Origin of the sequence: Aliiglaciecola sp. 3_MG-2023, assembly GCF_030548205.1 — a bacterium.
Classification (GTDB): Bacteria; Pseudomonadota; Gammaproteobacteria; order Enterobacterales; family Alteromonadaceae; genus Aliiglaciecola.
This window is the reverse complement of record NZ_JAUORV010000017.1, coordinates 1-57,671: the sequence shown is the minus strand read 5'-3', so window position 1 is coordinate 57,671 and position 57,671 is coordinate 1. Positions and strand designations below refer to the sequence as shown.

53 protein-coding genes and 1 tRNA gene (1 of these 54 running past the window's edge) are annotated in these 57,671 nt (G+C 41.3%); 32 read left to right on the top strand and 22 right to left on the bottom strand.

Annotated features, from left to right (window positions below; genetic code table 11):
* Nucleotides 1–3,581, bottom strand: partial view of a glutamate synthase large subunit gene (gene gltB, locus Q4574_RS17605; RefSeq protein WP_303475973.1) — the 5' portion only. 886 nt of this gene lie to the left of the window's left edge; only the first 3,581 of its 4,467 coding nucleotides appear in the window; it begins with the start codon at nt 3,579–3,581; the stop codon falls past the left edge of the window.
* A 774-nt stretch (nt 3,582–4,355) separates the two neighbouring features.
* Between gltB and arcB the strand changes: the two genes are divergently transcribed.
* Entirely contained in the window at nt 4,356–6,701 is a 2,346-nt protein-coding gene (arcB, locus tag Q4574_RS17600) for an aerobic respiration two-component sensor histidine kinase ArcB (protein ID WP_303475970.1), read from the top strand.
* Nucleotides 6,702–6,744: 43 nt separating this feature from the next.
* Here the strand turns inward: arcB and Q4574_RS17595 are convergent, their stop codons facing one another.
* The 13 genes from Q4574_RS17595 to Q4574_RS17535 all read right to left on the bottom strand — a co-directional run bounded on the left by Q4574_RS17595 (nt 6,745) and on the right by Q4574_RS17535 (nt 16,849).
* Entirely contained in the window at nt 6,745–7,569 is an 825-nt protein-coding gene (locus tag Q4574_RS17595; RefSeq protein ID WP_303475967.1) for a DMT family transporter, read from the bottom strand.
* 53 nt (nt 7,570–7,622) lie between these two features.
* Entirely contained in the window at nt 7,623–8,981 is a 1,359-nt protein-coding gene (gene mgtE, locus Q4574_RS17590) for a magnesium transporter (RefSeq protein ID WP_303475964.1), read from the bottom strand.
* Between the two features lie 96 nt (nt 8,982–9,077).
* On the bottom strand, nt 9,078–9,353 hold the full coding sequence (locus Q4574_RS17585) for an HPr family phosphocarrier protein (RefSeq protein WP_303475961.1): 276 nt from the start codon (nt 9,351–9,353) through the stop codon (nt 9,078–9,080).
* On the bottom strand, nt 9,350–10,195 hold the full coding sequence (gene rapZ / locus Q4574_RS17580) for an RNase adapter RapZ (protein ID WP_303475958.1): 846 nt from the start codon (nt 10,193–10,195) through the stop codon (nt 9,350–9,352). The genes Q4574_RS17585 and rapZ overlap by 4 nt, the downstream gene beginning before the upstream one ends.
* Nucleotides 10,192–10,638, bottom strand: a complete 447-nt coding sequence (ptsN, locus tag Q4574_RS17575; RefSeq protein WP_303475955.1) for a PTS IIA-like nitrogen regulatory protein PtsN — start codon at nt 10,636–10,638, stop codon at nt 10,192–10,194. Before ptsN ends, rapZ begins: the two co-directional genes overlap by 4 nt.
* 18 nt (nt 10,639–10,656) lie before the next feature.
* Nucleotides 10,657–10,944 (bottom strand): ribosome hibernation promoting factor, encoded by a 288-nt coding sequence (gene hpf / locus Q4574_RS17570; protein WP_216049721.1) that lies wholly within the window; start codon nt 10,942–10,944, stop codon nt 10,657–10,659.
* 28 nt (nt 10,945–10,972) lie between these two features.
* A complete protein-coding gene (locus Q4574_RS17565) occupies nt 10,973–12,451 on the bottom strand; it encodes an RNA polymerase factor sigma-54 (RefSeq protein WP_303475952.1) in 1,479 nt (492 codons plus the stop codon).
* A 61-nt stretch (nt 12,452–12,512) separates the two neighbouring features.
* A complete protein-coding gene (lptB, locus tag Q4574_RS17560) occupies nt 12,513–13,238 on the bottom strand; it encodes an LPS export ABC transporter ATP-binding protein (RefSeq protein ID WP_303475951.1) in 726 nt (241 codons plus the stop codon).
* Complete coding sequence (gene lptA / locus Q4574_RS17555; protein ID WP_303475948.1) at nt 13,238–13,810, bottom strand: lipopolysaccharide transport periplasmic protein LptA; 573 nt, start codon at nt 13,808–13,810, stop codon at nt 13,238–13,240. The genes lptB and lptA overlap by 1 nt, the downstream gene beginning before the upstream one ends.
* The gene (gene lptC / locus Q4574_RS17550) at nt 13,797–14,357 is read right to left on the bottom strand and encodes an LPS export ABC transporter periplasmic protein LptC (RefSeq protein WP_303475946.1); all 561 of its coding nucleotides are present in this window, start codon (nt 14,355–14,357) and stop codon (nt 13,797–13,799) included. Before lptC ends, lptA begins: the two co-directional genes overlap by 14 nt.
* Nucleotides 14,354–14,908 (bottom strand): 3-deoxy-manno-octulosonate-8-phosphatase KdsC, encoded by a 555-nt coding sequence (kdsC, locus tag Q4574_RS17545; protein ID WP_303475945.1) that lies wholly within the window; start codon nt 14,906–14,908, stop codon nt 14,354–14,356. Before kdsC ends, lptC begins: the two co-directional genes overlap by 4 nt.
* A complete protein-coding gene (locus Q4574_RS17540; RefSeq protein ID WP_303475943.1) occupies nt 14,908–15,876 on the bottom strand; it encodes a KpsF/GutQ family sugar-phosphate isomerase in 969 nt (322 codons plus the stop codon). The genes kdsC and Q4574_RS17540 overlap by 1 nt, the downstream gene beginning before the upstream one ends.
* Before the next feature lie 16 nt (nt 15,877–15,892).
* Nucleotides 15,893–16,849: a calcium/sodium antiporter gene (locus tag Q4574_RS17535; protein ID WP_303475940.1), complete on the bottom strand. Its 957-nt coding sequence runs from the start codon at nt 16,847–16,849 to the stop codon at nt 15,893–15,895.
* Nucleotides 16,850–17,309: 460 nt separating this feature from the next.
* Here Q4574_RS17535 and Q4574_RS17530 point away from each other — a divergent pair, with 460 nt between their 5' ends.
* The 7 genes from Q4574_RS17530 to murA are packed head-to-tail and all read left to right on the top strand — an operon-like array spanning nt 17,310 to nt 21,915.
* Nucleotides 17,310–18,107, top strand: a complete 798-nt coding sequence (locus Q4574_RS17530) for an ATP-binding cassette domain-containing protein (RefSeq protein WP_303475938.1) — start codon at nt 17,310–17,312, stop codon at nt 18,105–18,107.
* On the top strand, nt 18,107–18,883 hold the full coding sequence (mlaE, locus tag Q4574_RS17525) for a lipid asymmetry maintenance ABC transporter permease subunit MlaE (protein ID WP_303475936.1): 777 nt from the start codon (nt 18,107–18,109) through the stop codon (nt 18,881–18,883). Before Q4574_RS17530 ends, mlaE begins: the two co-directional genes overlap by 1 nt.
* Before the next feature lie 10 nt (nt 18,884–18,893).
* Nucleotides 18,894–19,361 (top strand): outer membrane lipid asymmetry maintenance protein MlaD, encoded by a 468-nt coding sequence (gene mlaD, locus Q4574_RS17520; RefSeq protein ID WP_303475935.1) that lies wholly within the window; start codon nt 18,894–18,896, stop codon nt 19,359–19,361.
* A 25-nt stretch (nt 19,362–19,386) separates the two neighbouring features.
* Nucleotides 19,387–20,034, top strand: coding sequence for an ABC transporter substrate-binding protein (locus tag Q4574_RS17515; RefSeq protein WP_303475933.1), 648 nt, complete (start codon nt 19,387–19,389; stop codon nt 20,032–20,034).
* Nucleotides 20,035–20,358 (top strand): lipid asymmetry maintenance protein MlaB, encoded by a 324-nt coding sequence (locus tag Q4574_RS17510; protein WP_303475931.1) that lies wholly within the window; start codon nt 20,035–20,037, stop codon nt 20,356–20,358. It abuts the gene before it with no gap.
* A gap of 28 nt (nt 20,359–20,386) precedes the next feature.
* Nucleotides 20,387–20,644: a BolA family protein gene (locus Q4574_RS17505; RefSeq protein ID WP_303475928.1), complete on the top strand. Its 258-nt coding sequence runs from the start codon at nt 20,387–20,389 to the stop codon at nt 20,642–20,644.
* An 11-nt stretch (nt 20,645–20,655) separates the two neighbouring features.
* Entirely contained in the window at nt 20,656–21,915 is a 1,260-nt protein-coding gene (gene murA / locus Q4574_RS17500) for a UDP-N-acetylglucosamine 1-carboxyvinyltransferase (RefSeq protein ID WP_303475925.1), read from the top strand.
* On the opposite strand, the gene Q4574_RS17495 is transcribed toward murA, so the two are convergent.
* The 4 genes from Q4574_RS17495 to Q4574_RS17480 form a co-directional block, all read right to left on the bottom strand.
* A complete protein-coding gene (locus Q4574_RS17495; RefSeq protein WP_303475923.1) occupies nt 21,908–22,375 on the bottom strand; it encodes a hypothetical protein in 468 nt (155 codons plus the stop codon). The two genes, murA and Q4574_RS17495, sit on opposite strands and share 8 nt — an antisense overlap.
* Before the next feature lie 75 nt (nt 22,376–22,450).
* Nucleotides 22,451–23,458: a trypsin-like peptidase domain-containing protein gene (locus tag Q4574_RS17490; RefSeq protein ID WP_303475922.1), complete on the bottom strand. Its 1,008-nt coding sequence runs from the start codon at nt 23,456–23,458 to the stop codon at nt 22,451–22,453.
* A 177-nt stretch (nt 23,459–23,635) separates the two neighbouring features.
* Nucleotides 23,636–25,000, bottom strand: coding sequence for a DegQ family serine endoprotease (locus Q4574_RS17485; protein WP_303475920.1), 1,365 nt, complete (start codon nt 24,998–25,000; stop codon nt 23,636–23,638).
* A 258-nt stretch (nt 25,001–25,258) separates the two neighbouring features.
* Nucleotides 25,259–25,693: a DUF1043 family protein gene (locus Q4574_RS17480; RefSeq protein ID WP_303475917.1), complete on the bottom strand. Its 435-nt coding sequence runs from the start codon at nt 25,691–25,693 to the stop codon at nt 25,259–25,261.
* Between the two features lie 110 nt (nt 25,694–25,803).
* Here Q4574_RS17480 and zapE point away from each other — a divergent pair, with 110 nt between their 5' ends.
* The 10 genes from zapE to Q4574_RS17430 all read left to right on the top strand — a co-directional run bounded on the left by zapE (nt 25,804) and on the right by Q4574_RS17430 (nt 33,436).
* Entirely contained in the window at nt 25,804–26,910 is a 1,107-nt protein-coding gene (gene zapE, locus Q4574_RS17475; RefSeq protein ID WP_303475915.1) for a cell division protein ZapE, read from the top strand.
* Between the two features lie 65 nt (nt 26,911–26,975).
* The gene (locus tag Q4574_RS17470) at nt 26,976–27,701 is read left to right on the top strand and encodes a YebC/PmpR family DNA-binding transcriptional regulator (RefSeq protein ID WP_303475912.1); all 726 of its coding nucleotides are present in this window, start codon (nt 26,976–26,978) and stop codon (nt 27,699–27,701) included.
* A gap of 314 nt (nt 27,702–28,015) precedes the next feature.
* Nucleotides 28,016–28,237: a hypothetical protein gene (locus Q4574_RS17465; RefSeq protein WP_303475909.1), complete on the top strand. Its 222-nt coding sequence runs from the start codon at nt 28,016–28,018 to the stop codon at nt 28,235–28,237.
* Nucleotides 28,238–28,316: 79 nt separating this feature from the next.
* Nucleotides 28,317–28,769: an Rrf2 family transcriptional regulator gene (locus tag Q4574_RS17460; RefSeq protein WP_303475907.1), complete on the top strand. Its 453-nt coding sequence runs from the start codon at nt 28,317–28,319 to the stop codon at nt 28,767–28,769.
* A gap of 160 nt (nt 28,770–28,929) precedes the next feature.
* A complete protein-coding gene (locus tag Q4574_RS17455; RefSeq protein ID WP_303475904.1) occupies nt 28,930–29,586 on the top strand; it encodes a peroxiredoxin in 657 nt (218 codons plus the stop codon).
* 87 nt (nt 29,587–29,673) lie between these two features.
* A complete protein-coding gene (locus tag Q4574_RS17450; protein WP_303475901.1) occupies nt 29,674–30,543 on the top strand; it encodes an MBL fold metallo-hydrolase in 870 nt (289 codons plus the stop codon).
* 9 nt (nt 30,544–30,552) lie between these two features.
* Entirely contained in the window at nt 30,553–30,948 is a 396-nt protein-coding gene (locus Q4574_RS17445) for a rhodanese-like domain-containing protein (protein WP_303475899.1), read from the top strand.
* A gap of 72 nt (nt 30,949–31,020) precedes the next feature.
* Complete coding sequence (locus Q4574_RS17440) at nt 31,021–31,572, top strand: DsrE family protein (protein ID WP_303475896.1); 552 nt, start codon at nt 31,021–31,023, stop codon at nt 31,570–31,572.
* Between the two features lie 255 nt (nt 31,573–31,827).
* A complete protein-coding gene (locus tag Q4574_RS17435) occupies nt 31,828–32,487 on the top strand; it encodes a cytochrome c (protein WP_303475893.1) in 660 nt (219 codons plus the stop codon).
* Nucleotides 32,480–33,436, top strand: a complete 957-nt coding sequence (locus Q4574_RS17430) for a c-type cytochrome (RefSeq protein WP_303475890.1) — start codon at nt 32,480–32,482, stop codon at nt 33,434–33,436. The genes Q4574_RS17435 and Q4574_RS17430 overlap by 8 nt, the downstream gene beginning before the upstream one ends.
* A 247-nt stretch (nt 33,437–33,683) precedes the next feature.
* Here the strand turns inward: Q4574_RS17430 and Q4574_RS17425 are convergent, their stop codons facing one another.
* The 4 genes from Q4574_RS17425 to Q4574_RS17410 form a co-directional block, all read right to left on the bottom strand.
* Nucleotides 33,684–34,316 carry a S1 family peptidase gene (locus tag Q4574_RS17425; RefSeq protein ID WP_303475888.1) on the bottom strand — a complete coding sequence of 211 codons (633 nt, stop codon included), beginning with the start codon at nt 34,314–34,316 and terminating at the stop codon, nt 33,684–33,686.
* Nucleotides 34,317–34,333: 17 nt separating this feature from the next.
* Nucleotides 34,334–35,293, bottom strand: coding sequence for a hypothetical protein (locus Q4574_RS17420; RefSeq protein WP_303475886.1), 960 nt, complete (start codon nt 35,291–35,293; stop codon nt 34,334–34,336).
* Nucleotides 35,294–35,889: 596 nt separating this feature from the next.
* Nucleotides 35,890–39,672, bottom strand: a complete 3,783-nt coding sequence (locus Q4574_RS17415; protein ID WP_303475884.1) for a VCBS domain-containing protein — start codon at nt 39,670–39,672, stop codon at nt 35,890–35,892.
* A 94-nt stretch (nt 39,673–39,766) separates the two neighbouring features.
* Complete coding sequence (locus tag Q4574_RS17410; protein WP_303475882.1) at nt 39,767–42,802, bottom strand: TonB-dependent receptor; 3,036 nt, start codon at nt 42,800–42,802, stop codon at nt 39,767–39,769.
* Nucleotides 42,803–43,208: 406 nt separating this feature from the next.
* Between Q4574_RS17410 and Q4574_RS17405 the strand changes: the two genes are divergently transcribed.
* From Q4574_RS17405 to Q4574_RS17340, 14 genes are all read left to right on the top strand, one after another.
* Nucleotides 43,209–44,189 (top strand): transposase, encoded by a 981-nt coding sequence (locus tag Q4574_RS17405; protein ID WP_303475880.1) that lies wholly within the window; start codon nt 43,209–43,211, stop codon nt 44,187–44,189.
* A 964-nt stretch (nt 44,190–45,153) separates the two neighbouring features.
* Complete coding sequence (locus tag Q4574_RS17400; RefSeq protein WP_303475877.1) at nt 45,154–45,852, top strand: CpcT/CpeT family chromophore lyase; 699 nt, start codon at nt 45,154–45,156, stop codon at nt 45,850–45,852.
* 547 nt (nt 45,853–46,399) lie between these two features.
* Nucleotides 46,400–47,167: a DUF3450 domain-containing protein gene (locus Q4574_RS17395; RefSeq protein WP_303475874.1), complete on the top strand. Its 768-nt coding sequence runs from the start codon at nt 46,400–46,402 to the stop codon at nt 47,165–47,167.
* Nucleotides 47,168–47,180: 13 nt separating this feature from the next.
* A complete protein-coding gene (locus Q4574_RS17390; RefSeq protein WP_303475871.1) occupies nt 47,181–48,557 on the top strand; it encodes a MotA/TolQ/ExbB proton channel family protein in 1,377 nt (458 codons plus the stop codon).
* 4 nt (nt 48,558–48,561) lie between these two features.
* Nucleotides 48,562–49,083 (top strand): MotA/TolQ/ExbB proton channel family protein, encoded by a 522-nt coding sequence (locus Q4574_RS17385; RefSeq protein ID WP_216046392.1) that lies wholly within the window; start codon nt 48,562–48,564, stop codon nt 49,081–49,083.
* A gap of 30 nt (nt 49,084–49,113) precedes the next feature.
* Nucleotides 49,114–49,515: a biopolymer transporter ExbD gene (locus Q4574_RS17380; RefSeq protein ID WP_008845615.1), complete on the top strand. Its 402-nt coding sequence runs from the start codon at nt 49,114–49,116 to the stop codon at nt 49,513–49,515.
* Between the two features lie 6 nt (nt 49,516–49,521).
* A complete protein-coding gene (locus tag Q4574_RS17375; protein ID WP_303475865.1) occupies nt 49,522–50,130 on the top strand; it encodes an energy transducer TonB in 609 nt (202 codons plus the stop codon).
* Nucleotides 50,131–50,143: 13 nt separating this feature from the next.
* Entirely contained in the window at nt 50,144–51,457 is a 1,314-nt protein-coding gene (locus tag Q4574_RS17370) for a lipopolysaccharide assembly protein LapB (RefSeq protein WP_303475863.1), read from the top strand.
* A 191-nt stretch (nt 51,458–51,648) separates the two neighbouring features.
* Nucleotides 51,649–52,221 (top strand): DUF4136 domain-containing protein, encoded by a 573-nt coding sequence (locus Q4574_RS17365; protein ID WP_303475861.1) that lies wholly within the window; start codon nt 51,649–51,651, stop codon nt 52,219–52,221.
* 96 nt (nt 52,222–52,317) lie between these two features.
* Nucleotides 52,318–54,477, top strand: coding sequence for a S9 family peptidase (locus Q4574_RS17360; RefSeq protein WP_303475859.1), 2,160 nt, complete (start codon nt 52,318–52,320; stop codon nt 54,475–54,477).
* A gap of 182 nt (nt 54,478–54,659) precedes the next feature.
* Nucleotides 54,660–55,646 (top strand): UDP-N-acetylmuramate dehydrogenase, encoded by a 987-nt coding sequence (murB, locus tag Q4574_RS17355; RefSeq protein ID WP_303475857.1) that lies wholly within the window; start codon nt 54,660–54,662, stop codon nt 55,644–55,646.
* Nucleotides 55,643–56,611 (top strand): bifunctional biotin--[acetyl-CoA-carboxylase] ligase/biotin operon repressor BirA, encoded by a 969-nt coding sequence (birA, locus tag Q4574_RS17350; RefSeq protein WP_303475855.1) that lies wholly within the window; start codon nt 55,643–55,645, stop codon nt 56,609–56,611. Before murB ends, birA begins: the two co-directional genes overlap by 4 nt.
* Nucleotides 56,595–57,323 (top strand): type III pantothenate kinase, encoded by a 729-nt coding sequence (locus Q4574_RS17345; protein WP_303475851.1) that lies wholly within the window; start codon nt 56,595–56,597, stop codon nt 57,321–57,323. Before birA ends, Q4574_RS17345 begins: the two co-directional genes overlap by 17 nt.
* A gap of 188 nt (nt 57,324–57,511) precedes the next feature.
* Nucleotides 57,512–57,587, top strand: a tRNA-Thr gene (locus Q4574_RS17340).
* Nucleotides 57,588–57,671: the final 84 nt, after the last annotated feature.

The window sequence follows — 57,671 nt, the reverse complement described above, 5'->3', positions numbered from 1 at the left end:
TCTTTAGGTTTCACTAACAACGGACTCAAATCTAGTTTTCTTTGACGTGAGGTAAGACCATCTATTACTTTTAGCAGCTCAGTACGTCCCACTAAGTCTTCAAACTTAGCCACCCCTAAAGAGGCCATTATTTCACGCACTTCTTGAGCGATGAACTTAAAGTAATTCATCACCATTTCAGGCAAGCCGATAAAATAGTTATCACGCAGTTTTTCATCTTGTGTTGCCACACCTGTTGCACAATTATTCAGATGGCAAATACGTAAATATTTACAACCTAAAGCAACCATAGGACCCGTACCGAAACCGAAACTTTCTGCACCTAGAATACCGGCTTTAACCACATCTAATCCGGTTTTAAGACCGCCGTCGGTTTGTACCCGAACTTTATGACGCAACCCATTTTCGACTAGTGCTTGCTGAGTTTCTGCAAGACCAAGCTCAAATGGGCTACCCGCGTATTTAACAGAAGTTAAAGGACTCGCACCTGTACCACCGTCGTAACCAGAGACTGTGATTAAGTCTGCATAGGCTTTAGCTACACCCGTTGCGATAGTTCCAACCCCTGGTTCGGAAACCAGTTTTACTGAAATAAGCGCTTTAGGGTTAACTTGCTTCAAGTCAAAAATAAGTTGCGCTAAATCTTCTATTGAATAGATATCGTGATGAGGAGGGGGCGATATCAATGTTACACCTGGAACTGAAAATCTCAGTTCAGCTATGTAATTATTCACTTTATCGCCAGGTAATTGTCCACCTTCTCCTGGCTTAGCTCCTTGAGCAACTTTAATTTGGATAACATTAGCATTAACCAAATAATGCGGAGTTACACCAAAACGACCTGAGGCAACTTGTTTAATTTTTGAGTTTTTCTCAGTATTAAAGCGTGCTGGATCTTCACCACCTTCACCGGAGTTTGATTGTCCACCTAATCGGTTCATAGCAATCGCGAGGGCTTCATGGGCCTCGGGACTTAGCGCTCCGATGGACATTGCTGCAGTATCGAAGCGAGGGAATAGCTTATCCGCTGGCTCTACTTCATTGATGTCAATAGGATCCGTGTCTGGGTTCAGTTCTAGTAAGTCTCGGAAGTGGGACGGTGAACGCCCATTTACTAACGCTGAATAAGCTTGATAGTCTTCATAACGTCCAGATTTGACTGCTACCTGTAAAGTGGTAACTACATCGGGGTTATAGGCATGGTACTCACCGCCATGTACGTACTTTAATAGCCCGCCATGGGACAAGGGTTTACGCTTCAACCAAGCAATTCGATTTAAATTGATTTGATCTTGCTCGAAGTCTTCAAAGCCCGCGCCCTGAATACGACTTGGAATGCCTTTAAAGCATAACTCAGTCACTTCTTTGTTGATGCCAATAGCTTCAAATAATTTTGAGCTACGGTAACTAGCGATAGTGCTGATACCCATTTTCGACATGATTTTATACAAGCCTTTATTAATTCCCTTGCGGTAATTTAAGGTGGCTTGCATTGCGGTCAGTTCAATTTCACCTTCTTCTACCATTTGTTCAATGGTTTCATAGGCTAAGAATGGGTAAACAGCCGTTGCGCCCAGACCAATTAACACTGCGAAGTGATGAGGGTCACGGGCCGACGCTGTTTCTACCACTATATTCGCATCACAACGAAGTGACTTTTCAATTAAGCGGCGCTGTACTGCACCTACAGCCATCGCTGCAGGAATAGGCAATCGGTTTTGTTTAATATTGCGATCAGATAACACAACAAAAGCGGCGCGTTTTTGCTTAACTAAGTACTCTACTTCGTTACAAATGCGTTCAATTGCTTTTTTGAGTCCTTCTTCAGGAAGGTAATTCAAATCGATAATTTCTGAATAATAATATTCTGAATCGTATTCGCGAAGTTGTTTTAGATCGGTATACATCAATACAGGTGAGTTGAATAACACTCGATTTGCATAACCGGAAGTTTCACTAAACACGTTTTGTTCACGACCAACACAAGTCGCCAACGACATAACGTGATTTTCCCGCAAAGAATCAATTGGCGGGTTGGTTACCTGGGCAAACTGTTGGCGGAAATAATCGTATACAGTGCGTTGCTTCGATGACATAACGGCCATAGGAGTATCATCACCCATAGAACCAACTGCTTCTTGTCCATCATTGGCAAGTACTTTTATGATTTGCTGATTTTCTTCGTAGCTATAATTAAATAGCTTGTGATAGGTGCCCATCATATCGTCGTCAAAAGCGCGCTTGCCAATTTGGCTCGCATCACACTCTTCTATTGGCTTAAGGTGTTTGATATGTTGATCAATCCACTCTTTATAAGGGTGGCGTGTTTTTAATTCTTCATCAATTTCGTTGGAACGCCAAATCTTACCCGTATATGTATCTACGGCAAGCATTTCACCAGGCCCTACACGTCCTTTTTCAACCACGTCTTCAGGCTTGTAATCCCAAATACCAATTTCTGAGGCAAGGGTAATAAAGCCGTCTTTTGTCAATACATAGCGAGCTGGACGAAGACCGTTTCTATCCAGATTACAGGCAACATGTCGACCATTGGTCATAACAATACCGGCAGGTCCGTCCCAAGGCTCCATATGCATTGAGTTAAATTCGTAGAAAGCACGCAAGTCATCGTCCATGGTGCTGTTGTTTTGATATGCTGGTGGCACAAGTAAACGCATGGCTCGGAATAAATCCATGCCGCCGGCCAAAAACAATTCCAACATATTGTCTAACGAAGATGAGTCAGAACCTTCTGTATTAACAAAAGGTGCTGCATCTTGAAGATCCGGTAATAAAGGCGTAATAAATTTATTTGAACGAGCTTGTGCCCAGTCTCGGTTACCGCGAATTGTATTGATTTCGCCGTTATGAGCTAAGAATCTGAAGGGCTGGGCTAAAGGCCATTTAGGCAATGTATTCGTTGAGAAACGTTGATGGAATACACAAATAGCCGATTTCAAGCGTTCGTCGGCAAGATCTAAATAAAAGTTTGGTAAGTCTTTAGGCATTACCAAACCTTTGTAAATCATGACTAACGCAGATAGACAGGCGATATAAAAGTCATCGTCTTCAGCCAGTCTTTTTTCAACTCGTCTTCTAACCATAAATAAGCGGCGTTCTAAATCTCTTTTGCGCCACCCTGGAGGTGCATTGACGAATACTTGTTCAATTTGTGGTACACCTTGAGCTGCAAGATCACCTAAAACCGAATGATCAACCGGCACTTCGCGCCAACCAACCACTGCTAGGGTTTCTTTAGATAATTCTTCTTCAATGGTTTGGCGGGCTATCTGTGCCTTTTCCTTATCTTGATTGAGGAAAATCATGCCTACGCCATACTTTTTGCCCAATTTCCAACCGTTTTCTTCGGCGATTAAATTGAAAAACTCATCGGGTTTTTGCAACAGCAGTCCACAACCATCACCGGTTTTACCATCCGCCGCAATACCACCGCGATGCTGCATGCGATCGAGGCCTTCAATTGCGGTCGTTACTAGTCTATGACTAGCGTCACCTTCAGTGTGCGCGATTAATCCAAAGCCACAGTTGTCTTTTGAATCATTTGGGTTATACAAACTCATTAACGTAACTCCTTCAACCTTTGGCTGAGAAAGGTTGTATATGCCAACTTTAACGTTGGAATTTAGCTGCACAGAGCCTGACTTCTGTGGTCAGTTTTGCTTGTGCTGGTTATATGTTGTTTTCTTGTCGTTTGTTTGAGGGTACCAGCCGGTTATCGAATTTTTATGAATTTTTAGCCGAGCAGCCTGACAAAATACCGATATTAAAGGTAGAAATCAATGTGCACGACAAGCGAATCATTCAATTTTTTCGATGTTTAGCGATTACTGGTAATAAAGTGAAATAAAATCAATTGGTTATAAAATCTATTTTAATCAAGTAAATCACTTTAAAAAGCCTGAAATTAGACAATAATTTGTTAATAAAACGTTTATTGTTTGATTGTTTTTGTAACAATCTGTTTTGTTGGTCCTTTCTAATAGCATAATTATTTAATTAAACTGCATAACTGTAAAGAACTAGCTGAGAATAATTTATATCTAATTGTTTCGATTGTGAATTAAATAGCCCTTTGGACCTGTTTCCAGTCGCGCTCCTTTATTATTTAAATTGTTAGTGTGAATATAAAGAGTTAGTCGAATTTTTGTTCATGTGAATTTCAAGCTAGTGGCAGAAATGAGACTAAGTTTATACCCAAAAGCCTTAGGTTTTAGCCTTTTGGGTAAGCAATTGCATACAAATTCAGTTTATTTAATATTAATTTAATTGAAACATTCACCTAGGGTAGTGTTTCTTGATAGCATTGACTTTCTACTCATTCAGAGATTTCAAAAATGCATTCAAAAGCTCCAATTGAATCTTGGGCAATCGACGTAGCTCGATTTGTGATCCGTTTCGGCACACTCAAAATAAGTATATTTTTTGTTTTATTAACTTTGCTTTTTACTATTAGTGGCTCTTATGTGATACGCATGGTGATGAGTGGTGAAGTCGAAATTGAGGATTTTATCAGCGCAGTCATTTTAACCATGTTGAGTGCGCCTTGGGTACTCACTATTTTTGTTAAGCTGGTAAAACAATTGGAGCAATCTAGGGACAGTTTATCTGAAGCCGTCCATCAACTAGAATTATTGCGTGAAGAAGATGTATTACGCAATCATGAATTACAGTTAAGTGTGCAAAAGCTCAATTACGAAATTGAGCAACGAAAAAATGCCCAATTAGAACGCGAGATGGTTTTACACGACTTAGAACGTGAAATTAATAAAAAATCTGAACAAGAGTCTCAAGCTAAGCGTTTATCTACCTTGCTCCGCTCGATAATAGACGCCTCACCCGATTTAATATATTACCGCAATGAAGAAGGTCAATTTGCCGGCTGTAACCGAGTGGCAGAGCAAATGACAGGGAAAACCGAAGAAGAACTAATCGGTTTAACGCCGCACCAAGTATACGATGAAGATCTGGCTCGGCAAGTCGTCGCTAGTGATCATGAAGTGTTAGAAACGAATGCCAGTATTACCGAAGAAGTCTGGTTGCGATTTGCCGATGGTCGTCGCCGTTACTATGAAATGCGTAAGGTGCCATTCTACGATAAAAAAGGCACACGCTTAGGCTTACTTGCGTTTGGTCGCGATATTACCGAGCGTAAACAAGCAGAAAATGTAGTGACGAAAGCGAACAAAGATAAAACCGCCTTCATTGCCACCATCAGTCACGAACTCCGTACGCCTTTGAATGGGATTGTTGGCCTAAGCCGCATGCTGCGAGATACAAATTTATCCGACGAACAGTATGCTTGGGTAAGTACGATTTATGCCAGTGGTATCACCTTAGGTAATATCTTCAATGACATAGTTGACTTAGATAAACTGGATCGCGATAGGCTAGAGCTCTCCCTAAAAACCGTATCGTTGAAAGAGTTTACCAATGAATTGGGCAGTATTATTCAGTTGCTTGCCGCGGATAAAGGTTTACGTTTTGAGACGCAAATTATTGAACCTCTGCCATTTCAAGTTGAAGCTGATGGCACCCGTCTACGTCAGGTCTTATGGAACTTGCTGTTTAATGCGGTGAAATTTACCCAGAAAGGTAAAGTCAATCTAACCGTTGAAGCAACGGAAGAAAAACCAGGTATCAGTTCGGTTAAATTTACCATAAAAGATACCGGGGTCGGTATTCCTAAAACGGAATTGGATAAGATCTTCGCCATGTATTATCAGGTGAATCATCCAGATCATCAATCTGCCACAGGAACCGGTATTGGTTTGGCTATTTGTAAAGAAATGGTCACCTTAATGAATGGCGAAATTAAGGTGAATAGTGTTGTAGGAGAGGGAACTTGCTTTACCGTAGAGCTGCCTCTGACGATTAATAATAAGCCTTTGCAATTACAGGAATTACTGGTTCATGGTTTGCAGATACTGCTAGTTGAAGATATCGAACTCAACGTAATGGTCGCTAAGGCCCTATTAGAAAAGCTTGGGCAAACTGTTGAAGTCGCTATGAATGGTCAAGATGCGCTAAAAATGGCCCGTGAAAAGCAATACGATTTGATTTTGCTAGATATTCAGTTACCCGATATGACCGGATTTAACGTCGCTTCAGTCTTACATGAAGAAGGTTTAGTAGAGCAAACACCGATAGTGGCCTTAACCGCAAACGTAATCAAAACGCGACAAGAATATCTTAATAATGGCATGGATGACGTTATCGCTAAACCAATTAAAAAGAGTCGCGTAATCGAAGTCTTTAATAACCTGTTTGTTGATCAAAAAGATATACCACAATTTTCGGTAGAGGAAGCTAAACCTAGCGAACTAGAATCTATTTTGGACTTGGATTTATTAGAAATGTTAGTGGATACCATTGGCCATGAAATGGTGCGCACCAGTGTTGGTGTTTTCCAGGAAAACATGCCTGATTATATGGAAATATTAAATATCAACTTAAGTGCAAATGATAAAGAAGAGGTCTGTTCTCAAGCTCACAAAATTAAAGGGGCGGCAGGTTCGGTTGGTTTAGCCAGAGTACAAAAAATTGCGAATAGAATCCAACAAGGGGATCACCCAACATGGTGGGAAAACGTCCATGACTGGGTAGAAGAACTTGAGATGGCTGAAAAGCAGGATACAGGGAAGTTAAATGATTGGCTAAACTCAAAAAATATAGATGATTAATCTAACTGATTAATCATCTTTTCTTCTTTCTTCGAGAACCGGATTAGTTTGTTTGCTGTTGTTTACCGTAGATTACTAATCCGATACCGCCAAGGATTGCGCCACTGGCAATTAACATTTTTGCTGTGAGTAGCTCATCCAACAGCAATAAACCCCCTACTGCAGCTATTGCCGGCACACTTAGTTGTAAAACTGCAGCCACGCTAGAACGAATGTGAGGAAGTACTTTATACCAAATGGCGTAGCCAACCCCAGAAGTGATCATTCCAGAAGCTAGTGCATAAACAACTCCCATGGTTTCAAATTGACTTGCTTCAATCAACAACAATGGGACCAATATTAAACAAATGAGTGAAGCTCGAATGAAGTTAGACGTTGTATCAGTCAAAGGGGTTGATGAACGACTCCCGATGATAGAATAGTATCCCCAAGCAATACCTGCCCCGGCCATTAACATTACACCCATTATCGAAGGCGAATCGACACCAGGCGATACAAGGTAGATGAAACCGGCGAATGCAACCAAGACACCCAAAGACTCGACTAAGGTTAAGCGAGCTCCATAATACCAACTGATGATAAGCATGGTAATTTGTACGCAAGCAAATAAAATTAGCGCGCCTACGCCAGTATCCAATTCAATATAAGCATAGGAAAACCCAGCAGCATAAATGAAAAGTGCCAAGCTAGCAGGCCAGGTGCCACTCTTTTTGACTTGCTTGGAATTACCTTTCACAACCAAGATTAGCATTAACATTGCCGCGCCCGATATTAAGCGAATTAATGTGAAAGACGTTGCGTCTATGCTTGATTCTGCTAAGGCGAGTCTACACAAAATAGAGTTACCAGCAAAAGCCAATAATGCCACAATAATAAATCCGACTAATTGTGGTGTAGATTTAATAATTTTATCTCCAGTGACTAGACAAGCAGCAAGGTGGCAGTGCCTAAAAATGCAAAAATACCGACCACATCAGTGATCGTGGTTAAAATGACGCTTCCAGCAAGGGCTGGATCAATTTTTAATTTTTTCATCACTAGGGGGAGCGTAGCCCCAGCTAGTCCGGCAGCAACCATATTTATCATCATTGCGAATGCAATCACGCCACCTAACATCCAATCTTGTTTCCAAATGGCGATGACGGAAGCGATTAATATTGCCCAAACTGCTCCATTTAGAAAGCCAATGGCCAATTCTTTACTTATTAGCCACCTTGAGTTATCGGTGCTTACATGACCTAGAGCCATGCCGCGAATAACCAGTGTTAAAGTTTGATTACCGGCAACTCCCCCCATACTCGGGACAATGGTGTTTAAGATGGCTAATACCGCCATCTGACTTAAGGTCGCTTCAAACAAGTCGCTTACCGCCGCGGCGAGAAGGGCCGTGACTAAATTAACCGCAAGCCACACAGAGCGACGCTGAGTACTTTGCAGTACGGGTGCAAAAGTATCTTCTTCATCATCTAAACCGGCCATACTCATCATGGAATGTTCAGCGTCTTCACGAATAATATCCACTACATCGTCAATAGTAATTCGCCCTAGTAATTGTCGATTTGAATCGACTACTGGGGCGGACAACCAGTTATAGCGTTCAAATAATTTGGCTACGTCTGTTTCAGCCATATCAACTGGAATGGCCTCAGCTTCCTCATCCATAATATCTTCAATACTGGAATCAGGTAATGCGGTGAGAAGCGCTGTTACAGGTACAGTTCCAATGAGGGTGTCATTTCGGCTGACCACATAAAAAGTGTCAGTGCTTTCGGGAATTTCGCCTTTGAGTCGTAAATACCGCAAAATTACGTCAATATTCACATCAGAGCGCAGGGTAATGGTATCGGTATTCATGATGAACCCGGCTGTGTCCTCGCCATATGACAGGGCCTTTTCCGCTCGCTGACGGTCTTGTTCATCCATGGACTTGAGAACGTCTTTGGATACGGAATGCGGCAAACTGCTTAAGGTTTCCGCTAAGTTATCAATCTCCATATCTTCAAGGGCATCAACCACTTTATCGGGAAGCATTTGTCCGATAATACCGTTGCGCACATCTTCGGATAGCTCCTCTAAAACATCACCATAAAAATCGGCGTCTAACATTTCCCATAGTTCGGTTCTAGACTTGCTCGGGGATGATTCTAGGAGTAGAGCGATATCACAAGCGGGCAAATCGTGAATGGTTTTGCGGACATGCATAAACCGGCCACTGGCCAAGGCTTTATTGATAGCCTTCAATTGACGTTGTGCGTGCTTAACCTCTAATGCTTCAGCCATGGAGTACAGCTCGATGAAAAAACTACTATTATGAATAGTTTAGAGGGTTACGGGCGACAGGTCAGCAATTATTTGCATAACTTGAAAACTGACGTGTTATTCGTTTTCGTGAAATTTTTCTACAATGAGCTTTTCAATCGCCGCCAGAGCCGGTTCCGCGTCTACACCTTCACTGATAACTTGGACTTTTTTGCCTTGAGAACTTTCCAACATCATCAAACCCAACACACTATTTGCCGATGCTGATTTTTCACCTTGAACTAGTGTTACTACAGCGTCAAATTGGTTGGCTACTTTGACTAATTCGGTGGCTGCTCGTGCATGTAAACCTAGCTTATTGACGATAACAATTTGTTTTTCGAAGCGGTTCATCGGTTTAACTCTCGGTGTCTAATTTGCACATCAGGGTGAGAAGCTGAAAATGTTTTTGCTAATGATTCGGCAACATAAACTGAGCGATGTTGTCCACCGGTGCAGCCTATTGCGACTGTTACGTAACTACGATTATTTCTTTCTAAATGAGGAAGCCAGGTCGAGATGAGGTTTTGAATTTGCCAAATAAATTTCGTTACTATTGGCTGGGAACCTAAAAATATCTCTACTGGTGAATCTAAACCCGTCAAATGTTTCAAATCGGGTTCCCAATGGGGGTTAGGCAAAAAACGTGCATCAAATACGTAGTCTGCATCTTTGGGTATGCCATATTTGAATCCAAAAGACTCAAATACTAAAACCAGCCTAGAACTCTTTTTGCCTAATATTCGTTCTCGCACTAACTCCGCTAATTGGTGAACTGAAAGCTTGTCAGTATCTAAATATAAGTCAGCACGTTCTGCGATAGGAGCTAATAATTGACCTTCCGCTTGAATCGCATCTGAAAGGGATTTGTTTTGACGTGACAACGGGTGCAGTCTGCGGGTTTCGCTGAAACGTTTAATTAGCATGTCATCACTGGCATCTAAATAAACGATGGTCATATCCCAGTTTGCTGGCAAATAATCAAGAATTTCGACTAGTTCACCAGATACCTTAGGAAGGTTTCTCACATCGATACTGACGGCTACTTGATCATACTCATCCATCACCGTATGGGTCAGGGTGGGCAGAAGATTAACTGGAATATTATCAACACAATAATAACCTAAATCTTCTAAAGAGCGCAGTGCAATAGACTTTCCTGAGCCAGAACGACCACTAATAATAATCAGCTTCATGCAACGATTGCCTCATATAACTGGCTATTGTCTTGTGCGCTGCGGATACGTTTAAGAATCTCTTTGTCACTTAACTTTGTTGCTATGGTTGCTAAGGTTTGCAGATGGCCTGCAGCTTTATCTTCAGGTACTAAAATAGCAAAAAATATATCGACAGGGCAGTTATCTATGGCGTCAAAGTTGATGGAAGGATCACTGGTGATTAATATGGCAACGACGTCTTTTAAGCCGGCTAATCTGCCATGGGGTAAAGCAATACCATTACCGATTCCTGTACTACCCATTTTTTCGCGATTTACCAAACTATTTAAAATGGTAGTCTGATCGATACCGTCAATCTTTTCTGCCGCTATCAGGCTGATAGTTTCAAGAATTCGTTTTTTACTTGTCCCCTGAACTGCACAACTTGTGCAGTCAGAGGAAAGGATGTCTTTAATTTCCATTAAATAATCTAATATAGGTTAATGACGTTTGATTTTTTCCTTGTGCTTGATCACCTGTCGATCAAGCTTATCGATTAATCCGTCAATGGCTGCGTACATATCGTTATGTTCTGAGGTTGCAAACACTTCCCCTCCGCTAAGATGAACTGTCGCTTCAGCCTTTTGATTAAGCTTTTCGACATTGAGAATGACATGGACATTGTTGATGTGATCAAAATGCCTTTCTAACTTTGTAAATTTGTTGTCTACGTAATCTCGCAATGAATCTGTAATTTCTACATGATGGCCAGTAAGGTTAATTTGCATAATTAGCGTATTCCTTCTGTTGTCGAGCCTACAGCAGGCTCTTGCGTTGGTTAGACGGTGGGATCGATAAAGACTCCCGGTATTTTGCTATGGTTCTACGGGCAACCTTTATGCCTTGGTCGGCCAGTAGATCAGCAATCTTACTATCACTAAGCGGCTTCGTTGGAAGCTCGGCAGCAATAAGCTTTTTAATGAGCGCGCGAATCGCCGTGGAAGAACACTCTCCGCCAGAATCTGTTGCCACATGGCTGGAGAAAAAGTACTTCAGCTCGTATATCCCTCTTGGTGTATGCATATATTTTTGTGTAGTAACACGTGAAATGGTTGATTCATGCATATCCACCATTTCTGCGACATCATTTAACACCATTGGTTTCATCATTTCCGGTCCATGCTCGAAAAATCCGACTTGCTGTTGAACAATACAGTTGGCTACTTTTAGTAGCGTATCATTTCTACTTTCAAGGCTTTTGATAAACCATTTGGCTTCTTGCATATGTGAACGAATAAACTGGCTGTCACTGGTGTTTTTAGCGTTGCGGCTCATAGCTGCATACTGCTGATTCACATTCAGTTTAGGCAAGCTATCGGGATTTAACTCTACTTGCCAACGTCCATTTTTCTTCATTACAGAAACATCAGGAATGACGTACTCTGAATCACTTATTATTAACGCGCTGCCTGGGCGAGGGTTCAAGGTTTGCAATAAGCGCATGGCCTCACGTAATTCATCTTCTTTTAAGCGCGTTTTACGCATTAGTGTTCGGTAGTCTTTGCTACCCAACAGGTCTGCATATTCACTGATCAATAATTTAGCTTCATTCAACCATGGCGTATCAGGCGCAAATTGATTCATTTGCACCATTAGACACTCTTGGGGAGTTCTTGAACCGGAACCAATAGGATCGAACATTTGAATGCGTTTTAAAACACATTCAACTTCATCTAGCTCTACATCTTCGTGGTCGAGACTTGCAAGCACATCTTCAGTGCTAATGGTGAGATATCCAGATTCATCGATTGAGTCGATGATTGCAATGGCGATGGCGTTATCAACTTCTGAAAAAGGGGTCAGCCGCATCTGCCATAACAAATGATCTTGTATGTTTTCACTGGTTTCGCCTTGGAAAACTTGATCATCATCCCCGCCGCTACCACCACTAATAGATGCGGGTGCTGAAGATGCACTGATATATTCATCCCAGGTACTATCTATGGGTAATTCGTCTGGTATATCCGCTTTTTCTAACGCTTCGTTAGTGTCAATGGAATCTGAACTTGCGGAAACGGTTTCTTCAGTGAATTTATCATTACTATCTGCTAGAGCGGAATCCCCAGTGGGGACATCAGAACCATCCTCTACTTCCAAAAGGGGGTTGGATTCTAACGCTTCCTGTATTTCTTGTTGTAAATCCAGCGTTGACAACTGCAATAGACGTATCGCCTGCTGCAATTGAGGCGTCATTGTTAGTTGCTGACTAAATTTTAATTGTAACGAGGGTTTCATTTAGTTTTTTTATTCTTACTTGTTTAGCCACAAAGCTTTGGTTAAAAACAACATACCTGTACTATAGCTTGAATTGCTCGCCAAGGTATACATCTCTGACTTGTTGATTATTTAAAACTTCTTCTGCAGTACCAGAAGCTATTAATTCACCATGACTCACAATATACGCTTTTTCACACACGTCTAGGGTTTCACGTACATTGTGATCCGTTATTAATACTCCAATACCTCTGTCACGCAAGTGTTGAATTATTTTTTTTATGTCATTCACCGAAATAGGGTCTACTCCAGCGAAAGGCTCATCCAATAGGATAAATTCTGGTGCGGCAGCTAACGCCCGTGCTATTTCTACTCTTCGACGTTCGCCCCCAGATAAACTCATGCCAAGGCTATTGCGAATGTGATTTATATTAAACTCATCGAGTAATGCATCAGCTTGCTCTTCGCGCTGGTCAGAGCTCAATTCCTTTCGGGTTTGCAAAATTGCCATAATATTTTGGTAAACGGTCAGTTTACGAAATATAGATGATTCTTGGGGAAGATACCCAATTCCTTTTCTAGCCCGAATGTGCATGGGCTGCAATGTCAACGCTGTTTGGTCAATAAAAATATCGCCTTTGTCTAAAGGTACTAGCCCAACAATCATATAAAACGTGGTTGTTTTACCTGCACCATTAGGACCCAACAAACCAACAATTTGTCCAGTAGACACTTCCAAACTAACATCACGAACTACCTGTCGAGATTTATATGATTTAGCTAAATTGGTTGCTTTTAATGTTGCCATTAAGGTTGTTTATCCTGCAACTTGTTAATGTCTTGCTGTTCTGAATTTTTGGATTCTTCGTTTGCACTTTCGTCCTGACGTTTACGAATACTTTCAGGTTGAAAAATAGCGGTAACACCACCTTCTGCATTGCTGTCACTTTCAGCTATTAATTGTTCTAACTCCATATTGAATTGAATGGATTCACCTTTAACAAGGCTGCTATCCTGATTCAATTCAGCTGATCCAACTAAGGTTAATGTTCGATTAGACACTTGGTATTTTATTTCATTGGCAGCAGCACTAATTTTACTGCCATCATCTAGTGTTTGGCTGTATTTTGCGGGTTCCCCCCGAGCAATAAATATTTCTTTACCTTCACCTAAGCCAGCGATAACTTCAACTTCATCCGCGAGAATTTCAAGGGAGCCTTGGGTAATCCTAACGTCTTTTCTAAAAATAGAGGTTTTGGTTTTACCATCAAAAAAGTTTGACTTAGAGTCAACTTTAATCGGTAAATTAAAGTCGTTTTCACCTGCCAATATAGCAGTGCTAAACAGTAAGCTGGTTATTAAGGCGCTAACGAGGCGCATATTGAGTTTGCACATGATTTTTAAGTTCATATTCCTGCGTAGTTAAATTTGCAACAAAGCCATTACTTTTAACAACAAAATCTTTTCCGTTTATCTCAACTGGCTCATCTGACATCATTGTTTTGTCTACCAAATTAATTTCTAAAAATTGTGTTCTAATTGTTTGCACAAATCCAGAATCATCAAGGCTTCTAATTTCTACGTCAGTTTCTAATTGAATGCGATTGTCCTCATAAAGTGTGCCTTCATCTGCTTCTACATGCCAAGGATTTTGTTCATCAGAAACATAGATGGTGTATTTAGGATGGCTGAATAAGGTGAAACCTAGAATTTGATAATGTTCCATTTTAAGGGCGAAAACTTCATGGTTCACTTCGCCATTTTCATTGTAAAGAGTACTGCGCATATTCCTCGCTTGGTAATTTGGCTGCCAAGAATCTTCGCTATTAGAGTTAGTTTGTTCTGTATCTGAACCCATCCACCCTGGTACATATACCATTAAGATTAGCACAAACAAAATGCCAATGCTTAGGGTGATTCGATTCATACACTACTACCGTATATACGATTTAATTTATTATTAGCGAACAAAATAAGGTCACATATCTCTCTCACTGCACCCGCTCCACCTTGTGTTTGCGTGACATACTCAGCCACTGATTTTACGTAGGGGTGACCATTTGGAACACTAATTGATACATTACTTTGTTCAAACATGCCGACATCGGGCATATCATCTCCCATCGAAGCGATATTTTCTTTCTTTAAATTTAACCCATTTTTAAGCTTTTGCACCGCATTTTTTTTGTCCTCGACACCTTGGATTATCAATGACACGCCCAGTGCAGACATTCTATTTTCAACAATGGCAGATTGGCGACCAGTCACGATAGCTACATCAATGCCAATTTCTAACATGGATTTCACACCATAACCGTCGAGAGTATGAAATGCTTTCAATTCCTCACCATTATTACCCATAAAAATGCTGCCGTCTGAGAATATGCCATCGACGTCACATACGAGTAATTTTACTTTGCTGAGCTTGTTAATGAAATGGTTGTTAACTGGCCCATAAAGCGTTTCAATAATCGCCACTATACCACTCCAGCTTTAAGCAACATGTGCATATTTAATGCACCCACAGGCTTATTTTCACGATCTACTGCAAACATTGAATTGATACTGTATTTCTCCATTAAATTTAACCCTTCAACCGCTAACATTTCCGGTCGGCTTGTTTTACTATTTGTTGTCATAACATCAGAAACTAGGGTTTCGTGGATATCAACCCTATCATCAAGAATTCGGCGTAAATCGCCATCGGTAAAAATTCCAACTAACTTACCTTCTTTGTCAGTAATGCCAGTCATTCCTAAGCCTTTTTTCGATATTTCGAACAATGCATTACGCACCGTTTGATTAAACTCCACTAAGGGTAACTCATCTCCAGTATGCATGATATCTGCAATGGTTAGTAACAATCTACGACCTAAACTTCCGCCAGGGTGAGATAAAGCGAAATCAGCAGAAGTAAAACCGCTGGCATTGAGCAGGGCCACGGCTAAGGCATCTCCCATGGCTAAAGTAGCGGTAGTACTGGCGGTGGGAGCTAACCCCAAGGAGCACGCTTCTTGTTCAACCTTAATACAAAGAACTTCGTCTGAGTATTTCCCTAAAGAACTTTGTTTACTATTGGTCATTGAAATAATAGGGACTTCCAATCGTTTGACCACGGGAATTAAATTGAGTAACTCTGCGGTTTCACCGGAATTAGAAATGGCTATCAAAACATCTTGGGGACTAATCATGCCTAAATCTCCATGATTAGCTTCTCCTGGATGCATAAAAAACGCAGGTGTGCCAGTACTGGCCAACGTAGCCGCAATCTTATGGCCAATATGGCCTGATTTTCCCATGCCGGAGACAACTACTTTTCCCTTGCACTTTCGAATAATTTGGCAGCTTCTTGCAAAACTTTCATCAATATATTGTTGTAACTGCAAAACAGCCTGAGACTCGATTTCTAAAACTTTACGTGCTGATGCAATATAATCTGAAGACACAACCAGTTCCCTTTATTTAAAAAAACAAGAAGGCGCAATAAGCTAGATAACAACCAACTAAGGCTATACCTTCCCATCGGTTGATTTGCCTTTTACCGCGTATATTAAAACTAAAAATAATCAGTAATACGGTCACGATTAACATGGCGTACATGTCTCGTTGAGCGACATTTGCGTCGATAATACCCGGTGCCAAAAGACCAGGCATCGCCAACACAGCTAAGATGTTGAAAATATTTGAGCCAATAATGTTGCCCAACACAAGATCGTCTTCTCCTTTAAGCACTCCTGCGATGCAAGCTGCTAGCTCTGGGAGGCTAGTACCTAGGGCTATGATTGTTAATCCAATAACCAATTCACTCATCCCCATATATCGTGCAATATGAACTGCTGAGTCAACCATAAAATGCGCACTCAAGGGTAAGAAAATAAGGCCTAAAATTACCCAGAATATGGCTTTTGAGGCGGGCACTCCGCGGGGAACTTCATCTGCGGTTTCTGTATGTAGAGGATCGTTTTTCTCAGCACTTAAGGAAATCCAAGTTAAGCCTCCTATGGTTAAAAAGAACAAAACGATTAATATTACACCTTCAATAACACTCAAGTGACCATCTGCTAGAAAGTATACCGCCAGCAAGGTAACCGCGAGCAAAACAGGAAGTTCACGTCTAATGGTGCTACTGGATACCATTAAAGGTTTGAGAATGGCAGTAATACCTAATACTAAGGCGATGTTGGTAATATTAGAACCGATTGCATTTCCAACTGCGGTATCTGGGTTGTTACTCAAAGATGCGGTTGCGGAAACAACGATTTCCGGTGCTGAAGACCCCATTGCTACAATTGTTAGTCCAATTATCATGGGGGAAACACCGATGTTGGTGGCGAGCGCTGAAGCACCATAAACAAATTTGTCAGCGCTCCAACTTAATGCTGCCAGACCTGCTATAAAAATAAGGAATTCTAATATCACTTGACTATTTCTTTAAAAAACAATGATATGATTATCGCAAAATACATATGTAATTCCTAATGTCTTTACAATAATAATTAACGCCGCCAGATAATAACCTACTATGCTTATCTTAACGTGCCATTACTTTGTATTCTTCCAGATTAACAAGACCTTTATATCACTAAATGTTGAGGCCGATCTTGTAAAATCAAGGTTAAATATGTCGTACCTATTATAATACAGCACCATGATTACAATTTGCTTGGTGTTACGCTTTGTTACAAATCGAAGTAGTTAGTCAACATCCTTCTTAATCTATACTGTTATTATCTATTCAATAACAAAAAGTATATGAGGTTTTAGGTTGATTAATTATTTATTCACCTTGAAAAACGTTAAAATGGCCTCAAATCGTCGCATCGGTTGAAACATTTTAGGTGTTTGTCTTGTCTACTCATCCAGGCCATTCGGAGTTTCGGTGAAAAATTTAATAGAAATAGATAGTTTAACCTTTAAACGCGGTAGCCGTGTAATATACGACAATATCTCGTTGCACATACCAGAAGGTAAAACCACTGCGATAATGGGTCCTAGTGGTATTGGCAAAACAACACTACTAAAATTAATAGGTGGACAGTTGCGTCCCGATAGCGGTGATATTCAATTTCGAGGGGAATCCATTCCAGGTATGTCCCGCAAACGATTGTTTCATGTGCGTCGTCAAATGAGTATGTTGTTTCAAAGCGGGGCATTGTTCACCGATATCAGTGTATTCGATAATATTGCTTATCCTTTGCGAGAACACAGTAATTTGTCTGAAGACCTGATTAAAACCATTGTGTTGTTGAAACTTCAAGCTGTGGGATTGCGCGGTGCGGTTAATTTAATGCCAAGCGAATTATCAGGTGGAATGGCTCGTCGTGCAGCCCTCGCTCGAGCAATCGCTTTAGACCCTGAGTTGATATTGTACGATGAACCCTTTGCTGGGCAAGATCCTATTTCCATGGGGGTTTTGGTTAAACTGATAAAAGAATTAAATAACGCGTTGAATTTAACCAGTGTGGTCGTTACCCATGATGTAAATGAGGTAATGAGTATTGCTGATCACGTTTACATTTTGGCCGAAAAGAAAATTATTGGTTCAGGAACGCCAGAACAAATTAAACAAAGTGATTCAGCGTTAGTTCAACAATTTTTACGTGGTGAAGCAGATGGGCCTGTGCCATTCCATTATCCTGCGAAGTCGCTGGAGCAAGAATTTTTAGGGGTGAGTTAGTGGATTGGTTAGCGAAACTTGGACAATCAACATTGGAGCGTTTTGCGGCCATTGGGCGCGCGACGGGGATGTTGTTAGGCGCACTATTAGCAGCCCCGCAAATTAAAAATATCTCGTTAACCATTAAACAAATTTATGTGGTAGGTGTGCAATCACTTTCCATCATCATTGTTTCTGGTTTATTCATCGGCATGGTAATGGCTTTACAAGGTTATACTATCTTGGTGGATTATGGGGCAGAAGGTAGTTTAGGGCCAATGGTTGCCTTGTCTATTTTGCGAGAACTTGGGCCAGTTGTAACTGCTCTTCTTTTTGCCGGGCGAGCGGGCTCAGCTTTGACAGCTGAAATTGGTTTAATGAAAGCCACTGAGCAGCTGAGTAGTCTAGAAATGATGGCCGTTGATCCCTTGCGCAGAGTCGTCGCACCACGACTTTGGGCTGGTTTAATATCAATGCCTATGTTAACTCTGATTTTTAGTGCCGTAGGTATCCTAGGTGGACACCTAGTTGGCGTAGAATGGCTTGGTGTGGATGTGGGAAGTTATTGGTCAATTATGCAATCTACGGTGGAATGGAACGAAGATGTGATGAATGGTGTCATTAAAAGTGTTTTCTTTGCATTCGTGATTACTTGGATAGCTATTTTTAAAGGGTATGATTCAGTGCCTACATCAGAAGGTATTAGTGCAGCAACGACACAAACAGTGGTGTATTCGTCATTAGCTGTACTTGGATTAGATTTTGTTTTAACCGCAATTATGTTTGGAATAGAGTGAGGAAATAAGCATGACATCAAGGAAAGTTGAAGTATTAGTTGGATTGTTTGTTGCCCTGGCAATTGCTGCCTCGTTAATGTTAGCACTTAATGTCGCCAGTCAAGGTACTGTAGGGCAGGGCGATACCTATACCCTGTATGCGAAGTTTGACAATATTGGTGGTTTAAAAGAACGTTCTTCGGTGAAAGTAGGTGGAGTAGTGATAGGTCGAGTAGAAAAAATCGCGCTCGACCCAAAAGACTTTACTCCCGTAGTTACCTTAAATATCTCTACTGCATATGACCAGTTTCCTGAAACGAGTTCTGCCTCTATTTTAACGTCAGGTTTATTAGGGGAGCAGTATGTGGGATTTCAACCAGGCTTCACTATCGATGATATCGAGAACTTAGCCGACGGCGATTATATTGCTGATACTAAGTCAGCTTTGGTATTGGAAGATTTAATAGGCCAATTTTTATTTAGTAAAGGCAGTGACTAAACTGCCAATCTCGTTGGGAATAATTATGAGAAACAGATTTTTGATAAAGTTAGCGTCAATCGCATTATTGGTGGTTGGACTGAGTGCCAATGGGCAAACCATTGATGAAACGAACCCTTACAGCATGGTAAAAGATGTTGCGAGTCAGACATTCGACCGAATTAAACGTGAAAAACAAAAAATCACTGAAGACCCAGAAGTGTTGCGTGCCATTATGAAAGAAGAATTGTTACCCCATGTGGATTACAAATTTTCTGCGTTTAAAGTATTGGGAAAATACGTCACTAAAGCTGAAAAATCACAGCTACAGGAATTTGTCGCGGTTTTCAGAGAATATTTGGTAACCACCTATGCTGTGGCTATGGGTTATTACGATGATCAAACCGTCGTGTTTGAACCTGAGTCTGATTTTGAGAATGAGCGTAGCGTTACCGTCCGAGCCATCGTCAAAGACGGCGAACGTCCTGATATTAAGATTGCGTTTAAAGTCAGAAAAGACAGAAAAACCAATGAGTGGAAGGCCTACGATATGGTTGCCGAAGGCATTAGCATGTTGTCTTCGAAGCAAAGTGAATTCGAAAGTATTCTACGCCAACAAGGGATCGATAAAGTTATTGAGCTAATGCGCGAAAAAATTGAACAACCAATTTCACTTGAAAAGAAAGAGGCTTAAGTGACTGAGCAATCTAACCTTGTTGAGGTTACTTCATCCGATAACGGCGTATTTCATTTAAAAGGTGATTTAAATCGTGAAACGGTGATGAAGTGCTGGCCGCAGCAAAAAAACGAGATTCAATCTAGTCAGGCCAATGGGAGCAAATTAAAGGTAGATTTTGCTGAGGTGGATCAGGTTGATACGGCTGGGCTGGCTTGGGTTATGGAATTGTCTAAAAATTGTCAATCCGCAAATGTCGCGCTGGAATTGCTTAACTTGCCCGAAGGATTAATAAAACTAGCTAATTTAAGCAACGTTAATCGTATTTTGTCGATACAATAGCCGAAATTTATAAAGTGAAAGAGAGCAAATGGATAATCAACAAATAGCAGCCCTGCTTAAAGAGCAGTTAGAATTAAGCGAAGTTCATGTAACAAGTGAAGGTTCGCATTTTCAAATCATCGCAGTGAGCGACAAATTCGAAAACATGAGTCGAGTCAAAAAACAGCAATTCATTTATGGCCCATTAAAAGAGCAGATTGCTGATGGCACCATGCATGCCATTTCTATAAAAACCTTTTCTGAAAAGCAATGGCAACGTGAACGTATGTTCAACGTGCCTCAATAATTTTATAAATCATGGATAAACTTAGTATCAATACCAGCCTCGGCCTGCAAGGAGAGGTGGTGATTTCTGGCGCAAAAAATGCGGCTTTACCCATTTTGATGTCTTGCATATTAGCTGACTCATCTTGTTTTTTCGATAATGTTCCAAATCTCAGAGATATCAATACCAGTATCAAGTTATTGGCTGGTTTGGGAGTTAAAGCCAAACGCCACGACAACCAAGAATTAGAATTGGATGCAAGTCAAATAGACAATATGACCGCTTCATATGAACTGGTTAAAACCATGCGTGCATCGATTCTTGTGTTGGGCCCTTTGTTAGCCAAATACGGTAAAGCGAATGTGTCTTTACCAGGTGGTTGTGCCATTGGAGCGCGTCCGGTGAATTTGCATCTAGAAGGTCTAAAACAGATGGGTGCGAATATCAGTGTTGATGCTGGATATGTTCGCGCAGAAGTAGAAGGGCGCCTTAAGGGGGCTCACATCTTTATGGATATTGTGAGCGTAGGTGCAACTGAAAATTTGATGATGGCCGCTACTTTGGCTGAAGGGGAAACTGTCCTAGAAAACGCTGCACGGGAGCCTGAGATCGTCGATTTGGCCAACTGTTTAAATCGCATGGGGGCAAAAATAACTGGAGCGGGTACTGATAGCATTAAAATTGTTGGCGTGAAACGTTTGCAAGGGTGTCACTATCGGGTTTTACCCGACAGAATTGAGACTGGGACATTCTTAGTTGCTGCGGCAGTAACCGGCGGCAATATTCGTTGTGTCAACGCGGCTCCCCATTGCTTAGACGCGGTATTGTCTAAACTAACTCAAGCTGGCGCTGAAATTGAGACTGGCGAAGACTGGGTGTCATTGAATATGCATGGCAAGCGTCCTCGAAGTGTCAATATTAAAACGGCTCCTCACCCTGGATTTCCCACCGACATGCAAGCACAATTTGTAGCGTTAAACTGTGTCGCGGAAGGAAACGGTGTGGTCACGGAAACGATATTTGAAAACCGATTTATGCATGTCCCTGAATTACAACGGATGGGGGCTAAAATATCCCTTGAGACTAATAACGCGGTGTGTGAAGGGGTAGAGCAACTCACTGGCGCTCAGGTGATGGCAACGGATTTACGGGCCTCGGCTAGTTTAATCATTGCAGGTTTAGTGGCAAAGGGGGAAACCATCGTTGACCGTATTTATCACTTAGACCGTGGTTACGAACATATTGAGACCAAATTGACAAAATTGGGTGCGAATATCAGGCGTTTTAGTTAGCCAATATTGGACTGATCATTTCAAAAGCGAAGATGACCGGTACCACTAATACCATCAACAATAACAGTGCAGCAACAGAGATCACGAAAACCCGCCAATTAGATTGGAAGGTGAATGAATCATTTTCGATTATTTGTGGCTTGCTGCACTGGTATTGAATGCTTAGCTGTCGAGCAGCAACACAATAAGCTACGGGCAAGACGGTGTTTGGGAAATTATCGGGAATAAGTGGTAACAAGCAAACAAAGATAAAACATAAAGATAAACCCCATATTAAGGTTTTTTGTGCCTTATCAAATTGATTTAATCCTGTAAAATTCTGATATAAAAAATATACCGCCGCAAGGGGACCACCGAAAAATGCGCCAACTGTAATTTGATTTGGCGAGTACATGGGAATGATTTTAGCAGCTGCTAATGTGCCTATATCACTTTTGGGTGTACTGTAAGGGTTGTCCATGTTGATTATTTTCCCTGTTAAGTATGATGGCTAGATAAATTGTTCATTCGACCCCAGCTATTTGCCCTGCGGGTTTTAAGAGCTGGCTTCACCTACGGTGACTTTAATATTCATCACTTTACCATTGCGGGAAATAGATAAATCTAACTCTTCACCAGGACGACTCTTGGCAATCATGTCAAATGTCTGATCTAAGGTTTCTAATTCCACTTGATTCATGGATAGGATAATGTCGAATTGTTGCAAGCCAGCAAGCTCTGCAGGCCCTCCTGAGGCGACCTCGGTCACAATGATACCTGCTACATTAGGATCGATACCGCCGGTAAAGCCAAGTTGTCCATGGGTAGCTTTACCATTTTCGATTATCTCATCCATAACGCGACGAGCCAACGTATATGGCACTGCGAAAAAGATCCCGTTTACGTCTATTACTCTGCGTTGACTATCTAATGTTTTGAAGTTGGCGTTATTTATTCCGATTAATACGCCGTTACTATCGACCAAAGCGCCACCTGAGTTACCTTCGTGCATTACCGCATCGGTCTGAATAAATTCTCTAAAATTTTGGGTGATAGTGTGACCAGAGCGGCTAATAATACCTTGGGTAATTGTTTGCCCAATATTCAGGGGATTACCTATGGCTAAAACCACATCTCCTACCCGGGTTTGTGGATCTTCAATTTGCGGAATAACTTGCAGATTATCAGCCGTTATTTTTAGCACAGCTAGGTCGGTAAGTTCATCGTATCCTGCCAGTTCTGCGGTCACGCGACGACCATCAGGAAGGCCCACAATGGTGCTTTCAGCGTTTTGAATAACATGCCAGCACGTGAGGATATAACCGCTTTCGGTCATAATTACGCCTGAGCCTAAACTGGTACGGCTAACCTGTCGACGCCTAACAATATCAATACTACTGCTATAGATGTTGACGACAGCGGGGGCAGAGCGACTTATCGCGTCATAATAACTTTGTTTTTCAGGTTCAGATTCACTGCGATTAAACACATCGAAACTCAGGCCACTACCTCGTCTTAGTTCTGGCACTAATACTAATATAAGCGCTGAGATGATTAATCCCAAAGCTACGGATTTTGTTAAAAATTGGAGCCAGACTGGTATTTTCACGTGGTAGATCAAGTTAAATGACTGATTATTAAGAGTAACACTGAATAATCATTGATGGTAGGTATCTTGATAGGATAAAAGCATAACAGCCCTATATTTTTCGGACTGTTATGCTTTAAAAAGTGACAATATTTAGCGAATGACTAAATACAACGAAGTTTTACCACGTTGAACGTTAAGGGCTATAACGCCATCAGATTCGTCCATTTGTCTGCGTAAATCCGCCACAGTAGTGACTCTCGCTCTGTTAACACCCACGATTACGTCACCATCTTGCAAACCGATACTGGCTGCAGGTGAACGATTTTGAATATCGGAGATAACGACGCCGTCATTGCCGCGAGCTGTTTTTCCGTTAGTTAAAGTTGCCCCCTCTAATGCTGGGTGAATTTCACGCGCTGCAACCACTGCTCCTGTCGCATCACCTAACGTCACTTCGATGTCGCGGGACTTACCTTTTCTTAAAATGGTTAGTTCCACTTCAGTTCCGGCTCCCATAGTGCCTATTTTTGCACGCAACTCTTGGAAACTGGTTACGGCTAGACCATTAATGTGAGTGATTATATCACCTGATTCAATGCCACCTTTTTCGGCCGCTGAATCAGGGCTGACTTCACTTACAAATGCGCCTTTATTAACATCAAGATTCATTGCATCAGCTAATCCAGCATCAACATCTTGGCCAATAACACCTAACAGGCCTCGACGCACTTCACCAAATTCAATAATTTGATCCACTAAACTTTTCATCATGTTGCTTGGAATGGCGAAGCCAATTCCAACATTGCCGCCGTTTGGTCCAAAAATAGCTGTGTTGATACCAATTAGCTCACCACGAAGGTTCACCAACGCACCACCAGAGTTACCTCGGTTGATGGCCGCATCAGTTTGAATGAAATCTTCGTAGCCACCGATATTGAGGCCAGAACGTCCTAAAGCACTGACGATTCCCGATGTGACGGTTTGATTAAGACCAAAAGGGTTACCGATGGCAACAACAAAATCACCAACCCTTAATTTATCAGAGTTAGCCAAAGGAACCGCGTGTAAATCTTTTGCTTCAATTTGCAGCAACGCGATATCACTTTGTGCGTCAGCACCAAGCTTCTTAGCTTTTAATTCTCTTCCATCGGTTAATTTAACGGTAATTTCGTTGGCGTTGTCGACCACATGGTTATTTGTTACCACGTATCCTTGTTTTGCATCAATGATGACGCCAGAGCCCAAACCTTTAAACGGTCTTTCCTGAACTTGTTCGTCGGAACCACCAAAAAAGTGACGGAACATTTCCGGGACTCGTTGCCTTGATACTTGGGTACCTTCCACTGCGATGCTGACAATAGCTGGGGTGGTTTCTTCTAACATAGGTGCTAGGGTTGGCACCTCGTTTTTGTCTGAAGAGAAGAATGGTAAAGCGGCATTAGCCGACATACCTAAAGAGGCCGTCCCAACAATAATGGCGGTGGTAAGTACTAAACGATTAACAACTTTTTTCATCGTAGATTTGTCTCCAAAGAATTCAACTAAAAATCAAATTAACGTAGTTAACCTAAACTCGGGATAAGAAGCGTTACCTAAAAAGACTCTTATTGCCATTCATCAATGCTGTTGGCTTAGCCAACAAGCTCAAAGAGTAAGGCCTCTATAAACATACGGCTGTAAACAAAAAAGATAAATATCGAGTTACCCTACTTATCCCTAGTTTAGGTCATTTAATCAAATGACCTAACATTGGTGTGCAAAGTTCAGATTAAATTACTTCTCGTCGACGACTTGCTTATTTTTTGCGTCAGTGAACAATCCCGTGCGTTCGCCAGAAAAGTCTTTGGGTTGAAACTCTGTGTTTTCCGACTTACGTTTGTGTTTAGATTGTTGATGACCAATGTAAACCGATGCTTGTTCACCAAAGTAAGTAAGCTTATCGTCGTCATCCGATTGACTTCTTTCTATTGCACTTTCAAACGCATCCAACTGTTCTGATAAGCCTTCACACTGATTTTGTAAAGCAGTCACAATATCGCGAGTTTGATTGATGTGATCAGAAGCGTTTTGCGCCATAATTTCTTTCGCTGTATTCTCATCCTGTTTCGAAGTTTGCTGCGCTAGTTTTCGTTCAACAAAGAATTTTGATATAAAAAAACCAAAAATGATGCCTACAACTAATAGCAATAGCCCTACTATCCAGTCCATAATGTCTCCAAATTATATTAATGCTTTACTTAATCATACTCGCTTAGCAAACTATGCGGACAATTTTTTTTTGATCAAGATGATTTAGTAACAATTTTTAATATTAGCGGATGTATATGAAAACGCCTTGGGAAAAATACCAACAGGATCTGAAAGACCCTGAATTTCATTTCGATGCCGCTCAAGAGAATGCGGTAAAAGAATTACAACGACTTTTTGAAGAACTAACACAGCCCAGAAAAAAACTGACCTGGCGAGTCAAGCTTGCGAGTAAGTTTGGAAAAGGGATGCATAAACCAAGCATCCAAGGTGTCTATTTTTGGGGTGGGGTAGGTCGTGGTAAAACTTATTTAGTTGATACCTTTTACGATTGCTTGCCGTTCAAAAATAAAATGCGCATTCACTTTCATCGATTTATGCATCGAGTCCACGAAGAGCTCAAATCCCTCGGTGGTAAAAGTGATCCTCTTAAAATCGTTGCCAATATCTTCGCCAAAGAAACCAAAGTCATCTGTTTTGATGAATTTTTTGTGTCAGACATAACCGATGCAATGATTTTGGGAACCTTGATGGAAGAGCTTTTTGCCAGGGGAATATGTTTGGTTGCGACTTCTAATATTATTCCCGATGAACTGTATCGCAATGGTTTGCAGCGCGCACGATTCTTACCCGCGATTGAACTAATAAACCAAAATTGTCGAATAGTGAACGTAGATTCTGGAGTTGATTATAGAATGCGGACCTTGGAGCAGGCCGAAATCTACCACTATCCGTTAGACAAAGTAGCGAATCAAAACTTAGATAAATACTTCGCCCAGCTCTCCCCTGAAATTGGTGGTGTAAAACGAGACATTGAAATAGAAGGGCGTAAAATTCCTTCTTTGAAAGATGCAGATGGCATAGTTATGTTTGAATTTAGGGCTTTATGTGACGGTCCTCGGAGTCAAAACGACTATATGGAGTTAAGCCAATGTTACCATACAGTGCTACTTGCCAATGTGGAGCAAATGGGCAAAGAAATTGATGATGTCGCGAGAAGATTTATTGCAATGGTTGATGAGTTTTATGAGCGAAACGTGAAGTTAATCATTTCTGCAGCGGTTCCAATGGAGCAACTTTATAGCCAAGGACAGCTTAATTTCGAGTTTCAACGTTGCTTAAGTCGATTGAAAGAAATGCAGTCTCACGATTATTTAGCAACACAACATTTGCCCTAGACCCACTACTCTAGGTAGAATTCATTGAATAAGTTATTAATTTCAGATTAAAGAGCTCAAATATAATGGGAAGAAAGTTCGAAGTTCGTAAAGTCTCTATGGCAAAAACAGCCGGAGCAAAAACTAAGGTTTACTCTAAATACGGTAAAGAAATTTATGTTGTAGCGAAAAACGGTGGAACCGATCCTCAGGCAAACTTGTCCCTACGACGACTTATCGATAAAGCCAAAAAAGACCAAGTGCCAAGCCATGTAATTGATAAAGCAATTGATAAAGCCATGGGTGGTGCGGGTGAAGATTATGTCCCCGCACGATATGAAGGTTTCGGTCCAGGTGGTTGTATGGTTATCGTTGATTGCCTTACCGATAATCATAATAGAACGATCACCGATGTTCGTAATTGTTTTACCAAAACTGGCTCAAAACTAGGTGTTGAAGGAACCGTTGGACACATGTTTGATCATCAAGCTGTTTTTGCATTTAAAGGCGACGATGAAGATGCCGTATTAGAAGTGCTAATGGAAGCCGATGTTGATGTGACCGAGGTTGAATGTGAAGACGGCGTTGTTACTGTGTATGCTCCTCATACTGAATTCAACAGCACACGTACCGCATTGACTGAAGATAATGCTGATATTGAATTTGAAGCTGAAGAAATCACCTTCATCCCACAAACAGAGTCAATTGTAAGTGGTGAGGATGTTGCTGTGTTTGATAAATTTATGGATATGCTAGAAGACTGCGATGACGTTCAACACGTTTACCACAACGCAGTTGTAGAGCGTGATTAATATACACGTTAATCTGTTTACTGAACGATAGTCACTTATCTAATTAGTGGTAAAAATGCCCTCATATTTGCAGGGCATTTTTGTATGTATGGAAAACTCATTTTTTAGTACTCCATGTGGTTATAAGGTAATTTAACCCACTTAACTTCTTGATTGAAAGTCCCATCATAACCTTTGTCAAAAGACGCGAATCCCATTCCCTTAATTGATTCTCTTTTTTCACATTTATTGTCAGTATTAAAGGCTTAACAAGACACCCATGATAGTGGAGAGGAGGCTTAACGTGACACCCATGTTTAGCCAAAGGGCTTAACATGACACCCATGTTTAGCCATACTGAGTGCACCAAAATCTGTACCGTCTGTGCCGAGCAATTTAAGCAAGCTAAAACCTTCGCCGGTATCCAGGGTGATGCGAAAGATGCAATAGTCAATTGTATGAAGGCTATGTCTGCCAATGAAGATGGTCGCAGGTCCCCACTATTTAATCAGATAGGTCTGTTACAAGCTAATTTGAACACCGAACTATTTAAATAAAAGGTGCATTTAGGATGTGTATTTATTGTTTTGTAGCATGTAAACTAATCCCATGGTTTTATTTTTTTAAGTGTATATCGTGAAAATAAATACGTTTACTAATTTTACTTATCGCGCTTTGACTTATATGGCTCTCAAGGAAAATGAGCTTGTTACTACAATGGAAATTGCAAACGCATATGCAATTTCATACAACCATTTGAAGAAAGTAATGACGAAGCTCGCTGAATCTGGATACATAACAGGAATAAAGGGGCGAAGCGGTGGGTTTAAATTAGCTAGACCAAAAGAAGCGATTAATCTTGGGGAAGTATTTAGAATGACCATTGAAAACGTTGCAATAGCCGAATGCTTTGCATCACCAACCAATCAATGTGTAATTTCTCCAGATTGCAAATTGCGTCATATTCTTCAAGATGCAACCTCTCGTTTTATTGCCGAACTTGACCAATATACCTTGCTTGACTTAGTGCAAGGTAGAGAAGGTGCGCTAGCTTATCATCTAGAGCTTGATGTTATTAATGTAGAATAATTAGCATTCGTTCGTCACTCAGCTGCTGTTATTTCCTTAGTTCCTACTAATCGTAAAAATCGATTAGAAGAATCGAAAAAATATAATTTAAAAGTATATCTAAAATGCCTATTATTTAAATGTGGATTTGATATACCTATTTAATATTTTGGAGATTATTATGACAACTGAAACTCAAGCGCTAGCTACCGTAACTTTCCCGCAGTTAAACAAGCCAGCACCGGACTTTAATGCAAAAACGACTCATGGCCAGCGTTCTTTAGCTGACTATAAAGGTAAATGGTTACTTCTTTTTTCACATCCAGCAGATTTTACACCTGTGTGTACAACTGAATTTATTGGATTCGCGAATGCGGCCGACAGATTTTCTCAAATGAACACAGAGTTACTTGGTTTGTCAATTGATAGCATCCACTCTCACATTGCTTGGATGCGTAATATTAAAGAAAATTTTGGTGTAACTATTCCATTTCCAATTATTGAAGACCTGTCAATGCGAGTGGCTAAGTCTTACGGCATGGTTCAGCCAGGCGCTAGCGATACGTCAGCAGTACGCGCTACCTTCATAATTGACCCAGAGGGCATTTTACGAGCAATGCTTTACTACCCAATGAGTAACGGTCGGGCAGTTGACGAATTTATTCGCTTGGTAGATGCGTTGCAAACGAGTGATGCTAATAGTTGTGCTACACCGGAAAATTGGAAACGTGGAGAAGAAGTTATCGTTCCTCCTCCGCACACGTTAGAAGACGCTAACTCCCGTGAAGGTCAAGGCTATAACTACGTTGATTGGTACTTTAGCAAAAAAGCACTTTAAATTAGTAACAACGACTATCTAAAAGCAGAGTGAAGCGGCGTTACGACGTCGCTGTTCTTTTTCAATTGTAGTTATAGGAGAATGATTATGTCTAATCAATTTCATGTTGAGTCCTTTTTAGATAATGACAGTGAAACCTTCACTTATGTAGTTAGTGATCCTACAACACGTAAAGCCGTTGTTATCGATCCCGTTCTCGATTTCGAGTACAGCGCGGGTCGTGTTCACACAACTAGCGCTGAAGCTATCGCCAAGTATATTGATGAAGCTAAATTGAACGTTGAATGGGTATTAGAAACGCATGCACATGCCGACCATTTATCAGCAGCTCCATTTTTCAAGGCCAAATATAATGCCTCTATAGGTATTGGTAAGCACATTACAAAAGTTCAAAAAACCTTTAAGGCCTTATTTAACCTTGAGAAAGAATTCCTGCCTAACGGAGCACAGTTTGATCGACTTTTTGACGAAGGTGACGAACTTAACGTTGGTAGTCTGACATTCAAAATAATGCATGTTCCTGGTCATACCCCAGCTGATATTGCTTACCTGTTGAATAATCAATGTGTCTTTGTTGGCGATACTATGTTTATGCCTGATGTAGGAACTGCACGTTGTGACTTTCCTGGCGGTGATGCCGCCACACTTTACGATTCGATCCAACGGATACTTGCACTTCCCAAAGACACAATAATTTACGTTTGTCACGACTATCCAACTGAGCTTAGAACACATGAATGCGCTGTAACGGTTGCTGAGCAAAGAGAATTTAACATTCACGTAAAAGCGGGTAACTCTAAGGCTGATTTTATTGAAATGCGAGAATCAAGAGATGCGACTTTAAGCATGCCTCGCCTTATTCTCCCGTCAATTCAAGTGAACGTAAGAGCAGGCAGCTTACCGCCACCTGAGACCAATGAAGTGCGGTATTTGAAAATACCAATCAACCAACTGTGAGGTTTGTCTATGAAATCGGCACAACAATATATTAATGAAGTTAGAGCAGAGATTGATGAAATATCAGTCGAAAATTTACATACTTTATTATCACAAACTGAATTGATTTTAATTGACGTAAGAGAGCATGAAGAATTCATCGCGGGACATATTTTAGGGGCGGTAAACTTTCCTCGTGGAGTATTAGAAAACAAATTATGTGATCATCCTGCTGTTTCACATCATTGTGACAGTTCACTTGCACTTGATGATTTGTCTCAACGCAATATATATTTAATTTGTAGAAGTGGTGGCCGCTCAGCTTTAGCCGCCCGTTCATTGGAAAATATGGGGCACTCAAGCGTATTATCCGTTGCTGGGGGGATGATTGCTTGGGAAAAGAGTCAATTCCCAACAGTTATTTAGTAAATTAATTTTTTGCGCCTATTTTACCAAGTTAACTTGGTATCTATTATTTGAAATTTCAAAGGAAACACTATGTTGAAGAAGTTAAGTTGGATCTATGTATGGAGTATGGCCATATCAGCGATAATATCGACCCATGCTCTGGCTGGACCCGAGTCGTTTGGCCCGGGGTCGGTGATTACAGGTTATGGTGATATTGCAAAAGTAGCTGATATGATCCCAATATCACCTGATGCAACATTTAATGTAGCTTTTGATATTACGGCCCAAGCCGAGCCTGGGGAAGTTAATCGCAGTCTTAATAGTTTAGCGCGGTTCATTAATATGCATGTTGGCAATGGTGTGAAATTAGAAAACATCCATTTAGCTGCCGTTATTCATAGTAAAGCGACCTACGATTTATTAAATAACATTGCCTATCAAAAAAAATTCCAAAAAGACAATATCAATGTAGACTTAATTCGCCAGTTATTGGCGAATAATACACAAATATTCCTATGTGGTCAGGCATCTACAAAGATGGGGATAACTAAAGATCAATTAGTGCCAGGAATCAAAATTACTTTATCTGCAATGACGGCGCACGCCTTATTGCAACAGCAAGGTTACACTTTGAATCCGTAACTAATTATAGGAACCCAAACTGTTGATAAAGATGTGTTATTAACTAATTTCCCTTATTCCATAGGTTATTTTTTAATAAGCTAGTGAGTCTATTATTGAGTCAGAATTTTCGTCTGACTCAATAGTAAGAAATAGCTAACTTATAAGCGCCTAAGTATTTTTTATTGGCGTATTTTAAATACTATCGAACACTGCGCTATGCTAGTGTTTTTATATTATTGTCGATGGTTTTCATTTAAATTTAAGGCTGTGTAATTGAAGGTTTTAAGCATAATTGCTCTCTCCCTTTTCTGTTTATTTAGTGCCGTAAGTTATGCTGATGCAGATTCCGGGGCCGCTATCGCTAACGTTGGTGATGGCAGTGGCGCGCCATGTGCTGCTTGTCATGGGATGCAAGGAGAAGGGAATCAAATGGCTGGTTTCCCTCGTCTGGCCGGTTTGAGTCAAGGCTACCTAGTTAAACAGTTAAATGATTATATCGAAGGGCGACGCATCAGCCAGATAATGGCTCCTAATGTGAATGATCTCACCTCAGAACAGGTAGAAGAAGTTGCCACTTATTATGCTAATTTACCGGTGACTAAGAGTGAAGCTTTAACTGTTGATCCTTCTGGGATTGGGAAAATCTTAGTGGAAAGCGGTGATTGGCATAATTATTTACCACCCTGTGCCAGTTGTCATGGTGTCGATAGTGCTGGTGTCGGTGCTGTTTTTCCGGCGCTTGCTGGTCAACATGCAACGTACATAATGCAGCAGTTACAAGATTGGAAAACAGGGACACGCAATAATGATCCCCTTGGTTTAATGTCAAACATAGCCAAACGATTAAGTGACGAACAAATTCAAGCGGTTGCGCATTATCTGACTAGCTTAGAGCCTAAAGCAACCAAAGCTAAGAGTAGTATTAATGACTAGCGTAAAATCACTCATTATTAATGGGTTATTCTTAATGTTTTGTTGCAGCGGTGCGTTTGCGGCACAAACGTCAGTTTCTGGTGTGATACTCCCAGACGCGAAACCTGGCCAATATATACATAACCCTCCCACGATTGAATCATTGATAAAGAATAAAAAAATAAATCCCGAACTTAAGAAAGTTATTCTAAAGGGATATGATATTTTTATGAATACCCAACAATTTCGCGGGAAGTATGTATTTAACCAGTTAAGTTGTAAAAGTTGTCATATGGGGGAAGGTGGATTAGCCTGGTCTGCTCCAGTTTGGCCAGCGGCAACGACTTTACCTGACTTTCGGGGGAAAAATGGCCATGTTAATTCGATAGAGGAGAGGATTGCCGGGTGTTTTTCTTATTCACTTAACGGCATCCCTCCTGCTTATGATAGTGCTGATATGCTGTCTTTAGTTGCATACCATTCTTGGTTGGCGACGGGCGCACCTATGTATGAGAATAATATTGGGGGGCGAGGTTTTAGCTCTCTTGGCAAAACCAAACCTGTATTTTTGAATGATGCTGTTGGTGAAAAGCTATACCAGGCTAAATGTGCAATGTGTCACGGTGACAATGGTCAGGGGATTGAGCAAAATGAACGGCTCGTATTTCCACCGTTGTGGGGTAACGGTTCTTATAATTGGGGGGCCGGTATGTCACGTGTTTTCACCGCAGCATCCTTTATAAAAAACAATATGCCTTTAGGTTTACCTGGTAGTTTGAGCGATGAAGAAGCATGGCAACTTGCTTGGTTTATCAATGGTCACGAACGGCCTCAAGATCCTCGTTTTACAGGGAGCGTTGAAAATACTCGAGAAGGTTTCTATAACTTCCATCAACATACTCGTTATGGGACGGTATTAAATGGTGTGCTGTTGGGCGATCATCAAAATAGCGGAGAGAAACCAAACTAGTTAACGATAATTTGCTAGCTTCTGCTCTTAGCAAGCCGCGTTTATTCGTATTCCTATGTTTCTCTTTGCATTAGTTAACATCCAACTGGTACCTCTGAGCTAGGTTCACGATGAAAATCTGGGCGATGATTGACTAACAACTTGTTGTGTTGTTTTCAATGCAGGCGTAGTTCTAATTCAGGACGACTCAGGTTGGTATCCATGTTCATCGCAAACTTATATGTGTTGGCAATGTAAACAGTTAGACTTAATTTACTGGATTTCCGATTTGGTTGTGTATCCAACTTGAGAAAATATCTACCCGATTAAAAAAGGATATATTGCCTGTTTCGTTGCAACGCCGTCCAGAATGCCAAGAGGCAATTGCTACTAGAGTGTGGTGTTCGTCTATTAAAGGTACACCAGAGTCCCCCTTGCAAGTAATGTTTGATGTAAGTATCAGCTTATTTTCTATTTGAAGCGGAGTGATTTTAAGAAAGTGAACCCTTTGGCTATCGATTAAAGCTACCGTTAAGGGAGCTTTTAGACGTTTTACATGTTGGCTTAATGGGAGCCATTTCTCTAACTTTGTATTCAATTGTAAAAGTGCAATGTCCCTGCCTTGAATGTCACCTAAGTGGCGATATCGATTATATGGAGTAATTACTTTTTTTATCTTGATACTCTTTCCGTCCACCCCTTTAACAAACAATGTTTTTTTTTCGAATGTTTGGAATTGCCCTGGTAATTGTACACAATGCCAGGGCGTAATGAGCCAGTGTTCTTCCACTGCCACAGCGACACAAGTGGGCTGGTTAGACACATGCAAGCGATACCACCAGTGCGGCTTGCTATCAGTAGCTGAAACTGACGTCATGCTGACAATAACGAGTGCCAGCATGAGAGCTATCACATGATTCAAGGGCAAGTCGTTCTTGAGACGTTGTTTCCAGGGCCATTGCCTGTTTCTCTGGTTCCTGACACATCGGGGTCGGACACTCTTCCCTGACCACACATTGCGTAAGCATCTAAAATGGGGGCATCACAATTTCCATAACAAAAAATAGCACTCTCGGCAAAATCTTCACCCACTGTGGGTGGCGCCACAATAATGATACCGAATGGGTCGTATATTGCAGTCATTAATCTCCCCGACAAATCTAGCACACTGGATGGTAGTGCTCCCCACGTTGTGAATCTTGCATTGACCCCATGCCTGACGTAATCACCAAACCACCAGGTCTTATTCCAAAATGTGTGATGTAGAACACATACAGGCGTACCAGCAAATTCACGACCACAATGGTCTAATTGGGTTGGTGCTGTTAATTTTCCAACAGGTTCCAGATAACTTGCGTACCCTTCGTCACATTTACCATCAGGATCGATGCACATTTCTTTTCCTGCTACTAAAATGGTGCCTTTCGGCCCACCCACAAATGCCAAAATAGGATCATTAATCAAGTAATTCATAGCTATTTTAGGATCATAGAAATAGCTGGCTCCTTCCCACAAATACGTGCCAGATAGTCCCTTCTCCTTGTTTTCAGGATCGTAACTAAAATGCTTTTTCATAAAATCCATCAGAGCAACTTCATCCGTAAAAACTCTTGATTCTCGTTCAAAAGGAAAAAATACCTTATCTCCTTTTGAGTCAATATAAAGGGTGAAATTTATGCCCTTGTTAAAAACTGGGGTGATGAGGGTCAGGTTTTCCGTTTTTACCGTATCTATATAGGTGGGTTCGTTAAAACTGCTTTCAGCAATAATTTTATCGACTGCGAATTCAGTGCGCCCAGTTTCAACGTGGGCAAATGCACTGTTGCTGAATAAAAAGGTTGTAACTAAAAGACAACATCCATAGGTGAGAGTTTTCATCTCGTATCTCCTTCCATTTTTTTCTTGAGATAATTTGAAGTACTTCCGTTTAATGCCGCTTACATCAAAGCTTTGTTGATTCACAATATCAGCTTGCTAGCATCCATTTAAATATAGGATAAGGTAAATTAATAATCCAAGGAGAGTGCTGAAGGTTTTGATAAGTCTTTCAACTAACTCCCAATTTAATTGATAATAAAATTTGGATGATTACCTTATTTTTTCGAAGATGAATTTAATTACTATATAAAGTTAAATTTAAGAGGCTGCTACACTGAATAAATTTTCCAGTCTGCTTTCATCCAAAAGTAGTTCAATGAGTGAAAGTGTAAGGAGGACAGCAAAGTGAGGTCAGAAAATTGCACCCAGAAGAGAATAGAGGGCGCAATATAGGTCGTGTTAGTAATTTTGCGGCTCTAAAATATATTACTTAGCAGAGTGCCATCAGGCGACTTATTTAGAATAGGCTAGTGATAACTTGGGAATATAAGGCAGCGACACAAGGATTTTCGTAGCTAAATAAAAAAGACCGACGGGGTGAGCCGTCGGTCTCTTAAGTGATTAAAGTTCGGGTGGAGGTTATCCACCCTTATAACTTATCTTTCTCCAACTACCACTTCAAATGAGTTGCTATTATATGGCGTATTGGCTTCGACAATAGCACCTGCTATCGGTGCGGTATCAGCAGTATCTGCATTGGGATCTAAGGAGTTACCTACGGTGTAGGTTTCAAAATCGTCACTAAATACTTCAACTTCTGAACCTGAGTCTGATGAATACAACTTAACGTCATCAACAATCAAACCAAAGGCCGTTACATCGCTGGTACCGCCAATTCTGAAGAATACAGTTTGTACCCCATCTTTTACCGCTGAAAGGTCGGCACTGGGTGAAGAGAATTCACCTTCGAACGCGACTGTTCCGTCGATTGTTACGGTGACCAATGGGGCGACTGTATCGCTTGCAGCGGTTGCATCCCAAGATATTTCGAAATCAATATCTTGGCCTTCTGCAAATCCAGCCGTTGATCCGCCACCACTAGAAGAACCATCAGCGCGCAGGTCATAATCATCGCCACTAATATCTAATGAGATATATGCTATTGCGTTACTGGTACTAGTACTAGAACCGAATATTGCTATTTGCGCATCTTCCGACGGGTCTTCAGCTTTAGCACCGGCTTCTCTTTGTACTGTGGCTGTCATTCTGCCTTTTACAATGGCATCATCCGGCTTATATCTTAATTCTCCCGCATCTTCAGTCGAGGAATCAGTAATAATTGCATACTGACTATTTTCTTCTGTGCTTCCCGTCTCCACAACAAAAGCTTCAAATGAGTTGCTATTGTATGGGGTGTTGGCTTCAACAATTGCATCTGCAATAGGTGCAGTATCTGCAGTATCTGCATTGGGATCTAAGGAGTTACCCACTGTATAGGATTCAAAATCGTCACTAAATACTTCAACTTCTGATCCTGTGTCTGATGAATACAACTTAACGTCATCAACAATCAAACCAAAGGCCGTTACATCACTGGTACCGCCAATTCTGAAGAATACAGTTTGTACCCCATCTTTTACCGCTGAAAGGTCAGCACTGGGTGAAGAAAATTCACCTTCGAACGCGACTGTTCCGTCGATTGTTACGGTGACCAATGGGGCGACTGTATCGCTTGCAGCGGTTGCATCCCAAGATATTTCGAAATCGATATCTTGGCCTTCTGCAAATCCAGCAGTAGAACCGCCACCACTAGAAGAACCATCAGCGCGCAGGTCATAATCATCGCCACTAATATCTAATGAAATATATGCTATTGCGTTACTGGTACTAGTACTAGAACCGAATATTGCAATTTGCGCATCTTCCGACGGGTCTTCTGCTTTAGCGCCTGCTTCTCTGTGTACCGTTGCAGTCATTCTACCTTTTACAATGGCATCATCAGGTTTAAATCTTAACTCGCCCGCATCTTCCGTGGAAGAATCAGTGATTCTTGCGGCTTTGTCTGACCCTGTATCAACTACTATGGTGCCGTTAATAGTGATAACCAATTCTGCCGTTGTTCCGTCGACAGATTCAATGGTGATTGTGTCGGTTTCACGTTCGCCTACTTCAAGGGCTGCGATTGTTGGATCGGCAGTATCAAGGGTATAAGTCCAAGAACCGTCTTCTAGTATTGTTAGCAAGCCATATGTGCCTGTAATCGTGGATTCAACGATAAAGGCTTCACCGGCATCTGGATCAATTACACTAACAGTACCTGTTAACGGTACAGAAGTATCACTTGCAACTGTTGCAGTTAAATCGAAGAAAGCTGCAGGTGTGGGTTCCGCAGAGCCATCGCCAATGTCAAAAACCGCAACTTCCGAGTAAATAGCTAAACCGTAAAGACTACTATCACCATCTAAAGTTTCGCCTATATCATAACTTTCGAAATCATCTTCAAAGACACTTTCGGTGCCATCTGTATCGGAATAAATCGCAATATTGTCAACATAGAATGAACCAAAAGGTATGGTTCTGTCGTTATCACCAAATCTAAATTGGATAACTTGTACGCCGTCAGCAAACCATTGGTCTAAATCTGTGAAGTCTGTATCAACAACGGCTGCTGTTGAGAACGAGCCACCTCCAATAACTTCACCGTCTATAGTGACTGTTAGTTGTTCTGTTGCGTCTAAATCCCAGGCTATTTCTACATCATAAAACTGCTCTTCAACGAAGGGAGCGGTAATCATAATCCCTGGGTAAGCGTCGCTGTCGGTGTTACGCACTAAGAAACGAGGATCTATCGGATTTCCGTCTGCATCAGTTTGACTGCCTTGAATACGTAAATCGATTAGTGATTCACTAGAACTACCTGAAGAGCCGTAAAGCGTAATATAGGCATCTTTGTTGTTGCCATCACTACCTAGGGCGACTTCTTTAGAAAATGAGGCACTAAGTTTACCTTGACGCAAGTTATCGACGCCAAATCTAATTTCACCAGTATCATCACCGGTGTCAGAAATCTGAACCACTTGAGTTAGGGCTGCGATACGAACATCAATGTCAGCTGTGGTACCATCTATTGTTGAAATAGTAACAATGTCGTTGACGGAGTTACCTACTTCAAGACTAGCCACTGTGTCATTTGCAGTGTCGACTGAATAAGACCATTCACCGCCTGCGGTAATACTGAAAGTACCATAATCAAGCACGACATCTGTTTGCTCGATGAAAGCATCTTCTTCAAAGTTTGGATCTGTGACAGTAGCGGATGCTGTAAACGTGTCCGTTTCTGTATTTTGCACAGTCGCACTTAGCACTCCACCTATTATTGCGGTAACGGGATCATTATTGTAGCCAATTGCTGCACCAATTACGTCAAGTAGGCTTACGTCAACGTCACCTGCAACTTCTGAAGTAGATTGCAGGTTGGTTTGTGCCATTTCAAATGCATCTAAGGTAGCATCAGAATAGGTACCGTCTGCGATGTCGGTAACGAGGTCGGCTAAAATTGCAGCTAAATCTTTATCCCCATCGTCAGCATCTAGCTGTGACAAAAGGGCTAATACCGAACCGTATCTGTCGGCATTTTCTGCTCCATCTGCTCCAAGGGCTTCAACGCCAACTGTGGTAGGAGCAATCTCAGTGACATCAAAGCGAATGCCAAAACGGGCATTAATCCCTTCAACAACTGTCGCAAAATCATTTAAATTAGAACCTGCGGATTGAACAGCCATTTCAGTCAAAGGAGAGACAACATAGGTTGGTGGTGGTTGCACATCGCCATTCTCATCAATTGTGCTTTCAACTACATCCACCACAGATCTAAGCATAGGCGCATCTAAGGTTTCACCTGTAGATTCGTCAGTATAAGTACCACCAGTACATGATATCAGTCCGTTGCCTTCGAAATGCACATCCGCAAAAGTCACTTCACCTGTATCTGTAGTCGTCGCAGTTGCTTGCGCAGGAGAAACTGCTGCTCCGCTATCATCTAGTGCATAAATGTCACAACTTGCTCCATTTACGGGCCCCTTAACGACGTTAGCTGTTACATTGAGTGTCGGGTTGATCGTGGGAGTGGATGCACCCACTCCTTCGGTGAAACCTGCATTATCAGTATAATTAGCAGACACCGAGACAACCGTGCCTTCGTCGGCTTCGGTAATAGTGTATGTGTCGCCTGTCACGCCTGTTGACCAAGCATAAGTGATTGGACTTTCAATTCCATCGGCATCAGTAACCGTTGCTGTTAGTGTAGCGCCGGCGAAAAATTCGCTACCGGAGATTGCGACACTTCCGCGAGTATTGCCATCCAACTCAGCCTTATCATCATCAGTACAGCCTACTAAGGCTGTCATGACGACGAGGGGTATAAGTTTTTTCTTAAACATGCTTTCTACTCCTGAAAATTATTCTTTTATTTCGCATAGCTAGCAAACAAAATTGGTAGTTTCCATGTGTATCCTAACTATGCATTGTGCGTGATTAATATTTAAAGCTAATACCTGCGAACAAACGAGGACCGTAGTCATTCACTTCACCCGTATTACCGATGGTGAAGAAATCTTGAGACTTAGGTTCACTGAACAAGTTAATTGCGGATACTTTTACACGGAAATGTTTATTGATTTTATAAGATGCACGCGCTTCCCAAACTCCAGCTTCATCAACAAAGCGAAGTCTGGTGCCGTTACTTGTATATGGCTGGAAGTACTCGCTACGATACTTGTAGATTAGAGCGGTATCGAAGTCACCGATTTGGTAATAGACTTGCCCGCTGAATACATGTTCTGAGAATCCTGGAACGTTACCAGGCTCTACAATGCCTTCTTTTAGTTGAGTGGTTACACCGTCTAGATCTGTAACGAAAGTATCTCCGTAAAGGCTATCTTCAAACTCGTAGTCTGAGTCTGCATAGTTGTAGCCTATTTTAACCCCTAATCCATTATCCCAGCGATATGCCAACGACATTTCTAAACCGAATAAGTCACTGCTTGTATCAGTGGTTACTGAGTTGGTAATGGGTAATCCAACTTCAACTCCATCTATGGTGAAGCTCTCTAATTCTGTTTGTTGCTGGAAGCCACCATTAAATTGTTTGTAATAGAAACCGAACGCAACGATTGAGTCTTCATTAGGATACCACTCAACTGCTACATCGTAGTTCCATGACATGAGAGGTTTAGTGCTTGGATTACCAGACCCATTTACCCCTGTTAATAATTCTTCCCGTGAAGTTGCTTCAGCTTGGTCGTCGGTTTCGATTGTGCGGTCATAACTTAAATCCGCAGGATCGGCGCGAGACATACCACGATAAACCCCTGCTCTAAATAGAATGTCTTCGCTATAGTCGACTACCAAGTTGAAACTAGGTAGCACCTCAGTGTAATCACTTTCTGAAACCGCGCGTTCAATATCACCTGCTACTGAAGAGCTCCATAAATCAGTTAACGGATCTTGCGTAAACACATAGCCTTGTCTAAAGCCGACAGATGTGACTTCAGTTTTTACAACACGAACACCGAAGTTACCTCGGATGAACTTACCCAACATTTCGGTATCATAGCTAGCCATAACGTATGCAGCTGAGGTTTTCTCAGTTACGTCAATTGTACCTTGATTTTCATACTCTACATCTGGATAACCAAACGCCACCCCACCAGAAGCAGCCACTGCTTGTGAGAAGCATACGTTGTCATAGGTGGCCCATGAAGAGCCAGTGCCACTGCTATTAACATTACCGTCGCTGTCTACGTTGGTAACAAGATCACCGTCAGATACGCCTGATAAGAAGCCTGATTCAGGAAAGTCAATTTGACAACTTTCAAGCACATCGATTGGGTTCGTTACGGTTTCATCTAAGTTAACCTCGGTTCTAGAACCGTTACCGTTACTTCCACCGTATTGAACAAAAGAAAGTTCAGATACGCGTAATCCACCTTGAATACTGGTGAAGGCTCCGTCTTCTAATGCATAATCGAAGTCAAGTCTAGCTGAAGTAATTTCATTATCCCGAACGTTTTCACGGTCAAGACGGGTGCGTAAACTATCTGTAAAATTAGAAATATCAGTTACATCGAAGTTGGTGACCGTAAAGTTCGGTATTTGTTCACCCATATCCCAAGAAATGAATGGACGACCCGCAGTTCTGCCGCGGTTGGATATTTGTAATTCCTCACGCTTGGTTTGCGAATATGAAATATCGCCACGAATGGTGAGATTGTCATTTACATAATGTTCGACATTTAAACCATATCCACGGTAGTTTTCTTCTCGAGAAAATTGCTCTCCCGCAGATTCAATGCGTTCTTCTCCTTCCCAGTGTAAAATACCGCCAACACTGTTAGTAATTAAATTCTCTCCGGTTACGCCAGGCGTAACACGTTTCTGTAAGAAGATTAAATCGTGACGTGCTTCTGCTTGGGTGCGATCAGAAATTTGTGCGTCGAAATTGATATCCCAAGCTTCATTTGGTTGAAATTGTAACCCTAAAAACAAAGCATCCCTTTCATCAGATGTTTCGTTTTGACGGAAACTACGGCTTGAGCCAGTCCACGCATATGGGGTACCGTAATCGATTGCTCTGCCGGTCTCAGGATCGATTTCAGAATTGTAACCTTGGTTACTACTTCCACTAACTTGGTCTTCACAGTCGCCAGCAGCGCCGCGGAAAAATCCTTCATTCGTATTTGTTGGATCATTTAAACAAGCCCATAACGATGAACCTGAAGGACTAGAGCTACGATATTCAGCTTCTGGTTGACTGATGTCTTGACGTTGCCAACCCACAGTTATACCTACTGCAGCTCCGTTATCAAAGTCGAACTGGTCAACATAACTTATTGTACCTCGGTAGCCCAAATCGCCTTGGAGTGAGTTCTCGACGTCAGCTTGATCTGGGTTATAGTTAAGTTTCGCTTCAGCTTGAAAACGTTGTTTGCCGTAATCTAGTGGTTTAAGTGTTTCTAGGGTTATAACACCGGCAACACCACCCTCTATCATAGAGGCGTCTTGGGTTTTATAGATAGCCACTTTTTTCATTAGCTCTGATGGGAACTGGGAGAAGTTAACTGAACGGTCACCACTACCATTTGTCGCCTCACGACCATTTATGTGCGTGGCGCTTAAAAAGGGACCTAAACCACGAATCGTAATTTCAGTGGCTCCACCATTCTCACGGTGAGATGCTGCACCTGTAATCGACTCTAATGCTTCACCAATTGAAAGTGCTGGTAAATCGCCTATATCTTCAGCAGATAACCCGTCTACAACAGTCGTTGCTTCACGTTTTATTGCAATTTGGTCTTGAATTGTTTTTCGGGTACCAACGACATTGATAACTTCGACGTTGTCTGCATTGTTTTCATCTTCAGTAGGTGAATTTTGTGCGGTTGCTGAAAACGCAAATGAGCCAGCTACAGAAGCAAAAATTGCAGCCTTAACCCATTTTGCGGCGGGGGTAAGTGTAAAAAGCTCTTTTTGATAGACTAATTTGGTGTTGTTCCCTGATATCAACGACATATCGAGTTCTCCGTTGGTTTTTAATGCGGACATATGGTCGCGGTTCGCTTGTTAAGATGATGTTACCTTATTGTTACATGGTAATATACTCAATGAAAACCAATATATCAACCAATCGATATAAATTATATTACCAAACTCGTAAGTGATTGTATTACCAACTTCATTACCATTTTGCGTGAATGTTGTTTACCAAACTTGCTTAAATAAATAGAGGAGGGTGTACACTAACTAAGCACAATCTCTTCTCTTATTCAGGACATCCATACTAAGAATTTTATAAATAGCCTTAATGAGTAGATCCTTAACGAGACACCCACTTTAAATAAGGCAACCAAGAAGTTGTGGCAGTTTTTTCTATTTGTTCTAAGCTTTAGATTACTAAAACAACCATGGATGGTTCGTTATGCCGCAGTCACGTAAATCTCAAATTAGTCTTGTTGATACGCCTTATTACCATTGCGTTTCCCGGTGTGTTCGTCGCTCATTTTTGTGCGGTGAAGATGAATATACGGGACAAAGTTATGAACATAGACGAGGTTGGGTAGAGCGGCGTTTGATGCATTTGGCCAATGTTTTTGCAATTGATGTATGTGCCTATGCTGTCATGAGTAATCATACCCATATTGTTTTATGTGTTGATAAACAAGATGCAGCCACTTGGTCACCGAAAGAAGTCCTGTATCGTTGGCATCAACTGCACAAAGGTACCTTGCTTAGTCAACGATTTATGAATGGCGAGTCACTCAGTCAAAGTGAGCTACTCACTTTACATGAAACGATTAACATCTATCGTAAACGCTTGTACGACATCAGTTGGTTCATGCGTAACCTCAATGAATACATCGCCAGAGAAGCAAACAAAGAAGATGAGTGCACTGGACGATTTTGGGAAGGTAGATTTAAATCTCAGGCTTTGTTAGACGAATCGGCCGTCCTCGCCTGCATGGCCTATGTAGATCTAAACCCTATCCGGGCGAAGCTACGAAAAACACCAAAAACCTCAAAATACACCAGCATACAACAACGTATTCAGGCTTTAATTAAAGGTGAACAACCTCAAAACTTGATGCAATTTGTGGGAAATCACAAACAAGATACAACTAAAGGTATTGCGTTTAGCTTAATTGATTATTGTGAACTCGTAGACTGCACAGGCAGGTGCATTCGAGAAGACAAAACTGGTTATATTGAACAGCAGTATAGCCCTATTTTAGAAAGTCTTGGATTAAACTCGAAGCAATGGCTTACGCTTACTACAGAGTTTGAAAAACATTTTTACTCAGCAGTAGGTAATGAACAAATGATGTACCAATTTAAACAGCATACTGGCCATCAACGAATACGTGGAATAGCAAAGGCCAAAGCTTTATTACAACACTCCTAAACAAAAAAACATCCAAATTTGTTTTAATCATCCTAACCATAGGTAATTTTTTGCTGCCTGCAATACGCGCTAAAAGAATGTAATCGCTTTATATAGCCCCATTATTTCAGTTTTCTATTCGAACTCTCATTCAAAGCAATAATAAAGAGCATCGTTTTGTTTTTAGCGGTTGGTTTTAGGATCGCTTATTCATCAACTTGGGTGTCTAATTAATTATCAACTTGGGTGTCTAATTAATTATCCTCAAATTATGGGTGTCTAAATAATTAAGCGGTTAACCAAAGTAAAGAAGCGAAGATAACAATCACTAAGTTTAGTTTTACAATATTATTCAATGTGTAGGAAGAGTTTGAGTGAAATTGTTTCAGCATTATAAGTCCTTTAATTTTCTTACGCATCAACTGCGAATACTCTGAGGTTGATTAATACGCTGTATCTAAATAGACAGTAAAGATACAAAACAAAAGTGCAGAAACTGTGCAAAATGAATGAATAGAATTAGGAAGTGAATACTGGTGAGAGCTAGCCCAAAATGGATCATCTAACTTTCAAAGGCAGCGATTGTCAGTACTAATAATTTGTAACATTATTAATTGATTTAGAATTTGCGAATATTATTACTCGGGAAATTAGCTTGCATTTAATAGTGACTAGCTTTTAATCATCCACTCTACTGATCCTTGAAAGTTGCTATTCCATGGGGGGAGGGCGCCCCTGAATTACTTTTTTCACTGTTCTTTTTACGTTTCTTCTTAAGTATATTTTCCTCATTTAATCATCAGAAAATAGAGATAACATCTCTAGAGCTATTGCCATAATGATATTGCTTTAGTGTTTTTGCTGTGTACTATAAATTTAATTATCCGATCAGGGTAATTGCTGCTTACTCATATTTAGACTGCTGCTGATGGTTTTCAGTTGGTATGTTCAGAGCATATATAATAATTTACAAAGGCGTATAGTTATGAAAATCATAAAAAACTTACTGATAACTTTAGTGATCTCTGCAGCAGGACTGTTGTCTGCTCAAGCTCAAAACCTTGAAGACGAAACAATGTTAAAGAAATTCGTCCAGTGGCATTTAGGCTTTACTACAAATGTTCAACAACGGGATAAAGATCTCGCCGCCAAAGCAGAACCACGTTGGGGATTAAGCGAACTACGTTTCCAACGCATTTGGCATAAACGCAATGATGGCTATTGGATCTATTATGAAACCAGTCAACCCGATGTCAGACCCGACCGTAATCAAATTTGGCACTTATATCGTAATGACTTTGGAAATTTAAAAGTAGATTTATACTCTTTCAAAAACATAAAGCATGGCTTGTCTTTTTGGGGAAAAGGTGATGATCCTGAAGCCTTTGAAACTATCAAAATGGACGAACTTTCCACGGTAGCCGGTTGCAATGCAACCTATCATTGGATTCCTGAATTTGCGCGTTTTTCAGGGGTTAATACGCACCAAAAGTGCTTCACTATTGGTAAGTCATACTTACTTCAACATGTGGAAATTTCCAAAATGAAAGACGGAACTCTGGTGCGCAATGATTGGCATTCATTTTACGATGAAAATGGTGTGGCCAAGCAAGGAGCTAAGTTTAAGCGCGGTGATCAAGGGCCCACTATCCATTTATATACAGAAACCTATGACCTTAATTAAACACTTTTAATGTAATAAATTAAACGTGAAAGCAGTCAAATAGTTAGATGACTGCTTTTATATGAAATTTTATAACCTGCGCTAGGTAACCTCTACCATGTATTGGTTTGCTGAACTTCAATTGTCCTTCTGATTGCCTAAATTAACACAATAATCATGTTCTGGTATTCCTCTGCTTAGCTACCTCTGTTTGTTAGCTTTTGTGATTCACTTTTTTGTTAAATTACTGATTTTTATCGGTTTTTCTAGTTAGTTGCCTAAAAATTCAGCGAAGTTGTCACATAACCGTAAAAAACGACCTGTTGATGATAGTTTTTTGCTCTCTGATTTTATCGAATAAAACTTTAGATACGAACAGTTGAAAACACACTTTAGTTATTAAAAACAGCTGCTTATGTTCCTTATTTAGCTCATTTTTTGATTCGGCGGTAGTTATCTACATTCTATTAGGTTTTGTAATAATACTGTCACACTATGCCCCTATCCTTGCCCTCAGATTTTATTGTTGGTTGTAAACCAACCCGATTCCACTCTAGGGTTTGATTGTATGAAACTTATAAAAACATTGTCTGCAGCACTGTTCGTTAGTCTGTTGACTGGTCAAGCTGCCGTTGCGCAGCAGGACAAAGAATTGCAACCTGTGGTTGATGCCGCAGCTGAAATTAATGAATCTGCCGCTGATTCCCAATCAAAGATCAACAATATTACTGATCAAATTGGCAGCAAGTTGCAGCAATTTAAAACTATCAACAAAGAAATTGACGGCTTGATGGTTTACAACGAGCAACTGCGAAAGCAAATCGCCAATCAACAACAGGAAATGTTGGATTTAAATAATGCGATTGATGAAGTCAGTGTTATTGAGCGTCAGATTACCCCTTTGATGATTCGCATGATTGATGGATTAGCACAGTTTGTGGAATTAGATGTGCCGTTTTTAGGCGAAGAGCGCGCTAACCGCATCATTGATCTACGTAACATGATGGACCGTGCAGACGTTGCTCCTTCAGAAAAATTCAGACGCGTAATGGAAGCTTATCAAGTTGAAATGGATTACGGTCGCACCTTAGAAGCTTATCCTGGTTTGCACACTATTGAAGGCCAGGAAAGAAACGTGGACTTCCTGCGTATCGGCAGAACAGCGCTTATATACCAAACTCGTGATGCAAGTATGCAGGGAATTTGGAATAAACAAACTCGTCAGTGGGAACCTCTTTCTTCTGACTACCGCACCCAAATCACTAAAGGTCTGAGAATGGCCAAGAAACAAATGGCACCTGATTTGTTGATGTTACCAGTTGCGATTACGGATTAAGAGAGTAGACACCATGAGAAAATTATTTAGAAATACTGCTGTTCTTTTGGTCGCTACTTTTGCCGGAGCTACCTTCGCTCAGGAAAGTAAACCACTAGATTTAGATGCATTGCTTAAACAATTAGAGCAAGGCCAATATCAACAGAACCAACAGAATACTCAGCGTGAAAAAGAGTTTGTACAAAAGCGCGCAGAGCAAGATCAAATGCTACGAGACGTAACCTCAAAGCGCAATGGTGAGTTGAATACGTCAGAGAAGCTAGAAACACAATTCGAAGAAAATGAGTTCAAATTAGCTGATTTGAATGACGCTTTAGATAAACGCCTGGGTTCTTTAAAAGAATTATTCGGTGTGTTGCAGCAGGTTGCTGGTGACACCAAGAATAAATTTTATAACTCAACGGTTTCTGCGCAAATCTCCGGTCGTTCTGAGTTTTTAGATGAGATGGCACAATCAATGGGGACTAGTTCTAAATTGGCCTCAATTGAAGAAATAGAACGTGTGTGGTTTGAAATTCAGCGTGAAATGACTGAATCAGGTAAGGTGACTAAATTCACTACCGATGTTGTTGAAGCGGGTGGCGCTAAAGTTAACAAAGAAGTGGTTCGAGTTGGACCTTTTGCTTTGGTTTCTGACGGTAAATACCTTAAATACGAAGGCGAAACTGATACTGTAGCTGAATTAATTCGTCAACCTGCAGACCGCTATACAAGCAGCGCAGCAGCCTTACAAAGTTCTGATGGAGAATTGGTTTCTTTCGGATTAGATCCAACAGGCGGCACTATTTTAGGCTTGCTAGTACAAGCGCCAAGTCTTGAAGAACGTATCCATCAAGGTGACCTTGTAGGTTACATTATTATTGCTGTCGGAGCTGTAGGTATCTTGGTTGCTTTCTGGCGCTTTGTAGTACTAACCCTTGTAGGTGCGAAAGTGAATTCGCAACTCAAATCTAGCAAAATCTCCGAAGGCAATCCTTTAGGCCGAGTGCTTAAAGTAAAAGATGAGCATCCAAATGCTGACACTGAAGCCCTGGAATTGCATTTGACCGAGGCAATCTTAGCTGAAGTACCTAAACTAGGCCGTTTCTTAACGCTTGTGAAGATGATTTCAGTCGTCGCTCCTCTAGGTGGATTACTAGGAACGGTGACCGGTATGATTGTGACCTTCCAACAAATTACGTTATTTGGTACAGGCGACCCGAAAATTATGGCCGGCGGTATTTCATCGGCATTGATTACAACTGTTCTAGGTTTGGTTGTCGCAATTCCTACCACACTGCTTTATGCACTGCTTAATACCCAAAGCAAAAATATCGTAGCGATATTGCAAGAACAAGCAGCGGGAGTCATTGCCGAAAGAGCAGAAACTCAGTCTGGCACAAAGGCATAAGACGATGTTTGTAGAAATCTTTGAATCAATAAGAGACTTCACTGAAACGGGTGGGATTATCCTTCTGATAATCGGTGCACTGATTTTCGTGATGTGGATTTTGATACTCGAACGGATTTTCTATGTGACATATGGTCATAAGCAATTTAAAAAGCAGACCATTTCCACGTGGCAAGCTCGGAGTGATCGAAACTCATGGAATGCCCATCAAATTAGACAGGCAATGATTTCCAGAGTCAGTCTTAAGTTGCGTTTCAGTTTGCCCATTATTCAGGCACTAGTTGCCCTATGTCCTTTATTGGGACTAATGGGAACTGTAACGGGAATGATAGTGGTATTTGATGTAATGGCAATGTCTGGCGGTGGTAATGCCCGTTCTATGGCCGCAGGGGTTTCCCAAGCCACTATACCAACAATGGCTGGTATGGTCGGGGCGTTATCTGGCGTATTTGCGTCTACATGGCTAACGCGAACTGCAAAAACCGAACGTTTACATCTAGAAGATGCATTGGAGATTCAACGCTAGGGCTTAGGCCTGCGTGAAGAAAGAGTATTTATGAGAAAAATTCAGAATTTAGTTGAAGAAGAAGAAGCAACAATCGATATGACACCGATGTTGGACGTCGTATTTATCATGTTGATCTTCTTTATCGTAACTGCATCATTCGTTAAAGAATCAGGTATCGATGTAAACCGACCTGAAGCGGCAACAGCAGTGAAGAAAGATCGTGCAAACATCTTAGTGGCAATTAGCGACAAAGGTGAAATTTGGATTAATAAACGCAGAGTCGACGTGCGCGCAGTGCAAGCAAACATTGAACGCTTAAAAGCCGAAAACCCACAAGGTACTGTGGTGATTCAAGCTGATCGCAAAGCGACCACTGAAACGCTTATTAAAGTCATGGATGCATCGCGAGCCGCGGGTGTCTACGACGTTTCTATCGCAGCACAAGAGTAAAATATAATGGCAAGACTCCTTCTGGCAGTTGTAGTGGCGTTTTTCATCACGGTAAGTTTGTTTTTCTTAATGCAAGCGCTTATCGCCAGTGGTGACCAGACGTTAGAAGACCCTAAGCCTGGTGCAGTACTTGATTTCGTGCGCCTGAAAAAAGAAGAAACCGTGGAGCAAAAAGATCGCAAACCACGTAAGCCACCACCACCTAAAGAGCCGCCACCACAGATGGAACAACCGCAAATGGATTCACCTACGCCTGATGCTGATGGCAGCGGCATAGCGTTTGAAGCTGATGTGGGTGGCGATGTGGCCCTGGGTGGGGGATTAGCGCTAGAGTCTGGTGATGGTGAATATCTTCCTATCGTTAAAGTTGCGCCAGTGTACCCGCGCAGAGCGTTATCTCGCGGTATTGAAGGCTTTGTAATTGTTGAATTTACGGTATCTAAATTAGGGGCGGTAAAAGACATTCGCGTAGTCGAAGCTACGCCCCCGGATATTTTCAATCAAGCGGCGATGGATGCGGCTATGAAATTCAAATATAAACCGAGAGTCGTCAATGGTGAACCAGCTGAAGTGTCTGGTGTGCAAAACCGCATTACTTTCCAGATTGATGGTTAACTAAGAGGCACGCATGAAAATAACACAATGCATTTTAGCCATCTTATTGGCAAGCTCATTTACACTGGTATCTTCATTTGTCACTGCTCCAAAGGCGGTTGCTCAAGATAACAGTGCAAGTGAAAGAAAAACGCGCAGAACGCCAGCCCTTCGTACTCGTGTGTACGACCAATTGGCAAGAGCACAAAAAGTCGCCGATGAAGGTAATACCGAAGAGGCGCTAGAAATATTAGATGTAGTAAAGTCAAAAGAAAGCTCAATGAATAGCTATGAGTTGGCTATGCTACATAATTTCTATGGCTTTATTTACTACAATGCGGAAGATTATGACAAAGCGATAGCGTCATTTGAAACTGTTGTAGAGCAACAGCCTATCCCTGAATCATTTGAGCAGAGCACGTTGTTTAGTTTGGCTCAGTTGCAAATGATGCGTGGTAACTATGACAAAACCATTGAATACCTTGAACGGTGGGAAGCGTTACAGCCAGGTAAGTTACCGGTTAAAAATTTAGTGCTTAAAGCGCAAGCTATGTACCAGAAAAAAGACTATCAAGCCGCATCTGAATATATTAATGAAGCGATTTTGCAGCAAGAAAATAGTGAAGAAGGCTATAAGGTAGACGAAAACTGGTATGTATTACAGCGGGCTATTTATTATGAATTAAAGCAGCCTGAAAAAGTTACTAAAGTGCTGGAAAAGATGGTTAAGCTATTTGATCGTCCAGAGTATTGGGTGCAACTTGCAGGCATGTATGGTGAGTTAGGGTTTGAAAAGAAACAGCTTGCGATTCTTGAAGCTGCTTACCAAAGTGATTACATCAATAAAGCCTCAGACGTTTTCAATTTGGCGCAACTTTATTACTATCATCAAGTACCCTACAAAGGTGCCAGATTAATGGAACAAGCCATGGAGAATGGCGTTCTAGAGAAAAACCTGCGTAACTTGAAGTTTTTAGCGCAAACATGGACCCTTGCGAAAGAAAATGAAAAAGCAGTTCCAGTAATGCGTTCTGCTGCTGCTTTATCTGAAGATGGCGAACTGGATGCCCAACTAGCGCAAATCTTGTTAAATATGGATAGATTTGAAGAAGCCATTGAAAGTGCCCAAAAGGCATTAGAAAAAGGTGGTTTACGGAATCAGGGTACCACCCACCTGGTATTGGGAATGTCCTACTTTAATCAGAAACGTTATGTGGATGCGTTAAATCAGTTAGCTGAAGCAGAAAAACACCCTACCAGTCGTGGTATGGCGCAGCAATGGCGTAAATTCGTTCAGTCTGAAAAGTCCTCAACCGAACAATTACAAGCCGAATTAAGCGCCTCTTAAACCGCTTTAAAATAGACAAATATACCAATCCGTATTGTCATTCACTGACATGCGGATTGTATTCCTTTGTGAAACTCAACTAAACTTGTGGCTAAACTTAGGGTCATACATAGTGATCATTTTTGTTTCCCTCGAGTATTAATCAATTCATAGTGCAATGAATTGAAAGTTGATTACACCAAGGAATTCCCATGTTAAGCCAATTTACTAATTTTTCAGAAAAGCTAAGCCAGATCATGATCTTGTGTATTGGACTTGGTTTGCTCAGTGCATGTAGCTCAAACAATATAGTGATGGACACCGATCAAAATACCAATTTTGGTGCTTTTAAAAGTTATTCTGTGGTCTCTCGAAACCAAGAAGACAGCTTGAGTGCCAATCGTCTTATTAGCCAAGTGTCGCAGTTTTTAGAAGCGAATAACAAACTCGTAGGTGACGTTGGTTATACCGATGCGCTCGTAGAACTCGACCACTATATTGATTACCGAGAAAACGACAGCAGTTTTTCAATCGGCCTTGGCACCGGTTCTTTTGGACGTTCTGGTGGCGTAAGCATTGGAGGGGGAGTGAGTTTACCCATAGGCGCAGATCAAATACCCGTGGCCGTCGTCAGTATGAAAGTTTTGATAAACGATAGGTTAGTTTGGTCAGCAACGAATCATCACGACTTTAAAACCGACAATAGTGCTAGTTTAGCTAAAGCACAGACTGTCGCCATTAATGAGCTTCTTGAGCGCTTTCCTTTGTCTCGAAATGGATCTTAAATCTAGGTTTACAATAAGTTACTTATTTTATCTGGTAAATTTTTTCACGCACCGTATTATTAACGTTTAAAAAAAATAAATAGGGACATTCGACCAATGCGCTTAGCACTCACCATACTGGCACCGGTTTTATTATTAACCGCCTGTGCAAACGATAAAGAACCCGAAATGCAAACTTATCCCAGATTAAAACAACTCACCGTTGCAGCTCCTGTGGCTGCTAAACAAGATTATACGGCAAAATATCACGGTAAAGCGCTAAACGACCCTTACCACTGGCTTAAAGACTCCGGCTATCCGGAAGTTAATGATAAGCCTATTATTGATTATTTGACTGAAGAAAATGCCTATTTCGACCAATTTTTAGCACCAAACAAGCAGCTAGTTGATACCATTTTTGAAGAATTCAAAGGACGTACAAACGAACAGGAAGAGTCCGTTCCGTGGATTGACAACGGATACGAATATCGTTGGCATTATCGCGAGGGGGAAGAATACCGTACACGCAGTCGCAAAAATATTGCGACGGGTGAAGAAGCCGTTATTCTAGATGAAACTGAATTGGCTAAGGATTTTGAATATTTCAGTTTAGGTGACTGGGATGTGAGCCCGGATAATCGCTTGTTAGTGTATTCTTTCAATACCGACGGCGCCGAACGATACAAAGCGCGTATCATTGATCTGCAAACAGGAAAATACTTAACAGATGAAGTTACTGAACTCAGCGGCTCGGTAGCATTCAGTGCCGATAGCCAGTCGATCATTTATGGCAAATTAGAGAAAGACAAATGGCGAACAGCAAGTGTAAATGTTCACAAAATTGGTAGTGCCCAAGCTGAGGATAAAATATTAATCAGTGAAGCTGATGATGGTTTTTTCTTAGGGTTTAATTACTCGAGCGATCAAGAGTATTTAATTCTTGCTTCAGGACAGCGAGAAGTTACTGAATATCACGTGTTGCCGAGTAACGATTTGTTAGCCACGCCAACTAAATTAATTGCCAGGGAACAAGAATTTTCCGCCACCCTAGACCATGCAAATGGTAAGTTTTACCTTTTAGCTAACGATACTCATAAGAATTTTCGGTTTGTAAGCGTAGATGATGACCAACCCTCTTACGATAATTGGCAGACACTAATCGAGGGTACTGACGACCTTTATCTATTAGGCATGCAAACGTTTAAGGGATTCATCGCATTGCAGGCCAGAGAAAAAGGAATTGATAAAATTCGAATCTTAGATTATCAGGGAAACTCCCATGATATCGCTTTCCCTGAGCAAGTTTACTCGGCTGCTCTAGGCAATAGCTCTGAGTTTGAACAAGACTTTGTGCGTGTTGATTATGAATCTATGGTAACGCCTGAAACTGTGTTTGATTATCAGGTTAGCGATAAAAACCTGCAAACCAGAAAAGTAACGTCGATTCCATCTGGTTATGACAAATCTCAGTACGTTACTGAGCGTCTTATGGCTCCATCGAGAGACGGTGTAGAGATCCCGATTTCAGTGGTGTATAAAAAAGGGTTCAAAAAGGACGGTGAACAACCATTGCACCTTTATGGTTACGGGGCGTATGGGATCACGGTTCCTCCGGGCTTCTCTACCCTTAGACTGAGTTTATTGGATCGGGGGTTTGCATACGCCATCGCCCATGTTCGCGGTAGTGACATCTTGGGGTACCAATGGTATTTGGACGGTAAACTTGAAAAACGCAACAATGCCTTTAATGATTTTGTTGATGCGGCTGAGTATCTAATTAAAGAAAACTATGTCTCTGAGGGTAATATTTCTATTTCAGGACGTAGCGCCGGCGGCGAATTAATGGGCGCGGTTACTAATCAAGCTCCACAGTTATGGCGCTCAGTCACTCTCGGCGTGCCTTTTGTTGACGTACTCAATACTATGCTCGACGCTTCGTTGCCGTTAACACCACCAGAATGGTCAGAGTGGGGTAACCCCATAGAAGACTCTGCGGCATACGATCTCATCGCAAGTTACTCTCCTTACGATAACATTGAAGCTAAGGAATACCCTCCGATGTTGGTCAGCGGCGGAATAAACGACCCCCGCGTAACATACTGGGAACCTGCTAAGTGGACGGCTAAAATGCGTGAATTAAAGACTGATGACAACCTGCTTATCATGCGAATTAATATGGGGGCGGGACATTTTGCCAATAGTGGTCGCTATGGCAGATTACGCGATTACGCAGAAGAATTTGCGTTTATTTTAAAAAGTCATGAAATAGACCAATAAATAATCTAGTTAAAAATGCACTAAGCCCGATTCATATCGGGCTTTTTATTTTCGGGGAGTTGAGCCGGATAAAGCACCTATTTAGCTGAAATTCTAAGCAATTATCTGAGCAAACTAAACGCAACACTTGTTACCCATAGCTTATTTTCGTTAAACTGTGCAAAAATATCTTGGAAGCAACCTTGCATTCACTCACACCCCTGCACACTTTTGGGCTATCTGCTCGTAGTAAAAAATTGATATCAGTTGATAATGATTTCTCTATTCTAAAGAGCATTGACGCACCATTATGGATCCTAGGCGAAGGCAGTAATTGTGTCTTTCTGGAGGATTTTGACGGTACTGTTATTAAAGTGGACTCCAAGGGTAAGACAATCAAGGAGTTTAGTGATTATTTTCAATTAACCGTCAATAGTGGCGAAAATTGGCACCAATTAGTCTGCTTTTGCATGCAAAACGGTATTTTTGGATTGGAAAACCTTGCTTTAATTCCGGGTTCTGTGGGCGCGGCTCCGATACAGAATATTGGTGCATATGGTGTTGAGTTAAATCAATTTATTAAGCAAGTTGTATGTATTGATATTGACAGCGGCGAACAACAGGTGCTGGCCAATGAAGAATGTAAGTTTGGTTACCGAGATAGTATTTTCAAACGTCAATTAGCTGGGAAGGTTATTATCACTCAGGTAGTGCTGCATATTCCCAAACGCTGGCAAGCATGTAATCACTACGGCGAGTTAGCCAAACTGAAGCAACCTAGCCCTGAACAAATCTTTGCGCAAGTGGTCGCTATTCGTCAAGCTAAGCTGCCCGATCCTAAGGATATTGGCAATGCGGGTAGCTTTTTTAAAAACCCTTTAGTGAGCAATAAGCATTTTGCAAGTTTGCAGTGCGACTGGCCTGATTTACCCTGTTATTCGGTGGATCATAATAGCGTTAAAGTACCTGCTGCTTGGTTAATTGACCATCTTGGATTAAAGGGTAAACAAATAGGTGGTATTCAGTGTCACCCAAGCCAGCCCCTGGTACTTACTAACAATGGCACAGGCAGTGGCGCTGAGTTGTTAGAGATGGCCCGTCATATTCAAGCTAAGGTAGAAAGCACTTTTTCTATCCACTTAGAAAATGAAGTCAATTTAATCGGTAACAAAGGGTTGGTAAAGCTGTGACCTTTAATTTTTCGCGTACCCTAATTTTGCAACGTTTGGCTGACGGACAATTCCATTCAGGAGAGGTGTTAGGAAAGGAACTCGGATTGAGCCGAGCGGCTGTTTCAAAACACATCAAAGGCCTATGTGATTTAGGTTTGGATATATTCAGTGTGACAGGAAAAGGCTATCGATTAGCTAAACCCTTAACCTTATTAGAACATCGTAAAATTGCGCAGTTATTACCACAAATCATGCAGTCCCAAATTAACGTGCAAAATGTTATCGATTCAACCAATCAATTTATCAGAGATATGAAGGTTACTCCGAGCAACGGTTATGTGTGTTTAGCTGAGGCCCAGACAGCCGGTAGAGGACGAAGAGGACGCACTTGGGTGTCTCCCTATGGCTCTAGTATTTATATGTCGATGTTCTGGTCTTTTGCTGGTGGATATCAGGCAATCAACGGGTTAAGTTTAGTAATAGGTATTGCTGTAGTGAGGGCATTGCAAACGCTTTCTGTAAAAGGCGCAATGCTTAAATGGCCAAACGATGTTTATCTTCAAGATAAAAAGCTTGCAGGTATTTTAGTTGAAGTGGAAGGGCAAATGGGCTCTGCCTGTGATTGTATTCTAGGGATAGGGTTGAATATTGATTTACCTACCAAAGACTTAGAAATTGATCAGCCCTGGATAGATTTGGCGCAAGCAACAGGTTTGGTTATTGACCGTAATAAACTCGCGGCAACGTTGATCGATGAGTTAATCAAAGCACTAGTTATATTTGAAACTAAAGGTTTAACACCTTTCATTAGTCAGTGGGCGGATTTGGATTACTTCTACAACAAACCTGTGAAATTAATGATTGGTAATCAATGTGTGTTTGGCAAAGTGAAGGGGATTGATAACGACGGGGCTCTTTTGCTTGAAAGAGACGGAAAAATCGAAACTTACCATGGAGGCGAAATCAGTGTCCGGCCCGCATAATCGATTACTGATAGATGTTGGTAATAGCCGGATTAAGTACGCTGCAGTTGATCCTTTAGGTGCAAAAATAGCAACTCAAGTATGTGATTCTATTGAAAATTTAAAAAGCCAAATTAGCAGTGCTGAATATGTAATCGCCGCCAGTGTGCAAAATGATGAGGTAATACTTAAAATTAAGCAGCTGTGTTTGTCTCATAATGTTCCCTTTAAACAGGTCACTACTCAAGCGTCAGCCTTTGGTATTAGTTGTGCCTATGAGCAGTTCCAGACGCTAGGTGTTGATCGTTGGCTTGCGGTATTAGGAGCGCGTCTTCATACCCAATTGCCAGTAGCTATTTTAGATCTGGGCACAGCGGCAACCTGCGATCTGGTAGTGGGAGAACAACACTTAGGCGGATGGATAGCCCCAGGTTTTAAATTGATGCGTACAGCAGTGACCAGTCAAACTTCTAAAGTATTTGGTGATAATCACACACCTGATGGTTTAACCCTCGGAAAAAGCACTCCTGAGTGTGTCAATATGGGAGGGTTGGCTATGTTAGAAGGATTTTTACACAGCACTCGCAAATTAATTAGTCGTTATGCCGATGATTACCGAATATTTTTGTGTGGCGGTGATGGCGAATTACTAGAAAATTGTGTTGATGAGAAAGTGTTATTTAAACCTGATTTGGTTTTAGAGGGATTAAGTCGCTTTATTCCTGAAAAATAATTTAAAAAAATTTATTCAAAATTGCTGTAAAAAAGCACAATTATTTTCGCCATTTCTTGTCTTCAGTAGGTTTTTTAGGCAACTAAACCATTTATTTAAATAAATCTGCATTTTTTCCTTATTTTTTCCAAATATGCTCTTGCACCCTTAGGATCATTACTCTAGAATGCGCACCCACTTGATGCAGTGCCGACTTAGCTCAGTTGGTAGAGCAACTGACTTGTAATCAGTAGGTCGCCAGTTCGACTCCGGCAGTCGGCACCATCAATCCTGGAGGGGTACCCAAGCGGTCAACGGGAGCAGACTGTAAATCTGCCGGCTCAGCCTTCGCAGGTTCGAATCCTGCCC

What these genes read in the sequence shown, in the direction of transcription:
- Q4574_RS17390 (WP_303475871.1), top strand. Translation starts at nt 47,181, where the DNA reads ATGAGAAAATTATTTAGAAATACTGCTGTTCTTTTGGTCGCTACTTTT.
- Q4574_RS17470 (WP_303475912.1), top strand. Translation starts at nt 26,976, where the DNA reads ATGGGAAGAAAGTTCGAAGTTCGTAAAGTCTCTATGGCAAAAACAGCC.
- Q4574_RS17445 (WP_303475899.1), top strand. Translation starts at nt 30,553, where the DNA reads ATGAAATCGGCACAACAATATATTAATGAAGTTAGAGCAGAGATTGAT.
- Q4574_RS17430 (WP_303475890.1), top strand. Translation starts at nt 32,480, where the DNA reads ATGACTAGCGTAAAATCACTCATTATTAATGGGTTATTCTTAATGTTT.
- Q4574_RS17380 (WP_008845615.1), top strand. Translation starts at nt 49,114, where the DNA reads ATGAGAAAAATTCAGAATTTAGTTGAAGAAGAAGAAGCAACAATCGAT.
- Q4574_RS17565 (WP_303475952.1), bottom strand. Translation starts at nt 12,451, where the DNA reads ATGAAACCCTCGTTACAATTAAAATTTAGTCAGCAACTAACAATGACG.
- hpf (WP_216049721.1), bottom strand. Translation starts at nt 10,944, where the DNA reads ATGCAAATTAACCTTACTGGCCATCATGTAGAAATTACAGATTCATTG.
- murA (WP_303475925.1), top strand. Translation starts at nt 20,656, where the DNA reads ATGGATAAACTTAGTATCAATACCAGCCTCGGCCTGCAAGGAGAGGTG.
- Q4574_RS17385 (WP_216046392.1), top strand. Translation starts at nt 48,562, where the DNA reads ATGTTTGTAGAAATCTTTGAATCAATAAGAGACTTCACTGAAACGGGT.
- Q4574_RS17415 (WP_303475884.1), bottom strand. Translation starts at nt 39,672, where the DNA reads ATGTTTAAGAAAAAACTTATACCCCTCGTCGTCATGACAGCCTTAGTA.
- Q4574_RS17375 (WP_303475865.1), top strand. Translation starts at nt 49,522, where the DNA reads ATGGCAAGACTCCTTCTGGCAGTTGTAGTGGCGTTTTTCATCACGGTA.
- Q4574_RS17365 (WP_303475861.1), top strand. Translation starts at nt 51,649, where the DNA reads ATGTTAAGCCAATTTACTAATTTTTCAGAAAAGCTAAGCCAGATCATG.
- Q4574_RS17450 (WP_303475901.1), top strand. Translation starts at nt 29,674, where the DNA reads ATGTCTAATCAATTTCATGTTGAGTCCTTTTTAGATAATGACAGTGAA.
- Q4574_RS17515 (WP_303475933.1), top strand. Translation starts at nt 19,387, where the DNA reads ATGAGAAACAGATTTTTGATAAAGTTAGCGTCAATCGCATTATTGGTG.
- Q4574_RS17465 (WP_303475909.1), top strand. Translation starts at nt 28,016, where the DNA reads ATGACACCCATGTTTAGCCATACTGAGTGCACCAAAATCTGTACCGTC.
- Q4574_RS17480 (WP_303475917.1), bottom strand. Translation starts at nt 25,693, where the DNA reads ATGGACTGGATAGTAGGGCTATTGCTATTAGTTGTAGGCATCATTTTT.
- Q4574_RS17455 (WP_303475904.1), top strand. Translation starts at nt 28,930, where the DNA reads ATGACAACTGAAACTCAAGCGCTAGCTACCGTAACTTTCCCGCAGTTA.
- Q4574_RS17400 (WP_303475877.1), top strand. Translation starts at nt 45,154, where the DNA reads ATGAAAATCATAAAAAACTTACTGATAACTTTAGTGATCTCTGCAGCA.
- lptA (WP_303475948.1), bottom strand. Translation starts at nt 13,810, where the DNA reads ATGCGCCTCGTTAGCGCCTTAATAACCAGCTTACTGTTTAGCACTGCT.
- ptsN (WP_303475955.1), bottom strand. Translation starts at nt 10,638, where the DNA reads ATGGAAATTAAAGACATCCTTTCCTCTGACTGCACAAGTTGTGCAGTT.
- Q4574_RS17440 (WP_303475896.1), top strand. Translation starts at nt 31,021, where the DNA reads ATGTTGAAGAAGTTAAGTTGGATCTATGTATGGAGTATGGCCATATCA.
- rapZ (WP_303475958.1), bottom strand. Translation starts at nt 10,195, where the DNA reads ATGAAGCTGATTATTATTAGTGGTCGTTCTGGCTCAGGAAAGTCTATT.
- Q4574_RS17370 (WP_303475863.1), top strand. Translation starts at nt 50,144, where the DNA reads ATGAAAATAACACAATGCATTTTAGCCATCTTATTGGCAAGCTCATTT.
- Q4574_RS17360 (WP_303475859.1), top strand. Translation starts at nt 52,318, where the DNA reads ATGCGCTTAGCACTCACCATACTGGCACCGGTTTTATTATTAACCGCC.
- arcB (WP_303475970.1), top strand. Translation starts at nt 4,356, where the DNA reads ATGCATTCAAAAGCTCCAATTGAATCTTGGGCAATCGACGTAGCTCGA.
- Q4574_RS17405 (WP_303475880.1), top strand. Translation starts at nt 43,209, where the DNA reads ATGCCGCAGTCACGTAAATCTCAAATTAGTCTTGTTGATACGCCTTAT.
- Q4574_RS17495 (WP_303475923.1), bottom strand. Translation starts at nt 22,375, where the DNA reads ATGGACAACCCTTACAGTACACCCAAAAGTGATATAGGCACATTAGCA.
- Q4574_RS17585 (WP_303475961.1), bottom strand. Translation starts at nt 9,353, where the DNA reads ATGAACCGCTTCGAAAAACAAATTGTTATCGTCAATAAGCTAGGTTTA.
- zapE (WP_303475915.1), top strand. Translation starts at nt 25,804, where the DNA reads ATGTATATGAAAACGCCTTGGGAAAAATACCAACAGGATCTGAAAGAC.
- mlaD (WP_303475935.1), top strand. Translation starts at nt 18,894, where the DNA reads ATGACATCAAGGAAAGTTGAAGTATTAGTTGGATTGTTTGTTGCCCTG.
- lptB (WP_303475951.1), bottom strand. Translation starts at nt 13,238, where the DNA reads ATGGCAACATTAAAAGCAACCAATTTAGCTAAATCATATAAATCTCGA.
- Q4574_RS17505 (WP_303475928.1), top strand. Translation starts at nt 20,387, where the DNA reads ATGGATAATCAACAAATAGCAGCCCTGCTTAAAGAGCAGTTAGAATTA.
- Q4574_RS17410 (WP_303475882.1), bottom strand. Translation starts at nt 42,802, where the DNA reads ATGTCGTTGATATCAGGGAACAACACCAAATTAGTCTATCAAAAAGAG.
- Q4574_RS17485 (WP_303475920.1), bottom strand. Translation starts at nt 25,000, where the DNA reads ATGAAAAAAGTTGTTAATCGTTTAGTACTTACCACCGCCATTATTGTT.
- Q4574_RS17425 (WP_303475888.1), bottom strand. Translation starts at nt 34,316, where the DNA reads ATGCTGGCACTCGTTATTGTCAGCATGACGTCAGTTTCAGCTACTGAT.
- mgtE (WP_303475964.1), bottom strand. Translation starts at nt 8,981, where the DNA reads ATGGCTGAAGCATTAGAGGTTAAGCACGCACAACGTCAATTGAAGGCT.
- Q4574_RS17420 (WP_303475886.1), bottom strand. Translation starts at nt 35,293, where the DNA reads ATGAAAACTCTCACCTATGGATGTTGTCTTTTAGTTACAACCTTTTTA.
- Q4574_RS17395 (WP_303475874.1), top strand. Translation starts at nt 46,400, where the DNA reads ATGAAACTTATAAAAACATTGTCTGCAGCACTGTTCGTTAGTCTGTTG.
- lptC (WP_303475946.1), bottom strand. Translation starts at nt 14,357, where the DNA reads ATGAATCGAATCACCCTAAGCATTGGCATTTTGTTTGTGCTAATCTTA.